The organism is Paramaledivibacter caminithermalis DSM 15212, assembly GCF_900142245.1.
Taxonomy (GTDB): domain Bacteria; phylum Bacillota; class Clostridia; order Peptostreptococcales; family Caminicellaceae; genus Paramaledivibacter; species Paramaledivibacter caminithermalis.
On the sequence record NZ_FRAG01000009.1, the window covers coordinates 1 to 57,671 of the forward strand.

Here is a 57,671-nt window from a genome sequence, read left to right on the forward strand (position 1 = left end):
TCTTCTAGAGGTCGGCGGAGAATAAACCATATTCGAATATTTAATGCAACATTAGCGCAATTTGAAAATGCAGAAATAGAGCATTTGAATACAGTGGGAATCAATCCAGTAATATAAATAACATATATCTATTGTAAAAATATGGATAAGGACTATCTTCTGATTGGAGTTGTCTTTTTGAAAATATTTATCAGTATTGTTATGTAAATATTTTGCATTTATACAAACTTGTTACATCAATAATTCTTAGAGATTTATTCTTGACTTTTCGTAATTAATTTTATGCAATACTAGTGTGAAATAATATAAATAATCTGGTATATATAGCTATTAATTCACAAAAGACAAAGGCGTCTTCGACGCGTTTTAAGTTGCAAGTAATAGGGTCTTTCTAATAAATTTTAAAAGAAAACAGTTTGCACCAATATTTTACTGGTAATAGTTTGCAATTCATTGTGTCAGTTGAAATCACCTTATTTGACACATAAAATTTATTCAAAGGATGTTTTAGTTCCTATACAATAAAAAAACACTAGTAATTAAGCGTATTAATTGCTAGTGTTTCCAAATTTTATCAATATTATTTTGCTAATAAAGAAAGTTACTGGAAAAAGTATTATTAGCTGTATTACTGGAATAAGACCTATATTTGTGTTTAGAAAAAATGGCATAGCTTCTGAGTAGCCCCATCTTCCTGTGTAAAGAGCATGTACTTCAAAATAAAAGCTTAAAAACAGTGCATATAGATTCATAATAATATATTCTTTAGATTCCCATCTTTTTATTATCCAGTTAAAATCTTTATTTACAAAAGATAGTAGGAAATATAAAATTACTGTCATATTAACATCACCAAAGGTGGCACTTAACATCAAAGATGATTGTTGAGTATTTGCATCCATACTATAAAAAATACCACACTGCCAATATTCCCAAGCATACTGTAATACAGCTGCGACAAAAGCTACAACAATAAAATTTTTAAATACTTTTTTCATGTAAACACCTCATTAATTATTTTAAGTATCATTATAAGTAATTATACAGATTGTAATAAAAAGATGCAATGCTGGATTATTTTGTATAATAATAATTTATATATAAAAATATATTATCACTAAAAATGCATTGAATAGGATATATAGATTTCCCAAACTATTGGAACAATAACCAATGCTACTTCTCTAGTATCAAAATTTCTTTTTATAGCTATATATCTTTCAGACCTAAGAAGTCTTGAACATTCATGCATTATAGCTTTTCTTTGTCCATTATGATTTAGTATAACCTTCTCTGTATCATTGTTATTGTTAGGTTTCAAAATGACACTCTAGCATTTCAAGATTTAATATGTATAAAAAATTAAAGAAGTATAAATTAGGAAAATAAAAATTGTCGAATAATGTTGACTATCTTCCAATAAAATGGTAAACTAAACAAAGTAATCCGATAAGAATACTATGAATAAAAAGGAGGCGAAGAAATGTTTTACAGCAAAAAGCACTTATTAGTTTTATTAATGGTTTTAGCAGTAATTTTGGTGATGGCAGGGTGTAATGCAAAGCCAAGTGAAGAAGTAGGAAATAAAGTTATAAAAGTAGGGACTTCAGGTAGATATCATCCCTTTACTTTTATGAATAAAGAGGGTAAATTAGATGGATTTGAGATAGACGTTTGGAATGAAATAGGTAGAAGAATAGGTTATGATGTTGAGTATAATACAGCAGAATTTAGTGGATTGTTTGGAATGCTAGATGCTGGGAAAATAGATACTATTGCAAATCAGATAACAATTACAGAACAGAGAAAAGAAAAATATCTGTTTCCAGTGCCATATGTTTATTCAGGAGCACAATTAATCGTAAAGAAAGGAAATGACGATATTAAATCTCTAGAAGATTTAAAAGGCAAAAAAGTTGGTGTAAGTCTAGGATCAAATTACGAGCAATTAATAAGAGAATATGATATAAATAATGAAATTGAAGTAATAACTTATGAGGATTTTGTTGGTTCTCTTCAAGACGTTTCTATAGGTAGAATTGATGCTGTTGTAAATGATAAATTAGCTGGAGTTATAAATATCAAAGAATCAGGACTTGATCTGCAGTTAGGTGGAAATACTGTTCATCCTTTGGAAAACTCGTTTCCATTTGTAAATAGTGAAGAAAATAAAGAATTAGTTGAAAATATAAATAAAGCTATTGAAGAAATGAGAGAAGATGGAACTCTTGCAGAAATTTCAAATAAATGGTTTGACTTAGATGTAACAAGTAAATAGAATGGTGGTTTTTAAAATGAATATCAATTTTGAACCGATGTTCATGCTAGAAGTTTTTCCAAGAATATTAAAATACGTATATGTTACTTTAGGTATAGCTGTAATTTCTATGTTTATAGGTCTTTGTATAGGAACTCTAATTGCTCTTATTAGAATTTATAAAATCAAGGGATTGAATTCATTTATGAAGGTTTATATATCATTTTTTAGAGGCACTCCATTATTGGTACAGCTTTTTTTACTATATTATGGGCTACCTCAGGTCATTCCTAAATTAGCAGAAATGAATGCATATACTGCAGCATTTATTGGATTGAGTTTAAATAGTGGAGCTTACATGTCTGAGATTATTAGGGGAGCAATTGGTGCCATAGATAAAGGGCAGATGGAAGCTTGTTTATCTGTTGGTATGACAAGCTGGCAGGGTATGAAAAGAGTAATACTGCCTCAAGCTGCGAGGGTGGCAATACCAGCTTTAGGAAATACCTTCATAAGTTTGCTTAAGGAATCATCTCTAGCTTTTACTTTAGGAGTTTCAGAAATGTTAGCTCAAGCTAAGATGGCTGCAGCTGCTACCTATAGGGTTTTTGAAAGTTATTTAGTGGTAGCATTAATGTATTGGATGATTACAATAGTTTTTAGTTATATACAAGGAAAAATTGAAGAAAAATTAAGTAAAGCCTATTAAAACCCATTTTCAAAATTCCTATTAATAATCGGGGTTGAAAGGACGATTTTATGTTAAAGATAAAAAATTTGCATAAAAGTTTTGAGAATTTAGAAGTACTAAAGGGTATTGATTTAGAAGTAAATAAGGGAGAGGTTGTTGTAATTATTGGACCTTCTGGTTCAGGAAAATCAACCTTATTAAGATGTATAAATCATCTTGAAACCCCAAAAAAAGGGGCTATCCAAATTAGCAGCACTAAAGTAGATGCAGAAAAATCAAATAAAAAGGATATTCAAAGCTTAAGAAGAGAAACTGCTATGGTATTTCAAAATTACAATTTATTTAAAAATAAAACAGCATTAGAAAATATTACTGAGGCACTACTTGTGGTAAAAAATATGACTAAAGATGAAGCTAAAGAAATTGGAGAAAAGCTCTTAGTACAGGTCGGATTGAAAGATAAAAGAAACAGCTATCCATCAACTCTATCAGGAGGGCAACAACAAAGAGTAGGAATTGCTAGAGCCATGGCTTTAAATCCACAGATTATATTATTTGATGAACCTACTTCTGCATTAGATCCAGAATTAGTTGGAGAAGTTTTAAATGTTATTAAAGAGTTAGCTCTTAATAATATAACAATGCTAATTGTAACCCATGAGATGGGATTTGCAAGAGAAGTTGCAGATAGAGTTATATTTATGGATGAAGGCTATATAGTTGAACAAGGAATACCAGAAGAAATTTTTACTAATCCTAAACATGATAGAACAAAAAAGTTTTTAAATAAAATTGTTAATAAGTAGTATTTTATTTAAACTAATATTAATAAAAGCAAAAAGTAGCATTTAACTCAATAGGTGTAGTATTTGCTACACATATTTTCTTGTTAAGTGACTTTTATTATTAAAAACTGATTATAGATAAACAACTTCAAGGTTTAATAAATTTCAAAGAAAAAATTTAGAAGCGTTAATTATTTTCTTTGAAATTTATTTTAAATGCTAATGTTGTTTATCTATAATAGGCTCATTTTTATTGTTGGTATGATATTTGCTGGTTTAATTGAATAATGATTAACTCCCCCCTTTGGTTTTTCAATTAGCTAGTGAATTTTTTCACTAGCTAATTATTCTTTATGTTAGTCAAAATATTTATCTATCTTAAGAGAAAGATAAAATGGGTATGATAAAATAAAGATGATAAATATTTTAAGGGCTGAAATGGATGAAAGATAAAAAAAAATCTACATAGCTTTATCTTCATAAGTTTAAGTATATTAATTATAACTATGTTTCACTATTTCACAGCTGTTAGTAGATGGGATATCCATGACTTTTTAAGAAGATTATACTATGTTCCCATAATTATATCAGCCTTTAGGTTTAGACTTAAAGGTGGAGTATTGTCATCTTTAGTTATATCCTTACTTTATGCACCACATTTATTTGTACCTTACGTTGTATTTTTAGGACATGGTGACATAACTGTTTTAAATCAATTCTTAGAGATAATTATGTTTATAGTTATAGGAACTGCAACGGGATTTTTAGTAGAATCTGATTATAAAAAGAAAAAAAATGCTAGAACTCCAGATAAAAAAATTGACTGATTTAGAGAATTATACTCAAAATATTTTAGATAGTATAACGAATTCATTAATAGCAGTAGATAAAGAATTGAAAATAAAATCTATAAATAAAGAAGGAAAAAAATTGTTTCAGTTAAATGATTCATCTATAGGGAAAGGGTTAGATATTTTATTTGTTGAATATGAAATATTAGAAAAAATATTATATGAAGTACTATCGAGAAAAACAAAAATTTCAAATAAGGAACTAAAATTAAATCTTAAATCTGGTAAAGAGATTTATATAAAGCTCATTGCTTATCCTTTATATAACATTTTAGATAAAGTTGAAGGTGTTGTAATTGTACTTGAAGATATATCAAAAATTAGAGAGTTAGAATATCGAATAAGGAGAGCAGAAAAGTTATCGGCTGTTGGAGAACTTGCTTCAGGTATAGCCCATGAAATAAGAAACCCTTTGGGTATTATTAAAACCATCTCACAAACAATTAATAATGATGTTAAAGATAAAGAAATAAAAGAAGGAATTGAGATAATAATACATGAAGTAAATAGGGCCAATATGGTTATTAAAGGAATATTAGATTTTGCCAAGCCTAATATTAATCAGAAAAAATATCATAGCATAAATAATTTGATTAGAAATATATTGATAATAACCAATAAGTATACGCAGCAGCATCATGTTGAAATTAATTATAATTTTGATATTGATAAAAGCATTTTAATAGATGTTGATAAATTAAAACAAGCATTTATAAATATTATATTTAATGCTGTGCAGGCTATGCCTGAAGGAGGAAAGCTCGATATTAACCAGTCCACTCAAGATGATTATATTAAAATATCCTTTGAAGATACAGGAATAGGTATTTCACAGAATATAATTGAAAAAATATTTGAACCTTTTTACACAACTAAAGATTTTGGTACTGGATTAGGGCTTCCAATAACGCATAGAATCATTGAGGAGCATAAAGGTTATATTGAAGTAGATAGTGAATTGGATAAAGGAACGAAGATTACCATTTTCTTACCAATGGAAGAAAGGAGTTAAAAATGGCTAAAAAAATATTAATTGTGGATGATGAAAAAAACATGATATGGGCACTTAAAAGGGCTTTCAAAAATGAAGAGTTTAAAATAATAACAGCCTCTAATGGAATTGAAGCGATAGAAATGGTTAAAGTCAATACACCAGATTTAGTTCTGTTAGATTTAAAAATGCCTAAATTAAATGGTCTTGAGGCATTGAAAGAGATAAAAAATATAGATTCTAAAATTTCTGTTATTATGATGACAGCCCATGGCACAATGGAATCTGCAATTGAAGCAATGAAAAACGGTGCAATAGACTATATTTCAAAACCCTTTGACATTGAAGAACTTAAAATACAGATTAGAAAAGCCCTTGACATTGAAGCTATGAAGGAATAAATAGAATTTTTAACAGAAGAACTTAACAGTAAAACTGGTAAGGTAATAATTGGTGAGAGTGAAAAAATCAAAAATGTATTGGATATAGTCAATCGTGTTGCTAAAAGCAAAGCTACTGTTTTGATTACAGGTGAAAGTGGTACTGGCAAAGAGCTTATAGCCAATGCTATTCATTATAATAGTGATAGAAAGAATAAACCATATGTTAAGATAAACTGTGGTGCAATACCTGAGAACTTATTAGAAAGTGAATTATTTGGTCATGAAAAAGGGGCTTTTACAGGTGCTGTAAGTAAAAGATACGGGAAGTTTGAGAGAGCTAATCATGGTACAATATTTCTTGATGAAGTAGGTGAACTCAGTCTTCCTATGCAGGTAAAGCTACTAAGGGTTTTGCAAGAGCAAGAAATTGAAAGAGTAGGTGAATCAGAAGTTGTAAAAATAGATGTTAGGATTGTTGCAGCAACTAATAGAGATTTAAAGAAAATGGTTGAAGAAGGAAGTTTTAGGGAAGATTTATACTACAGATTAAATGTTATACCTATTGAACTTCCGTCCTTAAAGGAAAGAAAAGAAGATATCCCTCTACTTGTTAGTTACTTTATAGAAAAGTATTGCAATCAAATGGGAAGAAATCCAATTAAAATAGATAAGGAAGCATTAAATATGCTAATAAATTATGAATGGAAGGGGAATATTAGAGAACTTGAAAATGTAATTGAGAGAATAGTAATTTTATGTCAGAGCGATACTATTTTCAAAAAAGATTTGCCTAAAGAGATTCTATTTGTAGATATGGACGATTCAGAGTTTGTGTTACCTGAAAAGGGTATAAACCTTGAAGAAGTTGAAAAGAGCTTTATTAAACAGGCCCTTGTGCTTAGCGAGGGTAATCAAACTAAAGCAGCTAAATTGCTTGGTATTACTCGACATACCCTTTTATATAGGATGGATAAATATGACATAAAAAACTAAAGCTGATCTATTAGTCATATTTAAGTTAAGGCCTTCATTGCATTTATTTGAACACTAGTGATAATATTTCTTAGATTAGTATGTCAATGATACTGTAGGAATTTAAGTAAAGACTTTAATTTATACTATGTAAATCCTATAGTAGAATAAAAAATTATACGGAAATAGTTTTTTCTATTATATTGTCCAAGCTCATATGAATATATATAAATATATGTTTTGAAAATTTACAAAATAAGGAGTTGGAAGGAATATGGGCAAAAAGGGTAGTATTAGAAGAGTTTATCCAGGAGGCAATACATACAAGGGCTTTTACTCATACTACAATTATATCTTAGACCAAAAAAGTGCAAAAAGAATTATTGTGATAAAAGGAGGTCCAGGAGTAGGAAAATCTTCCTTCATGAAAGGATTGGGAGAAGCAATGGTAGAGAAGGGATACGATGTAGAGTATCATCACTGCTCTTCTGATAATAATTCCATTGATGGAGTAGTGTTCTCTCAGGTTGGAGTGGCACTTATTGACGGTACTGCACCCCATGTAGTAGATCCTAAAAACCCTGGAGCAGTAGATGAGATAATTCATCTAGGAGATTATTGGGATGAAGATAAAATGATGAAAAATAAAGAGTCGATTATTAAGGATAATAAAGAGGTTGGAAGATTGTTTAGAAGAGCCTATGGATATTTGGCAGCAGCTAAAGGTGCTTATGATAATATAAGCAAAAATATAAAAGAGGCTACAGATTATGCTAAGGTGAATAAAATAATAGGAGAGTTGGCAAATGAAATATTTGATGATTTAAACTATAGTGATAGCCTTGGTAAGGAAAGACATCTATTTGGCAGTGCAGTTACTCCAGATGGAATTAAAGACTATCTTGAAACACTAATTGAGCCTAATGAAAAGGTGTTTGTATTGAAGGGAGAATATAATTTTGGTCAATCGGAGATAGTAGAAAAAATTGGGAAGTTAGCTATTGATAAGGGATACAACGTAGAATTTTTTCATAATCATTTTATACCAGAAAAGGTTGATAACATAGTTATAAAAGACATAAAAGTAGCTGTAACAACTTCTAATAAATTTGATAATGGAAAAAATAAAGTATTCAACATTGATCTATGTTTAAACGAAGAACTTCTTAAAGAAAGAGAAGAAGAGTTTAAATTAGATAGGGAGAAATTCGAAGAGTTGATGGATTTAGCTATTAAAAATATAAGTAGAGCTAAAAAAATACATGATCATATGGAAACTTATTATATACCAAATATGGATTTTGAAGCTATAGACTTCCTAAGAGAAAATACTCTTGAAAGAATATTATATTGGGTTGAAGAAAAGTAATGATTGATTAGATTTAAGCTATTGGCTAAGGTCAATAGCTTTTTCAATGTATAAATTAATTGCTTTACTAGAATATCTATATAGGAATTTAAGTAAAGACTTTAATTTATACATATCCAAAACGCCCAGAAACGTTGCGTATTTGTACATGTATAAATTAAGTTTTACTATGCAAATCCTATATTAATGTTTTGTAAAAAAATATTTCAAAAATACATAATAAAAATTGCAGGAATTTTTTGAATAGTATAGAATAAAAGCAATAGTGTCTAAAATTCTATATAAAATATACTAATTAATTAAATTTTTGACTACTTTTCTAATATTACTACTTGTGGCATTTGTTTTTTAATAACTATGAAGGATTATATGTTAAATAACTCATAATTAATTCATGTAAAAATTTACCATTATATTAAAAAACTCCTAAAAACATACTATAAATATATAAAAGGACTGAAGTAAATATAATTTCTTTATGTGCAATCATATTATTAAAGGTAAATTATACAATTGTTTAATTTGTAGAAAAAGCATTACAAATTTATGATTTATATGTTATAATAATAACGCAATAATAAGTAATCATGATTATATAATAATAATGTTTAGAAATAGTTGCTTAGACATTGTTTTTTAAACAAAAATGAGGCAAGAATTTAAATATAAAGTATACGATGTTACAGTATTGAAATAATTAACCAAAACTAAAGCTGTCAGTTTAAAAAGAACTGTTAAATAAAAAAATAAAAATTTTGAAATTTTAGTCTTTATTAAGAAAATGTTTTTAAATTTGCAAAAGTTATATATAACTGAAATTAAAATTTACATAAACTTGAATGATGATGGCAATAATTTAGACTGAGAATAAAGAAAAGTCATTCTTTTCTTTATCATAAATATTTATTAAAGGAGAGGTGTATATGTCTTATATTCAAGAGGTTTTAGAAAAAGTTAAAGCTAGAAATGGTAGTGAACCAGAATTTATTCAAGCTGTTGAGGAAGTATTTCATTCCCTTGAACCTGTTATTGAAAGACATCCTGAGTATAGAGAAGCTGCCATTTTAGAAAGAATAGTTGAACCTGAAAGACAGATCATTTTTAGAGTACCATGGGTTGATGATAATGGTAAGATACAGGTTAATCGTGGTATGAGAATTCAATTTAATGGAGCTATAGGACCATATAAAGGCGGCTTAAGATTTCACCCATCTGTTTATGTAGGAATCATTAAATTCTTAGGCTTTGAGCAAATATTTAAAAATTCATTGACTGGACTTCCTATTGGCGGAGGTAAAGGTGGTTCTGATTTTGATCCTAAGGGTAAATCTGACGCAGAAATTATGAGATTCTGCCAAAGTTTTATGACTGAGTTATATAGACATATAGGACCAGATGTAGATGTTCCAGCAGGAGATATCGGTGTTGGAGGAAGAGAAATTGGATATCTATACGGGCAATATAGAAGAATCAGAGGTGCTTTTGAAAATGGTGTATTAACAGGTAAGGGCTTAAAATATGGTGGTAGCTTAGCAAGAAAAGAAGCTACAGGATATGGATTACTTTACTTTGTAGATGAAATGTTAAAGGCCAATGGACATAGTATAGAAGGAAAAGTTATTGCTATATCTGGTTCTGGTAACGTTGCAATATATGCTTGTGAAAAGGCAACAGAGCTAGGAGCTAAAGTGGTAGCAATGTCCGATTCAAATGGATATATCTACGATGCAAATGGTATTAATCTAGACACTGTTAAGAGATTAAAGGAAGTTGAAAGAAAAAGAATTAAAGAATACGTTTCTGCTCATCCAGAAGCTGAATATCATGAAGGTAATGTATGGGAAGGTAAGTTTAAATATGATATCGCACTTCCTTGTTCAACTCAAAATGATATAGATGTTGAAAGAGCAAAAAATATAATTGAAAATGGTGCAATAGCAGTAGGAGAAGGAGCAAATATGCCTACATCTAATGATGCAATAAACTATTTCTTAGATAAAGGTATTCTTTTAGCTCCAGCAAAAGCTGCAAATGCTGGTGGTGTTGCTACTTCAGCTCTTGAAATGTCTCAAAATAGTATGAGATATTCTTGGACGTTTGAAGAAGTTGACGCTAAATTAAAGGATATTATGGTTAATATCCATAAGAATGCTAAAGAAGCTTCTGAAGAATATGGATTAGGATATAATTTAGTAGCAGGAGCAAATATTGCTGGATTCAAAAAAGTTGCTGAAGCAATGATGGCTCAAGGTAATTACTAAGAAACACAATAATTAATCTTCAAGGAGCCTTTTATGGCTCCTTAAATTTTGAAAAAGTTATTTTATAATTATTATTTATATAAAGAGGGTAAGGTAAAATTATTGTTAATTAATAATGGGTATAGCAAATATAATTCTAATGGTGCAAGATATTATTATTTGCAGTAGTATTTATTATTAGGGTCTTTTTTTACTCTCTGTCCCCATAAATCTTTAGCAAGATCTTCGGATAGACAAACACTACATATCTTATTCAATGGAATCAGACAAACTGATGAACAGTCATTTTTTCGTATTGCTATATAATCTCTTTCAACTTCATCTAGAGTAACGTCGCAGTATGTTTCGCCATTAACTAAAGAAATGTCAACTTTTTGACATTCAAGATCCTTTAATGCTTCCTTAAAACATTCAGGATATCTGTTATCATAATAAACCTTTTCTCTTTCATAATATAGACATAAATCGTCATCATAGTTTCTTCCATAGGCTCTCATCATTGGTGGGTAATAGCCAAATTGATTATTCCACATAGGAAAAGTCCTCCTTTATATTTATAGAATTATTTATGCTATTCTAACCTTAATAACATTATATGAAGAAAGAGGAAAATTGTTATAAAAATTTCTTAATAAGGCAAAAAAGACCCTAATATTTTTAGAGTCTTTTTTAGGTCATATTAAATTTCATGATCACAAATTTATAGTATTATTGTAGACATTCTTTTATCTTTTTATAAGCTAAAGCAATAGCCTTATCTAAATTATTAATATTTTTTCCTCCGCCTTGAGCAGAAACAGGACTTCCTCCACCCTTTCCATCGATTAATGTTAAACAATCATTTAAAATCTCCTTCATATTAATTTGATTTAGGTCCTTTGAACGATTAAATAAAAGTCTTGCTTGGTCATTATTATGTATTCCAAAAATAGAAACGACCTTATCGTTATTATTGATTAAAGTAGCTGCTAATTGCTTTATTTCGTTTAGGTTTCTATTGTGAAATGTTTTTTTAACAATTTTTGTGTTATAAAGCACTTTAGCATCCTTTATTAAATCTATAGCCTCGTAATTTATAAGTTGCTCTTTTAAATACTTATTTTCTTTTTTTATATCAAGAAGTTCTTTATTTATTCTTCCTAAACTATCTAAAATTTCATCTGATTTAATAGATAGTTCTGATGAAATCTTATTAACAATATCATTTTTTACAAGATAATCCTTTAGCGACCTATTACCGCATGCAAAATCTATTCTTAATCCAGCTTTGTATTTTTCGAATTTTTTGATTTTGATTAAACCAACTTCCCCTGTTCTATTTGGATGAGTTCCACAGCAGGGAGAATAATCAAGGTCGTCTAATTTTACTATTCTAACATTATCTGTAACGGGAGGAAGCTTTCTAAGAGGTAGATTAGCCAATTCTTCTTCAGTAGGATATAGTACTTTAACAGGGAAATCATTAAAAACTATTTGATTAGCAAAATATTCCACTTTATTAATATCTTCATTGGATAGAACTCTATCAATATCAATTGTTACACTGTTTGAGCTTAGATGAAAACCTATGGTGTTTGCATCATAAAGCTTTTCAAAGGCTGCTGATAGGATATGCTGTCCTAGGTGTTGTTGCATATTATCAAATCTTTTTTCCCAATTTATTCTACATTTAAGATTATCCAATTTAGAAGGTAATTTATCAATAACATGGTATATCTTATTTTTTTCTTCATATACATATGATACTTGGATGTCACCTATATAACCTATATCCGATGGCTGACCTCCACCCTCGGGATAAAAAGCTGTTTGATTAAGTTCAACATTAAATTTATCATTTTTTTCAATAATTTGAATAATATTGGCATTAAATTCTTTTATATACGTGTTTTTGTAATATAGTTTTACGGTCAAATATATACACCCCTTATCTTTAGTTATTATTGTTACTATCTATCAATTCTTTATCTATATAAATTATTTTACCAGAAGTAGTCAATAACTTATATTTATTTTTAGAAAAATTACACAAGTTTTTATAGTCAGTTTCACTATCTCCTATTATAAATACAGGGATGTTTTTGAAAGTTACTATGTTTTCCTTTCTATTAAATTCTAATAGGTCTTTATTCCAATAATATTTATATTTATAGGAATTGCTATATATTAATTTAAAATCGCTGCTTTTTGGAATAGTAATAGAATTAGATGTTGTATATTTATTTTTTATTCCTGAAACAGCAATGTAAAGAGTATGGTTTTCAATAAATAAAATATTATTTTTAATCATATTTTTACTCCACTGGTTTTCTGGTGCTGTTTCATCAATCCATATATCTTTAAATATTTCTTCAAAAAATACGATTTCTTTTAATTTTTTTTCAAAAACTCCACTGTTATAAAAAAAGATTTCTAAGAACTTTTCATAGTAAAATCCTCCAAGTCTTTCATCAGCCATTTGATATACAACCAAAAAGTCATATTCTTTATCTGGGATTTCAATAAATTTAATTTTTTCTATGGGTAATAGGTTTTCGATTTTACCAAAGAAACTATAGTTTTGATCATTATCAATAAAGATGCATACTACAGATAAATCTTTGGACAAATTTAATCCAATTATCAGTTCTTCTCTTTTGTTTGGTATAACATTACCCTTGTATATTTTTAAATCTATATAATCTAAATAGTCTTGCCAATTAAGGTATTCGATAGCATCTAAGCATATTTTCTTTATTTCTGATTCGGCTTCTCTTTTTTTGACTGGATTATCACTATTATACTGTTTAATAAGATTATAGGGAATGAATGTATTGTAAATGGTGATAGTATCAATTGCTGAAGTAAATATTATACTGAAATTTTCATAAGTAAAACAAATGAATGAAGTAATAAAAAAAATAATTGACATTGTCATAATAATTTTCTTCATTTAAGCCCCTCCTTTGTATAAATATATGAAGCTATTTCTAAAATACTCCTTAGAGTTACAAAAAATAAACTGACAAATTAAAGGGTGGATAAATATTATGTAGTAAGGACTAGTGTGTCAATATCTAAAGAAAGGAGGAAAAAGTTTGTATGAGATACAAGATATAATAGAAACACTTGAAAAATTTATAAAGACATTTATAATTAAATATGAATACGAAAATATTGGCATAATTAAAAAATTTAGAATAGATAGCAGAAAAAATCTTGAGATAGATGAAAGAAAGTGGTGCAGGCTTTTTTTGAGAAAGTCTTGTTTGAATTATTGTTGTAAAATTATACTCCTAAGAGTATTTGAAGATAAAGGGAAAATAAAAAGCAAGTTAAATAGTGAAGGAATTGCTGTATGGAATAAGTTGGTAAAAAATATTAAAGATAGATATGATAAGCTTTATGACATTGCAATAATTGATATTACAAATGATGAAGATATTACTTTTCTTAAAAGTGTTTTTGCTGAAAGTGATTATGATATATATGAAATTGACAAAGAATTAGCTAGTATAATAGTACATGGACTAAGTAATATAGATTTGAAAGATATTACTAATGAAGATTTAAAAATTATCTTTAGAACTCTATATCCTCTAGATGAAAGGGAGGAGTATGGATTTAATGATTTCTATAAAAAGGCTCCTGCTTTAGACTATATATTAAGTCTAGAGTAATATGTTTATTCAATTAGATATTCCAGTAAAACAGTTAATTTATACGTATCAAAGATCCTTAAAAACTCTGGATATTTTGATACGTATAAATTAAGTTCTACTATTGGAAATCTATATAATAAAAATATATATTTATAAAGGAGAAGGAAATGAGTATAATAATAGATGAATTTAGAGTACTAGAAAATGAGCTTATTAATAATGTATTATATTTTGCTTTAGGAGACTATTATTCTGAAGAAATTGCTAATGCCAAGTATATTTTTAGAAAAATGTTAGATGAGAATAATTATTCTCTTGATGAAAAAAATTTTACCTATTGGCTGTTGTGGGATTATAGAATAAAAAATGGAAATAATTTTTTTCAGGAATATAAGAGAGTATGTGGAAATAAACTAAGTGAAAAGCAATATAAAATGCTGGAAGGTCTATCTAATACATATTTATCAATTTATGAAATTACTTCTTTAAAAGAAGGAAAAAAATTAACAGATATTTTCTCCAAAAAGGAGATACTTGTTAAAGAAGGCTCAGAAACGTTAAATAACAATAACCTTTTAATTGGAAGAATTGTAGAATTAGATGGACAAAATTATTTTTTAGATGAATGTTCTACACTAGACAAACGTTTTATAAATGCAATAGAAAAAGGATTTTATGAAAAGTTTGAAGAATATAAGAAAAAAAATAGAATATGCAGTATTGAAGAATTTATTAGAAGTAATTCAGTTTTGGTTAATAGCTTTACTAATATTATTGATGATATAAGAAAAAAGCAGATTGAAATCGACAATAAATATGATGTATATCAAAGCAACTATGCAGTTTTAGACTATGAAAAACTATGTACTGCTTTGTCTAGAAGTCCCAATATAGAATTTGATTATAATGATGATAGAGGTGCTTATTATATTATGTATGAAGAGAAACAAAATAGGGTTTTAAGTGAAATTGTACTAGCAAAAAATAAATTAGAACTAGAATGTGTTTCTAATAAAGATAGTGATGATGCTAAAAAAGTAATAGAAGATATGGCAGGGGAATATATAAAATATATGAATGATGAAGTAGTTGTTTTAGATGATATATTGTAGATTAAATAATTAAATTCATATGGATATATGATTTGACAGTTATTGATAATGATAGTAAAATAAATTGTAATATAATTAATTGAAAGGGGTTCATTTAGCTTTATGGATACTGCTAGTGCGGATTTATCTGAGCCGTATGAGGGGGATAATTATAAAATCAATGTACAAAAGACAGTAGATGATATTCAAATGGAAAGAATGATAAAGGATATAAAGGTATTATTAAACAAATATAAAGATCCCAAAAAACATATATATGATTATTTAAGAAAAGTTGAGAAAAAAATGGAGAATAAGAATATTGAGGTCGAGTATTTAGTTGATAAAAATAAGATAAAAAAATATATCGAAAAGCATCCATATTTTAAAAATCCTTGTAATTACCATATTAGATTATTGACGATTATGAAGTATTTAAAGAAAAAAGGAATAGACATAAGAATTAAGGATATTGATTTGATAGTTGATGAAATAGTTCAAGAAATAGATGGTGTAAAAAAGATCGGTGATGGTAAATATATTAGAGTTTTAAAAGGATAAGTTTAGAAAGGTCCTGGCACAAAGAGTGCTGGGATTTTTATTTGCTAAACATATATAAAGTCTTTACTTAAATTTCTATAATATTTCTTGTGAACAAATATTTGGGATAAAGCTTAATTTAACATAGTATCTTTTGCTTGAGTTAGTAATCATATTAAAATATAATATTAGAGATAAATAACTTCAAGGTTTAATAAATTTCACAGAAAAAATATATAGAATTTGCATAGGTAATGCTTAATTTATACCTGTACAAATAAATAATGTTTTTGGGTGTTTGGAGATGTATAAATTAAAGTCTTTATTTAAACTTCTATAGAAGAAAATTAAACTAATAGGAGCATGAATAATGAAAAATTACATGGTAAAGAATCTAAATGAGATGTTTGAAAAGCTTAATATAGATTATGATGAAAGGGAAGAATTATTAACGTATTTAATAAGGAAAGCTGTGCTGGAAAAGTATGAAATAGATTGTGATTCATATATCAATTTTTTATTTCAATTCTTTGGTAAGACAGATAAGAATCTAAAAGAAAATCCATTCCAAAAGAAAATAGGAGAGGCTGGTTTGAGTAATTTAGATATACTAAGTATATGTGGAATTTTAGATGAATACTTAAGCCATGAAAAGCGAGAGGTGACAGGAAGTTATTATACCCCCACTTATGTAGTAAAGTATATGATTTCTAATTCTTTAAAAGCTTATATAGAAGAAAATACTAAAATTGATACCAGTTATGTTGATAGGCTTATAGATCATGGGACTATTTGTAATATAGGAGATGAACAATTATTTGATTTGTTAAATATATTAATAAACCTAAAGATTATTGATATTTCTTGTGGTTCTGGATTGTTTTTGTATTATTTTTTTCAGAAAATATATAGTATAAAGATACAAATATATAATAAGCTAGAATGTGAATATGATGAATATTATGAGAAGAAGTGGATATTAGAAAATAATATTTTTGGGATAGATATTCAACGAGCACCTCTTGAAATGATTACTTTAAAATTTATAGATATACTTGCTAAATATAAAGATTTTAATCTTAGCTCCTTAAATTTTAATTTATATAAAAAAGATAGTGTATTGGGAGATGAAATTTTTAAAGCTTCAAAAGTGAAAGAAGTAGTAGATGAAGGTGGATTTGATATAGTCATAGGTAATCCTCCGTATATAGGAGAAAAAGGAAATAAGGATTTGTTTGGGAATATAAAGAAGTATGAGTTTGGGAAAAAATATTATGAAGCTAAAATGGATTATTTTTATTATTTTATCTATAGAGGTATAGATATTTTAAAGGCTAAAGGCATATTATCATACATAACAACAAACTATTTTATTACTGCAGACGGTGCTAAGGGTTTAAGAAAGATATTAAAGGAAAGGGTAAGCTTTAAAACTATAATTAATTTTAATGAACTGGAGATTTTCAAAGCTGCAAAGGGGCAGCACAATATGATTTTCACCTTAACTAAAGGCAGGATTAAAGATAAACATATAGAAATTAAATACATGAAAAAAAGTGATTTAAAGATAAATAAAATTATAGATATAATTAACAACAAAGAAGTCAACAATGATAATGTATCAAGCTATATATTAGAAAATCAAAGTAAGCTATATGACGGAAATGGAAATATTATGATTTTTCCACAAAAAGAATATTCTCAAATACTGAGAAAGATAAGACTGTGTAGTGAACTAACCTTAGGAGATATATGCAATATAAATCAAGGTATAGTTAGCGGAGCTGATAAAGTTACTAAAAGAATAATAGAGAGAAAACTAAAGAAAGAGTATGTGGAAAAAAATAACATAAAGATAAATAAAGGAATTTTTGTATTAAATCAAGAAGAAATAATAGATCTTAATATTCAAAGTTGTAGATTGCTTAAGCCATTTTATAAAAATAGCAATATCAAGAAATACTATACAAAAAGTTTTACCAATAAATACATATTATACTTCACAGATAATAATATTCAGTGTAGTGATTACTGCTTTATAATACAGAAACACCTAAAGAAATTTAAAGATGTTTTAATCCAAAGAAGAGAAACAAAAAAAGGAACTAGAAACTGGTTTGCACTCCAATGGAGTAGAGAACAAAGTATTTTTGAAGGGGCAAAAATAGTTGTTCCCCAAAGAGCATTACAAAATAATTTTGGTTATAATGAAGATATGTGGTATGCAAGTGCTGATGTATACTTTATTACTGCAAAACAAAAAAATATTGACCTCAAGTTGTTATTAAGTATTTTAAACTCAAAGATAATGTATTTTTGGCTATATAATATGGGCAAAAGAAAAGGAGATTATCTTGAGTTATATTCTACGCCATTAGCTCAAATACCTATAAATTTGCAATTGGATAATAATATTAAAGAAGAAATTGTTAGAACAGTTAATAAAATCCTGTCTTGCTGCAAAGATAATTATAATTATGAATTAGTAGAAGAATGTCAAAATAGAATAGATAATATGTTATATAGGGTATTTGACTTTCATAAAGAAGAAATAAAAGCAATAGAAAAGCTTTATGTTGATAAACATTATAAATAAATTAACTCACCAAACTAGTTTCTACCTAGGGCATTACAAAACAATAAAATTTTATTTAATATCTTGGCAGGTTAAATTATATATCCATAATCAGCTAAAGAATAAGGAGTTGGGAAAATAATGAAATATAATAAAACTCTGTTAATACTCTGTGGTGTTATACTGTTAACATTTACTATAGCAAAATATTTAAGGGATGATATGAAGGTTATAAGTTTATCAAAACAACAGCATGAAGATAATGACTTAGAAATTATTGATGGAGAAAATCATATAAGGTATGTTTCAAACCTAAATACTATTAAAGACATAGTTTGGATAAATGAAGATATTGTTCAATTTAAAGGGAAAGATGGAGAAAGTGATATATTTAAAGTATTTCAATTTAATTATACGGATAAGGATTTTTCCTTAAATAATAATTACAAAGAGGATAAATTCTATAATAAGGATTTTAAAGAAAAGATTGAATATGTTAAGAGAATTGATGAAGATAATTATGCTATATACGTTGAAGGAAAGGGGTTATTTCATGCAATTAAAGGTAAAAAGCCAATATTTATAGCTAACAATATTAAGTTGGACGATAAATTACTACTTAAAATATCAGATAATAAAAAAAAGATAGCTTATTATGATCCTAATGAAAAAATGATAAAGATTTATGATTTTATCAATAATCAATCAATAAAAATAGAACAAGACATCAATGATGAAATATTAAATGATTTTGAAGATAATATTAATTTTTCTTATGAAGGGGGCTACTTGACTGTATCTAATATCAATAGAGAAAACTTTAAAGAAAGTTATTTTACCGTATATGGAGCAGATTCAGGTAAGATGTATGTTGAAAAGCTTATGGGAATAAATCCTGTTTGGGGAAATAATAATCTTTTTATAGCATTTACATATATACAAGATAATTCTATAGCAAATACAAAAAAATCAAGTATAGAAAATTTAGTTGGTGACAGAATTGGATTTTTAAATTTAAAAACAAGAAAAATAAAATATGTGCAGAGTATAAATAAAGGATATAAAGTTATAAAACCTGCAATATGGAGTAAAGAAAAAGAAATATTGATAGTTATTGGTAAATACTCTAAAGATGAAAAAAAATATAATTTTAATAGTATCTATTCTTATGATATAAATAAAAATACCATTACTGATTTAGCTGGATATTTTGAAGAAACAAATGATATTGGTTACGATTTCGAGGTGCAAATATATGATAACTATATTTATATCTCTTCACAAAATGAAAGCCAAGAAAATATTGTTAAAGTCATAGATTTAATAAATAGAAGAGAAAATGATTTAAAAAATCTTCAGGAGTTCATTACCAATTGTGAATATGATGATAGAAAACTTCTTTATAAAGAGATAGATTCAGATAAGTTTCTGTATGTTCAGAATAATAGTATATATGTATCTGATTTAAAATCAAATCATCTTAAATTTAAGACATCGGGTATAGTTACTGGTGTTTATGAATCACCAAATAAAAGTAGATTGTTTATTATTAGTAAATTTGGAGAAAAATACGAATTGGCAATTGTTAATTTATAGCAGTTTAGATTGAAAAATAGGGATACTGGATAATATTAAACATTGAAGGTTATTAGTAAGCTGAAGTTATGATTGTAAAAACAAAGGGGTTATTGTATCGATACAATAATCTCTTTGTTTTTATGGTTGTATTATATTTACAATAGATACAATTTGTTATATAATTGAAATGGAATAATACATAACAATACAATTTTGTGGAGGTAGATACAATGGGTAATATTAGTACAAAAGAATTAACTATTATGGGGCTATTGACGGCTTTAGTGACTGTTTCAACAATAGCCATTACAATACCGATACCTGCAACAGGTGGATATCTAAATTTGGGAGATAGTTTTATCTTTTTAGCCGCTATAGTATTTGGATGGAGATATGGCTTAGTGGCAGGAGGATTAGGGGCAGCGCTGGCGGATTTATTAGTAGCACCAGCATATGTTATTCCAACCCTCATAGTTAAGGGGGTTATGGGATTTATTGTAGGGAAAATAGCTGATAATGATAATGACAATTTATTTAATTATAGAAATTTGACTGCAATTATAATAGGAGCTGTTTGGATGGCATTAGGATATTATATTGCTCAAACTATAATGCTTGGTAATTTTAAAACGCCTCTTGTTGAATTCGGACCTAACGTACTTCAAGGACTTATAGGAGCATTGATATTTTTCCCAATGGCTTTAGCTATAAAGAAATCTAAAATTTTAAAATAATATATTTAAAAATCATACGGAAAGCCTATATCTACAATAAATTGATATAGGCTTTTGTTTTTTGGCATAATTAGTAAACTTTGTGGTAAAATCTTAGTAATAAAGACATGCTACAATTACAAAAGGGGCATTAGACGATTTTGTCCTATAAAAGTCAATAGGAGGGATATTAAATGCAAATTACAATTTTAGGAAACTCAGGACCATATCCTAGAGCTGGTGGTGCTTGTTCGGGATATCTTTTGGAGGATGAAAGATTCAAAATTTTACTAGACTGTGGTAATGGTGTATTAAGCAGACTATTAGGGAAAATTAAAAGTTTAAATGACTTAGATGCAATAATATTAAGTCACCTGCATTTTGATCATATTTCAGATATAATGGTTATGAAGTACGCTATTGGTATTAATCAAGAAAAAGGAATGACAAATAAAAGTATTCCTTTATATGCTCCAAATGACCCTCAAGATATATATGACATGCTACAGTTTAAAAATGCCTTTAAGCTTAATGAATTAAATAGTAAAAGTATTTTAACCTTTGGTGATATGAAAATAAGTTTTGAATTAATGTCTCATCCTATAACAACATATGCAGTGATTGTTGAGAAGAAGGGGAAAAAATTTGTATATACAAGTGACACTAAATATTGTGATGTATTAATTGAAATGTCAAAGGAAGCAGAGTTGCTTTTATGTGAGTGTAACTTGTTGGAGAAAGATAAAACAGAAGATGCTTATCATTTGTCAGCTAGAGAAGTTGGGGAGGTAGCTGCTTTGGCAGATGTAAATAAGCTTTTATTGACTCATATATGGCCTGAGTATGATTTGAATGAAGTGCTTAATGAAGTAAAGATTATGTTTTCTGGTGACGTAGAAATAGCAACTGAATTAGAAACCTTTGAAATATAGAAGGGGTTAATCTAGGTTCAGGTATCTTAAAAGCAATTTTTACATATAATAAGGTTAAAATGACCTAAGGAGGATGAAGTAATTGTTAAATAGCATATCTGAAAGACGAATAAAATTAAAGGATAAATACAAATTATATCTTGAAGTACCAGAGAAGGAGTACTTAACAACGTACGATAATGAAATCAGTGTAAAAAATGCTAGGGATATATTAACTCAATTCTTAAAATACCATCAGGATGATGGTAGAATAGAAAACACTGAAATAAAACATGATAAAAATAATCACAGTATAAATATTGAAGCTGATTTAATTTATATCGGAAATGATCATATGGATCCTAAAAATTTACCTACATATTTGAATCATTAATCAATGACAGGGTAAGGTTTAAAAACTTACCCTGTCATTGATTTTATTTGTATAAATTTAATGTTATAATTACTATAACTATAATTTGACGAGGTGATATTTTTGGTAAAAAGAATTCTAGCTTTAATTTTGCTAATATTTGCTATATTTAGTTTTTATGCCTATGGAGAGGAGGATATAACTACATTTGAAAAAGCCTTGGTATTACAAGTTGTTAATGATGAAAATATAAGTGATGAAAATATTAATGGAGTTCAATTTGTTGAACTAAAGATATTAACTGGAAAGTATAAGGGTAAGACCTTTAACATAGAAAATGTTCTATCAGATCATCCAGTTTATGATATTCCAGTAAAAAAGGGTGATAAGGTATTGGTATTTATGGAAGTAAATGAAGAAGGTAATCTAGAGGTGAATATTACAGATTATGTAAGAAATAATTACATATATATTCTTGTTTTGATTTTTGTAATAATTCTTTTATTAATTGGAAGAATCAAAGGATTAAAGACAATACTAACTTTAGTATTTACAATGCTTATGATATTTAAAGTTCTTTTGCCCTTAATGCTTAGAGGCTATAATGCTGTATTTATAACTATATTAATATCCGCTATTGTTACTATTGTAACAATTACTATTATATCAGGTTTTTCGAAAAAAAGTGCTGCGGCAGTTATTGGAACAGTTTCTGGTGTGTTGATTGCAGGTTTTATAGCCTTCATTATAGGGACAAAGGTTAAATTAACTGGATTATCCAGCGAAGAAGCTGTTATGCTATCATATATACCTCAAGATATTAACTTTAATTTTAGAGATTTGTTATTTTCGGGTATATTGTTGGGAACCTTAGGAGCTGTAATGGATGTGAGCATGTCAATAGCATCGGCTATAGAAGAAATAAATAGAGCTAATTCTAAACTATCTATGAAGGAATTATTTATATCGGGAATGAATGTTGGTAAGGACATCATGGGAACCATGTCAAATACTTTAATTCTTGCATATACAGGAAGTACAGTTCCTTTGATGTTGTTATTTATGGCCTATGAGACATCCTTCCTTAGAATATCTAATATGGACATTATTGCTACAGAAATAATTCGCTCCCTTGCAGGTAGTATAGGGTTGATTTTAGCTATACCTTTAACTGCTGTAATTTCAGCTATGTTAATCAAGAAAGAGTAAGGATATTTTGCTGTTAGCCGCCAGATAACATCCATAATGAATGTTATAAAAGTTTATTTTTATACACTAGAGGCTATGGAGATTTTAAATTTCCATAGTTTTTTTATTTTAAAGGAAGAAGGAAATCAATCATATGGATAGAAATGTAAATATAAGCAAAAATAGCAAGAGGTGAAAGGGTTGTTATGTATAGAAGACCTATTATTAATATAACTATAGCCTTAATTTTAGGTATTATAATTCAATACTATCTGAGATTACCTATAAAAATCATATATATAATATCATTTGCCCATTTGATGTTACTGATAATATTTATATATTTAAAGCAAAGAGGAAAAACCATCATAATATTTTTAGCTATACTTTTTTTAGGGGCATTACATCTAGAGTACGAATATAATACCGAAGATTATATAAAAATCTTTGCCAACAAAAAAGTAGGTATTATAGGAGTTTGTGAGCAGAAATATATTTCAGATAGAAGTGTGTATATACTTCATGTCAGCAATATCAAGTATAAAGGGAAAAATTATAAATTAAATAGTAAAATCTTGTTTAAGATTTTTGATTATGAAGGTAAGAGTTTAAATAATAAGAAAATTATTGTACGTGGAAGAGTAAAAATACCAGACAAAGCTAGGAATCCTAAAATGTTTGATTATAATCTTTATTTAAAGACCCAGGGTATTAATGCAACGTTAAATACAAATGGTTATAATATAAAAGTTATTGATACAGGAGACTTACCGTTATTAATAAAGTTAAGACATAGAATTAAAAGTTATGTATATGTAGAAGCATTAAATATTTTACCAGATGATGAAGGTAAACTGGCTTTAAGTATAACATTTGGAGATAAAAGGATTATTGAGGAAAGTATATATAGTTTTTTTAAAGCAAGTGGCACAGCCCACACATTAGCAGTGTCTGGATTGCATTTTGGTATTCTATTTGTTTTTATTGATTTTATACTGAAAAATTTAAAAATAAAGGAAAAATATAAGTCCTTAATTCTAATACTTTTAATTTGGGTTTTTGCATTTATTGTAGGTTTTTCACCTTCAGTTATAAGGGCTTCTTCAATGATTACATTAAGTGTTAGTGCAAACTTAATTGATAGAAGATATGATTTGTTTTCAGCCTTAGCTTTAATTTGCCTTATCAATACTATAATAAATCCTTTTATGATATTTAACATTGGGTTTCAGTTATCTTTTTTAGCAGTTATATCAATTGCATTATTCTATAGACCTATTTATGAAAGACTAGGAATTCTTCCAGGCTTAGTGAGAAAAATGTTTGCTGCTACTTTGTCTGCTCAAATTTATACTTTGCCAATTATTGCTTATCATTTTAACATTTTTTCACCTATTGCATTGATAATTAATATTCCAGTTGTGTTATTAATTACAATAATTTTACCTTTAAACTTAATATTTTTCATTTTGCTATTTATAAATATAAATATTGCAAAATTTATAGCCTTTTTTGATAAAATACTGATAAAGCAATTAATAATAGTAAACTCAATATCTACGTATTTTCCATTTGCTAGTTTTAATGTTATTTCACCGAGCTTATTATTTCTTGTAACATTTTATATTGGAACAATAATAGTTTTGCATAAACATAAAATTCCCCAAATAAATAAATATGAGATAAGGCATGTTATATCAATATTCCTTGTTATAATCATAATTGTAAATAGCTTTAAATTTGTATATTCAAATAAATTGAAGATTACTTTTGTTGATGTAGGACAGGGGGATTGTATACTTATAGAAACCCCAAAAGGAAAGAATATACTAATAGATGGAGGGAAGTATAAAAAGGGTTTTTTATCTAAGTTTTTACTTAAAAATCATATATCATATATTGATTTGATATGTGTGACTCATATTCATGATGATCATATTGGAGGAGTAATTGATGTCATAGAAAATATAAATTTTGGATCGGTAGTTATAGGAACAAAGTTGTACTCATGTGAGGAATATAAAGAATTAGCTAACAAATGTTTTGCTGAGAATACTCCTATAAGGGTGCTTTCTCGAGGAATGACTATTGATTTAGAAAAAGATCTTAGTTTAACATCAATCAATCCAGCAACAAGGGTTATGAATGATACCCATGATGATGTCAATAATAATTCTTTAGTTTGTATTCTAAAATACAAAGAGCTTGAGGTTTTATTGACTGGAGATATTGAAAAGGAAGCAGAGGAGGAAATAATCAGAGAAGTTTCAAGACAAGATATTGATGTTATTAAGGTGTGCCATCATGGAAGTAATACATCAAACATACCAGAATTTATTGATTATTTTAATCCTGAAATTGCTGTAATTCAAGTAGGTAAAAATACTTTTGGACATCCACATAGGGATACTATTGAGACATTACGTAAAAAAGGTATAGAAATATATAGGAATGACACAAACGGTGCTGTTATAATAGTATATGATGGAAAGAAAATAAAGATTGATACAATGATTGAATAATCTTGAGGAGGAAACAATGGGATATAAGAGTTTATTGAAAGATATAGAGGAAGAAAATATTGCAAAAATATATTTGTTTTATGGTAGTGAAAAATATTTAATTAAGAAAAGTATTGCAGCAATAAAGGATAGGTTTATAAATAATGCCAACGATGAAAGCTTTAATTTTAGTTACTTTGATGGACTTCATGACGATGTCGATGTAATTTTAAACTCTTGTGAAACATTACCTTTTATGGGAGAGAAGAGAATAGTATATGTTAAAGCAAAAGAAGCTTTTGGCAGCAGTAAGTGTATTTTAAGTAAAGATAATGAAGAAAAGCTTATAAAATATTTACCTAGGATACCAGATACAACATGTTTAGTTTTTGAAGGCGGAGAAAAAATTGATAAAAGGAAGAAGATTGTAAAAGAAATACAAGCCAATGGAAAAGTTATTGAATTGAATAAATTAAATAGATTAACTCTTTCAAAATGGATTCAAAAAATATTAAATAAGAATAATAAAAAAATAACAGTTAAATCCTTAGAAAGTCTTATAGATTCTTTAGGATATTTAGAAAAAGATTCTAATCAGACCCTTTATGATGTAGAAAATGAGATTAAAAAGTTATGTAATTATACTGCTGATAAATCAAATATTGAAACCTGTGATATAGATAAGATAATGAGTAAACCCCTTGAGAATAACATTTTTTTACTAGTGGATGCAGTAGCTGACAGGGATGGAAATTTAGCATTAAATGTATTCAATCAAATGTTAATTGGAGGGGAGCCAGAGGGTAGGATATTACATATGATTATTAGACAATTTAAGATATTGTATAAGGTTAAACTTATGGTAGACAGAGGTTATACTGCTACTGCAATAGCTCCGAAGATATCCTTGCCACAATATATAGCTAAGAAATATGTAAAACAGGCTAACTTTTTTACAGATAAAGAATTATTAGATATATTAAACAGATCATTGGAGGCTGATAGGAAAACTAAAACTGGGAAAATGCCTCCAAAGCTTGCGATAGAGATGTTGATAACAATGTGTTGTAGTTAAAAACATCTTATTATAAATTTAAGGGAGAAACAGGTTTATAAAAATTATTCAAATGAAATATTAAAATCCCATAATCTATCTTAGAAACTAGAAATTTTATTTACTAACATAATTATTTAATTGATATTTTGAAATGTAAGAATAAGGTTTAGCTAAGATTTTTTAAATGAGATTTTAAGATAGTAAAATTATATCAAAAAAAGCCAAAAAGCGTACTTAGTACGCTTTTTTGCAGCGGGGTAAACGACGGGTTTTAGGTGAAAATTAGCCAATTATATAGCAGCTTCTTTAAGTTGCTGTAATTTTTTTGCTAATTTTGAAATTTTTCTAGCAGCATTATTCTTATGAATAGTGTTTTTTGCAGCTGCTTGACAGATTTTCTTTTCAGCGTAACGGAATTTTTCAGTAGCTAAATTAACATCACCAGCTTCTACTGCTTCATTAAATCTTCTGATAGCAGTTTTCATAATTGATTTAGTTATTCTATTTCGCTGAGTTTTTTTATTTATAACCTTTATTCTTTTCTTAGCAGATTTAATATTAGCCAATATTTTCACCCCCTCGTTTTCTGTTTAACACGTGTAATTTTACCATGTATAGAACTAAATTGCAAGAAAAATATTTAACATTATATTATATTTCCAAAACATATAATAAATATTCTTTTTGTATATATTTAAAGATTTAATGAGAAAATAATATTTATAAAAATAAAATTTGGAGGTGTTCTATGTTTCAAGTTAGAACCGATTTGGCAGTTGAAGCAAGGGAATTATACAAAGAAAATAAAAGACAAGAAATACCAGGGGTTGAAGTTGAAAAGTCGCAGGTAGAGGATGCTATTGAAATAACGAGGGTTAAAATAATAGATGAAAAAGGAAGCCAGTTGATGGGAAGACCTAAAGGCAGCTATATAACTATAGAAGCTAGAGGACTTAAAAGTGCAGATGCAGATCTTAAGGATAGTGTCAGCAAAGTTATGGCAAAGGAGTTAGTTCGATTACTACCTAAAAAGAAGGGATTAAGCACTTTTGTTGTTGGGTTAGGTAATTGGGATGTAACTCCAGATGCATTAGGACCAGAAGTAGTTTCAAAGATACTTGTAACAAGGCATCTATTTAAAATGTATAAAAAAACCGAAGATCCCACGATGTCATCTGTAAGTGCTATTACACCAGGCGTTATGGGGACAACTGGTATAGAAACCAGTGATATTATACAGGGGATTATACAAAAATCAAAGCCTGATTTAGTTATTGCCATAGATGCATTAGCATCAAGAAAAATGGAAAGAGTAAGTACAACTATACAGATTTCAACTACTGGTATTAGTCCAGGATCAGGAGTTGGAAATTTAAGAAAACAATTAAATGAAGAGACCCTTGGAGTACCTGTGATTGCTATTGGAGTACCTACAGTTGTAGATGCAGCTACTATGACTAATGATACAATTAGTATGGTAATAAAGGCTTTAAAGAGTCATTCTAAAAAGGGATCGGATTTTTTCAATATTTTAGATGACATGAAGGATAACGAAAAATATGCCTTGATTAAAGAGGTATTAGAACCATATGGAGCAAATGTTATAGTAACTACTAAAGAAATAGATAAAATTATAATTGATATATCCCAGATTATTGCAAATGGTATTAATATAGCTTTGCATCCTGGAATAGATTTAAAAGATGTCAACAGATATATTAACTAATTTAACCCCACAAGCTAGTTTCTATCGCAGGAGTTCTAATATTTCCTTTTCGCTCATGTAATAAACCTGTTTTTTTATATTATTTTAAAAAGGTAAAAACAAGTTTATAGAAATCACTCAAATGAAATATTAAAACTCCCTAATGTATTTTAAAACCCAAAAATTTAATTAACTATTATGAAGGAGTTAATTTAAATCATATAAGCTTTTATATAGACATATAATAGAATGTGGACAGCTTTATGAACTGAATTATAATAATTCAACTCAATGAAAAAGGGAAGCGAGGGGGCATTAGATGAATAATAATAATAATAATAAGAAATATGATATTATAAGCTTTTTATTAGTATTAATTACTTTTATGATGATATTATTATCTATCAACATTTTTTTTATTAATAATAGAGTAATTATTGCTAAAGCTGAAAACACATCAAATAAAGATGGTAATAAAATAGAAAAAACAAAGGAAAATCTTTTTATACATATTATTAATAAATCGATGTCTATACTTGAGATTAACTATAAAGAAAATGGTGGAAAGGATACAGGTTCCCTTGTTAAGGATTACTTGGGTAAAGTAGTAGATTTGAATTATAAGAAGCCTAAATCATTAATAAAAGCCCAAATCCCCTTACTTAAAGATGTGGAAAGTGATATAGATACTAGAGTAAGCTTAAATAGTGATGAAGATTATGATACTCGAGATATATATATTGCTGAAGAAAATATTAATAAACCAGCAAATAATGAATCTTATGGTTTTGAGTCATACAAAGAAAATAATCTTTATGAAGGGGATATCCAGATAATAAATCTTAATGATGAAAATGAAAATCAAGATGGTATAAACACTAATAAAGAAAAGCAGGGATCAACAAATAAAATTGAGATTATAAGTACTCCAGTTCCGCCTCCTAAAAAAATAGAACATCCTATGAATAAACCATTGATTTTTATTTATCATACCCATGGAACAGAATCATATAAGCCAGAAACGATAGGGAACTATCATTCACTTAATAGAAAATATACTGTTATTCGAGTAGGAGAACTAATGAAAGAAAATCTTGAGAATTATGGATTCGGAGTTATCCATGACGATACAATACATGATCATCCTTCTTATCAAGGATCATATAGTCGGTCATTAGATACATTAAATAAAAATTTAAAGGCTAATCCTAGTTTAAAGGTTATCTTTGATATACACAGGGATGGAATAAATAAAATTGATGAGTTAGAAGCCGCTAGCTATGAGGGAATAAGACGGGAGAGTTATACAGAAATAAATGGAGAAAAGGTTGCCACATATTCTATTGTTATTGGTGGGGGCAATGAAAATGTGGAGGAATTAAAGAGATTTGCATATTATATAAAAGCTATTAGTGATGAAATGTACCCTGGGTTTGCTACAAAAATAATAATAAAACAATCTAAAGCTTTTAAATATAAACTTAATCAATATAAATCAGATTATTATGCCTTGTTTGAAATAGGAAGTAACGCAAATACTATAGAAGAAGCAGAAAGGGCAGCAAAGTATTTAAGTAAAGTTATTAATCAAGCTTTAAAAAGATTTGTAACAATAAATAATTAGATATAGCTATTTAGAAATAATTTGTTTATGGGCTGTCTTTTTGGTTGCTTTTTAAATAATAAGTTAATCGAAATTAAAAATTCTCCATGTCATTGAGTTTTTTACTGTTTTATAGAATAAAAAAAAATCATATGTCAAAAATACTAATGGTGAGGAGAATGAGTAGAGTAGAGCGAAAAAAAATTAAGAAAGAAAACAAAATAAAGAGAATACAGAATTTTTTGATAGGTATACTATCTTTTTTATTTTTGATTACTTTATTATATACAGGAATAATTGTTGTAGACGAGACAAATCGTGCAATGATGTGGATGGATGAGTCACATTTTTTAAGCTATAGTAAGCTTGATGAAAAAAATATGGAAGTTATTTTTTGTGGTGATAAATATTTAGTGAATATTGAAAAAATAAGCATATTAGGGTCTTATATTAAGGGAAAAATGAAATATGGAATTAACAACGTTATAAAATTTGCCCATGATAAAGGAAAAGTAGTAACTGAATTAGTAGATAACGTATTTAATAATAAAATAAAGTGAATATAAATACTAGATGGTTAGTCCAAACTATTTCCAGCGTAATATTGAAACTCATTTTATATACTTATAAGAACGACCTTAAAACTTGCAACTTAGAATTTGTAATTATCAAAGCTACTAATTATGATTATTCTGTACTACTACATATTATTATGATATAATTTATAAAGATTATTTAACTGTGGAAATTGCATAATATATGTGGTGTGTCCCAATAGATTTTAAAACTATACATATGGGATAGTTTTTTCGGAAGGGAATTATGCAATTTGCTTAACTGCTTAACAAGGGAGGAAATAGTATACATGCTGGAAAATCGCCAGAGTAAGATACGAAATTTCTGTATAATTGCGCATATAGATCATGGGAAATCTACCTTAGCTGATAGATTGATTGAAAAGACTGGTCTTCTTACAGAAAGGGAGATGAAGGATCAAATATTAGATACAATGGATTTAGAAAGAGAAAGAGGAATAACCATAAAGCTTCAAGCCTCTAGGTTAGTTTATAAAAAAAATGGAAAAGAATATATTCTAAATCTAATCGATACACCTGGACATGTAGATTTCAACTATGAAGTTTCACGAAGCCTAGCTGCATGTGAAGGTGCTATTTTAGTTGTAGATGCAACTCAAGGGGTGGAAGCTCAAACCTTAGCAAATGTGTATCTAGCTGTTGAGCAGGACTTGGAAATTGTTCCTGTAATAAATAAAATTGATTTGCCCAGTGCAAGACCTGATGAAGTGAAAAAAGAAATTGAAGATGTTATTGGGATTGAAGCCCATCATGCTCCCCTAATATCGGCAAAGGAAGGCTTGAATATTGAAGACGTTTTAGAGGCTATTGTAGAGTATATCCCATCTCCTGAAGGAGACGAAGAAGCTTCTTTAAAGGCTCTTATTTTTGATTCCTATTATGACAGCTATAAAGGTGCAGTTGCCTATGTAAGAATTAAACAAGGCTCTGTAAAGCGTGGAGATAAAATAATGATGATGTCTTCTGGAAAGACCTTTGAAGTCAATGAAGTGGGTGTTTTTGCTCCAGGACCAAGACCTATAGATATGTTACAAGCTGGTGATGTTGGATATATTACTGCAAGTATTAAAGACGTGAAAAACTGTAGAGTAGGAGATACAATAACAAATGCAAATGACCCATGTGATAAAGCTTTACCTGGATATAAGAAAGCTACACCCATGGTTTACTGCGGTATATATCCAGCAGAGGGAGAAAAGGTTGAAAATATTAGAGATGCTTTAGAAAAACTTCAATTAAATGATGCAGCCCTTGAATTTGAACCAGAAACTTCTGTTGCATTGGGATTTGGCTTTAGGTGTGGATTCTTAGGATTACTTCATATGGAGATTATTCAACAAAGATTGGATAGAGAATTTGATTTAGATATTATTACAACATCTCCTGGTGTTATTTACAAAGTTACAAAGACTAATGGAGAAGTTTTAATGATTCAAAACCCTACTAATTTACCTGACCAAAGTGAAATTCTATATATGGAGGAACCCATAGTTGATGCGAAAATAATGGTTCCTAACGACTATGTAGGAAATGTTATGGAGCTTTGCCAAGAAAGAAGAGGTATTATGCTTAATATGGAATACATTGATGATAGAAGACTTATAATGAATTACGAACTGCCACTTAATGAAGTAATATATGATTTCTTCGATGCTCTTAAATCTAAAACCAGAGGTTATGGTTCATTGGATTATGAATTTAAAAAATATGTAAAATCTGACTTGGTTAAAATGGATATACTATTGAATAAAGAAGTTATCGACGCTTTTTCCCTTATAGTCCATGAAAGCAAAGCATATTCTAGGGGTCGTGTTATTTGTGAGAGGCTAAGGGAAGTAATTCCAAGGCATATGTTTGCTATACCGATTCAAGCATCTATAGGAAACAAGGTTATTGCACGTGAAACAATACGAGCCTTAAGGAAAGATGTATTGGCTAAATGTTATGGTGGAGATATATCCCGTAAGAGAAAGCTATTAGAAAAACAAAAAGAAGGTAAGAAGAAAATGAGACAGCTTGGAAGCGTTGAAGTTCCACAAGAAGCTTTTTTATCTGTATTAAAATATGATGAAAAATAGTCACTTATGGTCACCTGCTATAGATATTCCAGTAAAACACTTAATTTATTCACATCAAAAATCCTCAAGAACTCTGGATGTTTTGATATGAATAAATTAAGTTTTACTATTGGAAATCTATATAGGTGACTAAATTTATTACAAGTAAAATTTTTTATTATAATTTTTTATTTTTAAGACCTAAAAGAAAGACCTAAGTTTTTTAATCTCAATCTCTAATTAAAAGACCCACCATAAAGGGAATTTTAATCTAACAAAGCGTCGTAAGGCGTCTTTGTCTTCAGAAGGTGATAATGTGAAAGAAATAGGATTATATGTGCATATTCCATTTTGTATTAAAAAGTGTAAATATTGTGATTTTATTTCCTATAGGCAAAATAACAGTATGATAGATTCATACGTCACTGCTTTAACGAAGGAATTAAGTATGCACAAAAATACCTTAAGGGATTATAAAATAAAAACAGTTTTTATCGGGGGAGGAACCCCATCTATATTAGATATAAATAAACTTGATATAATTATAAATCAAATCCATAAAAACTTTGATATAAATAGTAGAGCAGAGGTCACAATAGAATGTAATCCAGGCACATTGACAAAAGAAAAATTAAAATTCTATAAAAACATAGGTATTAATAGATTAAGCATAGGGCTTCAAAGTTTCAATAATGAAATTCTAAAATTCATTGGTAGAATTCATTCAAAGGAAGATTTTATTGATAATTATAATAAAGCAAGAAATGCAGGATTTGAAAATATAAATATTGATTTGATTTATGGGTTACCCAATCAAGATATGAAGGATTGGGAAGGTACACTTAAAGAAGTAATTAAATTAAAGCCTGAACATGTATCAGCCTATTCCTTAAAGATTGAAGAAGGAACAGTCCTTTATAGACTGCTCGACGAGAAAAAATTGAACTTGCCAAGTGATGAAGAAGATAGAGATATGTATCATTTTGCAATCGACCTTTTAAATGAAAATAGGATTAGGCAGTATGAAATATCAAATTTTTCAAAAAATGGTTACGAATGTATGCACAATTTGATTTATTGGAATAATGAAGAATATTTAGGTGTTGGAGTGTCTGCACATTCATATTTGAATCAGAAAAGATTTTCTAATACTAATGATATAAATGAATATATAAATTTTATAAATCGTGGAGAATTGCCTATTCAAATGGAAGAGTATAAAAATAAAGAAGATGAGATAACCGAGACAATATTTCTTACACTTCGTCTAAATAAAGGATTAGATTTGATGAAATTTCATGATAGATTTCAAGTTTCTATACTAGATATATATGGAGATAAGATTAGAAAACTAATTGACTTAGGACTTTTAACGATAAAGGGAAATCATATAAGGCTAACAAGCTATGGCATGGATGTTTCTAATCAAGTTTTTGTAGAATTTCTTTAGACAGTAATTGGTGTTATTTTATCCAAAGCTTATAGATAGCTTTTATGGACTATATAACCGCTTGATACAATGATATTAGAAGGTGATTTACAACCAATTAACCAATGATTGTGAATTTTACATTGTAAAAATACAAAAAATATTATTGACAAAATTGAAATTAAGTGTTAACTTAAAATCAAGAAAGTTTAGCACTCACTTTAAGAGAGTGCTAACAATGGAGAGTGGTAATATGACTTTAGTTGAAAGAAAACTAAAAATATTACAGGCAATTATAAATGATTTTATTTCTACAGCTCAACCAATTGGTTCAAGGACTATAGCCAAAAAATATGATTTAGGTATTAGTTCGGCTACAATAAGAAACGAAATGTCTGATTTAGAGGAATTAGGATATTTAGTTCAGCCCCATACATCGGCTGGTAGGATACCATCGGATCTAGGGTATAGGCTTTATGTTGATAGCTTAATGAAGAAATATGAGCTAGAAAATAGACAAAAGAAAATTATTAAAGATTTATTACTAAGCCAAATAGTAGAAATAGATGATGTGATAAAAAATACTTCAAGAATATTGTCTCAGATTACTAAATTAACCTCTATCAGTTTATCTCCTCAGTTTAAAAGCAGCAGGCTTAAAAATATAAAATTAGTTCAAGTTGACAATGATAAAGTTTTATTAGTTTTGGTTTCTAATACAGGCATAGTTAAAAATGCTATTTTAAGGATAAATAATGTTTCACAAGGCGTATTAAATAAGGTATCAAATCTTTTACAGGATAAGCTAAGTGGAAAAACTATTGCAGATTTAGATGATAAGATTAAAGATAAAATTAAGAATGAATTAATCGATTATAGCTCTACAATAGATACAATATTATTAAAACTTGACAATTGTCTTGTAGATATGAATGAAAGTGAGATTTATCTAGAAGGAATAACTAACATATTTAATTTACCAGAGTATACTGATATAAACAAAGCTAAAAAATTTATATCTATTATGGAAAAAAAGGATTTAATGTATGAAATATTAAAGAATGATAAAAGCGATAATATTTGCATAAGAATAGGAAATGAAAACGAGATTGATGATATAAAGGATTGTAGTATTGTAACAGCAACATATAGATTGAATGGAAAAATAATTGGTAAAATTGGAGTTATAGGTCCAACTAGAATGGATTATTCAAGGATTACTGCTGTTTTGGAATATTTGACAAATATATTATCTAATAATGTTGAGGATATTTTACCTTAAGTATTTTAATTCATCAAGCTAGTTTTTATGATAGTATTTTTAAATTTTATGACTATAAAAAAGATTGTTTTTTTATCTCATATATTTAGATTCACTTGGTTAATAGAGAGAACCCTATAGCTAACGTATGAAAGGATAAAAATATGAATAATAATGATAACGAATTTAATAAAACTGAATTCAGGTTATCAGCGTTGAAGAATAATGTTAAAGCTATTAATACCATTGCTTCATCAATAGAAGGAACCCTTGGACCAAGGGGCATGGACTGCATGATAGTAGATGATTATGGAAATGCTATTATTACCAATGATGGAGTAACAATTTTAAGTGAGATAAGTGCATCTCATCCTGCCGCTAGATTATTGATTAATACTGTAATGAGTCAGGAAAGGGAAGTTGGGGATGGCACTACTACTTTGACTATATTGGCAGGTACACTACTCAGTTCAGCTTTGAAGGTTGCTGAAATGGGTGTACCTATACATAAAATTATTGAGGGAATAAAAAAAGGTATTCGAAAGGCTGTTGAAATAGTTGAAAAAGAAAAAATAATGATAACAGAAACTAATTACTATTTACTCAAAAGAGTTGCATATATTTCTGCTAGAGAAGATGAGGAAATTTCAAATTTAATTTATAAATCTGCTAAAATAGTTGGCAATGATATATTAAATAGCAATAATTTTAGACTTGCTGATTGTGTTGAAGCTATTGAGAGTACACAAAACCAAGTGTTTAGTGGAGTGATTATAGATAAAAAAACACTAAATTATTTTGAAGATTATACACTTAGTGATGCTAAGATTATGGTATTGGATGATTCTTTAGATATAGATGAAGAGAGAAAAAAACTATTATCAACTGAAGCAGGAGTAAATAATTATCTTGAAAATGTAGAAATTTTAAAGTCTTGGGCAGAAAAGATTGTTCAGATGAAGGTTAATTTACTTTTATGTGATGGTACAGTTAATCCTGTGGTAATGCAAATACTTTCAGATGGAAATGTTTTTGTTGTCCATAGGGTTTTAAATAGTCAGCTACAAAAGGCGGCAAAACATAGTGGCTGTAAATTAATTAGAAAATCTGCTCTTAATAAGAGTGTGACAAATTTGAACAGCTGCTGTGGAAATGCAGATAAAGTAATATATGATGCAGAAAAAGAACAAATATTAATTCAGGATGGACATGGTAAACCTTATTCTACTATAATTATATCTGCATCTACAGGAGAAGTAACTAGAGAAAGGGAAAGAATAGCTAAAGATGCTGCATCGTCCCTTCAGTTTTCTATTAAATATGGAATTGTCCCAGGAGGTGGGGCTTTAGAGATTTACATTTCTAATTTACTAAAAAAGTATAGAGAAGAAATAATGGGTATGGAAAAATACGGATTGGACTGTGTTATAGAAGCATTAAAAAAACCCTTTCTTCAAATGGTTGACAATAGTGGATTTAATTCATTAGAAGTTTTAGAAAAAGTAATAGCTGAGGCAAAAAAAGGAGAAAGCAATTTTATATCCATAGATTTTCAGAGTGGTGATATAAAAGAAATGTTAAAAGAGGAAATTTTTGATCCAGCCTATGTCAAAACTAGTGCATTTAAAAAAGCTGGTGAGATAGCCGAAGCTATACTTAAAATAAATTTAATAATAAAGGGAAAAAGCTAAGATTAATTAGGTGGGTGATGAAAATGGAGAAAGCAGTAAATGAGAAGGAATTACATACAAAAGAGAATAGTGATGAGGAAATCATTGACCAAGAAGAAATCAACAGCAATTTAGATGCTGTAAAAGAACAAAATGAAAATCAATCTGAAGAAGAAACAAATAATACGAAAGTCGAAGAAAAGGCTGAAGATATAGATAATCTTAAAAATCAGCTTGAAGATTACAAGAATAAATTCACGAGACTTTCAGCAGATTTTCAGAACTATAAAAGAAGGATAGAAAAAGAAAAAAGTGATATATATAAATTTGGAAGTGAAAAAATAGTAGTCGATATTTTACCTGTTATAGATAATTTTGAGAGAGCAATAAAAGCTGCAAAAGACAATGATAAAGAAACAGATGGACTTCTTGATGGAATTGAAATGATATTTAGCCAATTGGTTGATGTTTTGAAAAAACATGGAGTTGAAGAAATAGATGCTTTTGAAAAAGAATTTGATCCAAATTTACATCATGCTGTTATGCAGGAAGAAGCTTCAGATAGAGAATCAAATATCGTTACTGAAGTATTTCAAAAAGGATATACTTTAAATTCTAAGGTTATAAGGCCAAGTATGGTAAAGGTATCAAAATAATATAATAGATTATGAAAAATAATTTGATAAAAAAATATACATTTGGTTAAGGAGGAAAAGAACATGGGAAAGGTTATAGGAATTGATTTAGGTACAACAAACTCATGTGTATCAGTTCTAGAAGGAGGAGAGCCAGTAGTTATACCTAATGCCGAAGGAAATAGAACTACCCCCTCTATAGTTGCATTTACAAAAAATGGTGAAAGATTAGTAGGTGAGACTGCAAAAAGACAGGCAATAACAAATCCCGATAGAACAATTATTTCAATTAAAAGACATATGGGTACAGATTATAAGACAAAAATAGATGATAAAGAGTATACACCACAAGAAATTTCTGCGATGATATTAATGAAGCTAAAGGCTGATGCAGAAAGTTACTTAGGAGAAAAAGTTACAGATGCAGTTATTACTGTACCTGCATATTTTACAGATAGCCAAAGACAGGCTACTAAAGATGCTGGTAAGATAGCAGGATTAAATGTTAGAAGAATTATCAATGAACCTACTGCTGCTTCACTAGCCTATGGTATTGATAAAGAAGAAGAAAATCAAAAAATATTAGTATTTGATTTAGGTGGAGGAACCTTTGATGTATCAATACTTGAACTTGGTGATGGAGTATTTGAAGTTTTAGCAACTAATGGTAATAACAATCTTGGTGGAGATGATTTTGATGAAGTTATTATAAATTACCTAGCAGAAGAATTTAAGAAGGAGCATGGAATAGATTTACGAGCAGACAATATGTCATTACAAAGACTTAAGGATGCTGCTGAAAAAGCAAAAAAAGAATTATCTTCTGTTCAAACCACTAATATTAATTTACCATTTATCACTGCTTCAGCATCTGGTCCACTTCATTTAAATATTGATTTATCAAGAGCTAAGTTTGAACAATTATCTGCTCATTTAGTAGAAGCTACTCTAGAGCCTACTAGAAAAGCTTTAAATGATGCGGGGCTTTCGCCTTCAGATATAAATAGAGTCATTTTAGTTGGAGGTTCAACGAGAATACCAGCAGTTCAAAAAGCTATTAAGAATATTTTGAATAAAGACCCATATAAAGGAGTAAATCCTGATGAATGTGTTGCTATTGGGGCTGCAATTCAAGCAGGTGTTTTAACAGGTGAAGTAAAGGATTTATTATTGCTTGATGTTACGCCTTTATCATTAGGTATTGAAACTTTAGGTGGAGTATTTACAAAGCTTATTGAAAGGAATACAACTATACCTACTAAGAAAAGTCAAATATTTTCAACTGCTGCTGATAACCAAACTGCTGTTGATATCCATGTCCTTCAAGGTGAAAGACAGATGGCAAAGGATAATACGACTCTTGGAAGATTCCAGCTTACAGGAATTCCGCCAGCACCAAGGGGAGTTCCTCAAATTGAAGTTACCTTTGATATTGATTCTAATGGTATAGTACATGTTTCAGCAAAGGATTTAGGAACTGGTAAAGAGCAAAATATTACTATTACAGCATCTACTAACCTTTCAGAAGAAGAAATAGAAAGGAAAATAAAAGAAGCAGAAAAGTTTGCAGAAGAAGATAAAAAGAAAAAAGAAGGAATTGAGGCTAGAAATAAAGCTGATTCATTAGTATATGAAACTGAGAAAGCATTAAAGGAATATGGGGATAAGGTTTCAGCTGATGAAAAATCAAAAATAGAAGAAAAACTACAAGCTTTGAAGAAAGCTTTAGAAGGAGATAATACAGAAGAAATTAATAAAGCAACAGAGGAGCTTACAAATGCATTCCATGGATTAGCTCAGCAGATGTATCAAGGTGCTGCTCAGGCTAGTGCACAAGCTGGAGATCAGGCTCCAAATGATGAAAAAGCCAAGGATGATAATGTTGTAGATGCAGATTATGAAGTTGTAGATGATGAAGACAAGTAGAGATAAGGCACCCAAAAGGGTGCCTCAGGCTGTTGACAAAAGCCCAATTTCTGCGTTGCTGCCAAAATTTCCGTTGCTCACTTGCCATCTTAGCAAGCTCCGCTACTCAATTTTGGCGTGCCTTGAACTTGGACTTTTTTCAAAGCCTGTCATCTTGTAGACTTTGTCTACAATCTGAGGCACCCAAAAGGGTGCCTTAAGACTGATAGATTGTATTTTATATTTATAAATACTCACCAACCATAAAAGAAAGGCGGTAGCTATGTGAGTAAGAGAGATTATTATGAAATATTAGGTGTAGATAGAAATGCTGATGAAGCAACTTTAAAAAAAGCATATAGAAAGCTAGCTATGAAATATCATCCCGATAGAAATCCTGATAATAAAGAAGCAGAACAAAAATTCAAAGAAATAAATGAAGCTTATGAAGTACTAAGTGATAAGGAAAAAAGATCAATGTATGATCAGTTTGGTCATGCAGGAGTAAATGGCAATGGTCAAGGAGGCTTTAGCGGAGGATTTTCAGGTTTTGGAGGCTTTGAAGATATTTTTGGTGATATTTTTGATATGTTTGGAGGAGGATTTTCATCGGGTAAAAGAAAGAATAGGCCTCAGAAGGGTCCTGATATAAAAGTTCAAGTAGACCTATCCTTTAAAGATGCAGCTTTTGGTATTGAGAAGGACATTGAGGTGTCTAGATATGAAGAATGTAAGAAATGTCATGGTACAGGAGCTAAACCTGGTACTAATAAAAGAACATGTCATAAATGTGGAGGTACTGGAGAAGTAAGATATACTCAAAGAACACCTCTAGGATCATTTGTAAATGTGAGAACATGTGATGCCTGTCATGGAGAAGGAACTATAATTGATAAGCCATGTGAAGAATGTAATGGACAAGGTAATGTTAGAAAGAGAAGAAAAATCAGTGTAAAAATTCCTGCTGGCGTTGATAATGGCTCAGTCATAACCCTTAGAGGAGAAGGCGATCCTGGAATCAAAGGAGGACCTCCAGGGGACTTATATATAGTAGTTAGAGTAATTCCACATAAAATCTTCAAAAGAGATGGCTATGATATTATTTGTGAAATTCCAATTACATTTGTTCAAGCTGCTTTGGGTGATGAAATAGTGGTGCCTACATTGGATGGAAAGGTTAAATACAATATACCAGAAGGGACACAGAGTGGGACAGTGTTTAGATTGAAGGGTAAAGGTGTTCATGTACTCAATGGCAATGGAAGAGGAGATCAATACGTAAAAGTAGTAGTAGATATTCCTAAGAGATTAAATGAAGAGCAGAAGAGGATACTGAAACAATTTGCTGAGGTTATGGGAGAGGATGTTCACGAACAAAGAAAGTCATTTTTCGATAAGGTTAAAGATGTTTTTGGCAGGTAAAGGTTATAAATCACCTAGTTTACTAGGTGATTTATTTAATTTTCTTTGTAATACTTATTTGGTTAGGGTATAATAATTTTGAAAAAGCTAGTCATGGAGGGTTTAGAATGAAATGGTACGAAGTTAAAATAAAGACTACAAGTGAGTTGGTAGATCTAGTATGTGATATTCTTTATGATGTGGGTGTTGGTGGAGTAGTTATTGAAGATCCAAATGACTTAATTATTAATATGAAGGAAGAAACAAGTTGGGATTATTTTGATATAAACTCATTAGATATTGACTATGAAGGGGCAGTAGTAAAGGGATATCTTCCAGAAAGTGAAGACCTGTTAGATAAGATTGAGTTAATAAAGCAAAATGTAAATAATCTTTCAAAGGAAAAGGGAGACAATAAATTAAATCAAGTAACTACTGCTGAAGTATATGAAGAGGATTGGGCAAATTCATGGAAGAAATATTATAAGCCTAAGAAAATTGGTCAAAGAGTTGTTGTGAAGCCAACATGGGAATATTATATAGCTGAAGAGAATGAAGTAGTAATTGAATTGGATCCAGGAATGGCCTTTGGGACAGGAACCCATGAAACTACAACTATGTGTACAAGATTATTAGAAAAAAATATCAAAAAAGACAGTACTGTATATGATATTGGTTGTGGTAGTGGTATTCTCTCCATAATAGCTGCTAAGCTCGGAGCAAAAGAAGTAATTGGGGTGGATATTGATGAGGTGGCCTATAAGGTTTCAAAGGCAAATGTTCAAATAAATCATGTAGAAAATATTGTTGATGTAAGACATGGGAATTTAATGGATGTTATTGATGGAAAAGCAGATATTATTGTTGCTAATATTATTGCAGATATTATAAAAATATTAGCTAAGGATATAACTAAATTTATGAAGCCTAGTTCAAAATTTATTGCATCTGGAATTATTTTAGATAAAGTAGATGATGTAACTGGGGTACTAGAAGATAATGGCTTAGAAGTAATGTGCGTTGAAAAACTTGGAGAGTGGGTAGCTATAGTATCACAATTGGGAGCTGAAAATAAAGATGAATAGATTTTTTGTGAATAAGCATAATATTTTGGAAGAAGAAGATAAGATAATAATAAATAATTTGGAAGATATAAAACATATTACTAAAGTATTAAGGTTAACAATCGGTGATAAAATTGAAATATGCAATATGGAAAATATAGATTATATTGTTTCAATTTCTAGGCTTGATAAAAGGTTGATAGAGTGTAAAATAGATAAAAAATACAATTCAAATACCGAATCTTTTTTAGAAATAGTACTATTTCAAGCTATTCCCAAATCAAGTAAAATGGACCTAATTATACAAAAAAATACTGAAATAGGAGTAAGAAGAATAGTTCCAGTTATTTCTGAAAGATGTGTTGTTAAAATAAAGGACAAGTCCTTGGAAATGAAAAAAATAGATAGATGGCAAAAAATAGCAGTTGAAGCTTCAAAACAATGCAAGAGAGGATTTATACCAAGTATTGATGATATCATTGAAATTAAAGATATCGGTAGTTTTTGTGAAGATCTTGATATGGTTATAATTCCATATGAAGAAGAGAAAAATAGAGGTATAAAAGAAGTTATTAGAAGCAAGGATAATATTAAAAAAATAGGAATAATTATTGGTCCAGAAGGTGGTTTTACAAAAGAAGAAATACTGGAAATAGAAAATCTAGGAGGACTATCAGTAAGTCTTGGCCCAAGAATACTTAGAACAGAAACTGCTGGTTTAGTGGCTACTAGCATAATTATGTATGAATTAGGAGACCTAGGAGGTAAATAAGTGAAGAAGGTATCTTTTTATACTTTAGGATGTAAGGTGAATCAGTATGATACAGAAGCCATGATTGAGATTTTTGAAAAAAATAATTATGAAGTGGTTGAAAATAATGAAAAAGCAGATGTATATGTAATAAATACATGCACTGTAACAAATCTTGGAGATAGGAAATCAAGACAATTTATAAGAAGATCAAGAAAGAATAATCCAAAGGCTGTTATTGTAGTTGTAGGCTGTTATGCTCAAATAGCTTCTGAAGAAGTGATGGCTATAGAAGGTGTAAATCTTGTTTTAGGAACTAATGAAAGAAGTAGGATTGTTGAATTGGTTGAATCTATTAACGAATATGACAAAATAAATTATGTTGATAATATTATGGATGTAAAAGAGTTCGAAGAACTGGAGATAGATAAGGTAAAGGGGAAAACAAGGGCCTTTCTAAAAATACAAGAGGGCTGCAATCAATTCTGTTCCTATTGCATAATACCATATGCTAGAGGACCTATAAGGAGTAGAAAACCCGAGAATATTATAGCTGAAGTTAATAGGCTTTCTGAAAATGGATTTAAAGAAATAGTCCTTACAGGTATTCATATAGCTTCCTATGGTAAGGATTTAAAAGAGGCTTCTCTTTTAGATATTATAAAGGATGTTCATAAAGTAGAAGGTATTGAAAGAATTAGACTTAGTTCTGTAGAACCTACATTACTTACATATGATTTTATCAAAGAAATTAAGGCACTTCCAAAGTTTTGTCCCCATCTACATATTTCATTACAAAGTGGATGTGATGAAACACTAAAAAGAATGAATAGAAAATATAGCACTGAGGAATATAGAAAAATTGTAGAAAATTTACGTAGAGAGATACCAGATATAGCAATAACTACTGACATAATCGTAGGCTTTCCTGGAGAAACCGATGGAGAATTTGAGTGTACATATAATTTTATTAAGGAAATGGCTTTTAGTCAAATTCATGTTTTTAAGTATTCACCAAGGAAAGGCACACCTGCAGCAAAATTTGAAAACCAAATAAGGGGAGATATAAAAAGTATAAGAAGTGAAAAGATGATAAAACTAGGAAATGAATTAATGAATTCCTATATGAATAAATTTATTGATAAAAAGTTAAATGTTCTATTTGAAGATTATTACGATAAGAAAAAAAGCACTATTGAAGGGTTGACAACTAATTATATAAGAGTGGTTGCTGAAGGCAAGGAAGATTTTATTGGTAGAATTATTAAAACAAAGATGAGGGAAATTAAAAATGATATTATGTTTGGAGAAATAATAGATGAGTGAGGAAATTGTATATTATTCGATAAATAATACATTGTTAGCAGGAATTTTGTTTTATATGTTGAAATATATAAGTTAGCAAAGGAGGTGCTTGAATTGGACTGCATTTTTTGTAAAATAGCGCAAAAAGAGATACCAGCTGAAGTTATATACGAAGATGATAAACTGCTTGCTTTTAAGGATATTTCTCCTGCTGCTCCAGTGCATATATTATTTATCCCTAAGGAACATATAGAATCAGCTAACTTTTTAGATGATAAGCATAAAGATTTAATAGGACATATATTTCTTAAAATAAAGGAAATAGCAGAAAAATTAAATATAGAAGATAAAGGCTATAGAATAGTTAATAATTGTGGTGAGTTTGGAGGACAAACCGTTAATCATTTACATTTTCATTTAATAGCAGGTAGGCAAATGCAATGGCCTCCAGGTTAAGAGTTATTGAAAAAATGTTGAAATGTTTATAATATTAATGTATAATAGCTAAGTACACGAGTACTCCTCTGTGATTTATAGTCTATAGAAACTATAAACACAGCAACACTGTATTATATCAGAGGAGGGGGGGAAGTATAGATGTCAAAGGTAAAAGTAAAAGATAATGAATCAATAGATCATGCACTTAGAAGATTTAAGAGAGAATGTTCTAAATCTGGGGTTATGTCTGAAGTTAAAAAAAGAAGACATTACGAGAAACCAAGTGTAAAACGTAAAAAGAAAGCAGAAGCTGCAAGAAGAAAGAAAAAAAGATTCTAAAGAGGTGAGGTCATGTCCCTCAAGGATAAATTGATGCAGGATTTAAAATCTGCTATGAAGGAAAAGAATAAGATTAAAAAATCTGTTATTACCTTGATAAGATCAGCTATAAAACAGTATGAAGTTGATAATAGAACAGAAATTAATGATGAGGGTATTATTGAGTTAATAGCAAAACAATTAAAGCAGAGAAAGGATGCCCTTGAAGAGTTTAAAAAAGGCAATAGATTAGATTTAGTAGAAGAAGCTAAAAAGGAAATAGAAATTCTTTTAAGCTATCTCCCTAAGCAGCTTTCTGAAGAAGAAGTAAGGACAATCGTTAAGGAAACCATTGAAGAATTAGGAGTACAAGGGCCTAAGGAAATGGGTAAGGTTATGGGAGTACTAATGCCTAAGCTAAAAGGAAAAGCCGATGGGAAATTAGTATCCAAAATAGTGAAGGAATTACTATAATAAGTAAACTGCCTATATATTTTTATAGGCAGTTTTAGATTGTTCCCTTAAAGGCCAATGTTGAATGTTATATTCAACATTTTTTTTATTCAAGTCTATTTTAATAGGATATAACATATAATTTTATGAAAACTCTTTAGGAGGAATCATATGATAATAGTTATATCAAGAAAGAGGCTCTTTCCTTTTTTAATAGGGATATTATTGTTAATTATTATATTGTTAGCTTATGAGACATACCAATTTCCTGTTATATCAACTTTCATAACTGGTAATAATGAGGAAGCTAAGTTTTTAATAAATAATTTTTTTGAAATAAGGAATAAAGCAATAATTAAAGGGGATATAGATACAATAGCATCACTATATGATAGAGACGTAAAATATGGAGTATGGGCATATGAACATGAAAAGAAAAAGACACAATATTTACATAAATGGTCTAAAAAACAAGGAATTAAATTCTATGATATTAAAAGCGTAATTAAATTTAGAAGTATAAAGGAGAGAGAGGATGGATATAGAATTAATTTTATAGCTTCTACAGAGTATAAGTACTATTATAAAAATGAAATAGAAAAAAAGAATATGTTCAGAATAGGAACATATCATTCTTTAGATTTGAAAAAGGTGGGCAACATATGGAAAATAGTTCGTGAATGGTACACTGATCCCTTTGCTGACTCACTGCATCTAGATGAAATAGAAAGTGCAGAAATTACTGAGTATATTTTGAGTCAGAAAAAAAGCCAATTTGATAATTTGAATGAAAGAAGAGTAAAAGCAGTAGAATATGCCGATAGATTTTGCGGTGCTGCAGCTGATGAGGAATATGGATTCAATTATAATAAAAAATATATAAATTATAATCCCTTAGGTGGTGACTGTGCTAATTTTGCATCTCAAATTCTTTATGAAGGAGGTAAATTTAGGCAAACATATACTTGGAAATATGATAAGGGAGGAAGTAAAGCATGGGTAAATGCTCAAGCCTTTAAAGACTATATGATATACAGTGGCAGAGCTTCTAAAATAGCTTATGGTACATATGAACAGGTATATAAAGCATCTTATAAACTACTGCCAGGAGATTTTGTAGCTTATCAAAAAAAGGGGAAGATAACTCATATTTCTGTTGTTACAGGAGCTGATTCAAAGGGATATATCTATGTTCACAGTCATAATACCGATAGATATAGAGTACCATGGGATTTGGGGTGGAATGATAAGGGTATAAAATTTTGGTTGATTAAAGTGCATTATTAAATTAAAACCAAGATTAAAATTAATGAACTTACATAAACCTATTCTATGTTTGTTTGAAGGAAGGGTTTATTTTTTTATGGTTGATTTTAACTAATGACAACTGGCTTAATAACAAATTGAAATAGTATATTAAACCTTAAAATTGTTTATCTATATACTAACAAAACTATATGTGTATAACAAGTAATAGAGGTTTAGATGTAGGCATACAATTAATAATAGGGATTTAAGTTTGTATTTATATAGAATTTTGAAATATAGGTTTATATTTTTAAGACTCAAAAGAATAACTGTATTTCTTAATTTTAATCTAACAATGCATCGTTAAACCCTTTGTTTTTAGGAGGTATAATATGAATGAAGAAAAAATTACGAAGATAAAGAGTAATATTTCTAATATTTTAGAAATACCTAAGGAAATACTGCTTGACCTGCCTAAAATAACCTTTATAGGGAATTTACAGGTGAGTATTGAGAACCATAAGGGAATTATAGAGTATTCCAGTGAAAATATAAGAGTAAAAATAAAGGATGGATTCATTAAGATATCTGGTATTGATCTTGCAATAAAAACAATTATTACTGAAGAAATAATTATATCAGGTAAAATAGCATCTATTGATTACTATATATAGGGGTGTTGTATGTGCTAGTCATAAAAATTTGGAATTATTTTAGGGGTTATGTGGTATTTAAACTTGAAGGATTGAATTTAGAGAGGGTATTAAATTTAGCAGTTGAAAAAGACATCTATTTATGGGATATTCGTAGAATAAGTTATACAACAATTGAAGGTAAAGTAGGGATTAAAGGATATAAGGAGCTTTTAAGAATTTTAAAAAAGACTGGTTGCAGATCAAAGATACAATTAAAAGTAGGATATCCTTTTTTTATTTTTAAATTGAAAAGAAAAAAAATAGTTGCAGTAGGATTAATAATATGTATATTATTAATTGTTAGCCTTACTTCTTTTATTTGGGATATAGAAGTTGAAGGCAATGTCTATGTATCTAAACAAGATATATTAACTTCTTTAGAGAACATGGGAGTTAAGGTAGGAGTATTTAAATATTATCTTAGTTCTGATGATATCAAAGATAATTTATTAATTAATCATGATGAATTGGCATGGGTAGGCGTAGAGATTAAAGGAACAAAAATTAGGGTAGAAGTAGTTGAAAAATACGAAGAACCTGTAAAAATTGATAAAAGTATACCATGTGATATTATTGCAAAAAAGAATGGTGTTATAGAAAAAATTATTGCAAAAAATGGAGTTCCTTTAGTAAAAAAAGGTGATATAGTAAAACAAAATCAACTATTAATTAGTGGTAAAATAAAAGAAGACGGGGGATTAATACGATTAGTTCATTCCTTGGGAGAGATATATGCTAGAACATTTTATGAAAAAACTAAAAAAATGCCTATCTATAGAGTGACAAAAATTAAGACAGGAAGAAAATTTACTAGAAGAATTCTTAAATTTGGCGAGTCTACATTTATGTTTTCTAAAGGTAAGGTTCCTTTTGACAAATATGTTGTTGAAACAAAAAATAAAAGTCTAATAAAATGGAGGAAAATTAATGTTCCTGTAGAAATTGTTATTGAAGAATATTTTGAGGTGATCGAGAAAAAGAAAAAGGTGCCAGAAAATGTTTTAAAAAAAGCATTAAAAGATTTTTTGCTTGTTAATCTCATTAAAGAAATACCTGAAGAGGCTAAGATTGTAAATAAAACAACTAATTATAAAATAGATGGTAATATGATGTGGGCAAATTTAACAATTGAAGCATTAGAGTCTATAGGAATAGAAAAAGGGTTTGATGTGAATGAACTTGATATAGATGAGGAGGAGTAATTTTGGAACTACAAAATGAAAAAAGAATACAGATTGAAAATATAGATTTTCTCGATGAATTGTTTGGAAATTTAGATGAAAATATAAAACTAATAGAAGAAAAATATGGTGTAAATGTGGTATCAAGGGATGGAGATTTAGTAATACTAGGAAATGAAGAAAGTATAAATTTAGCAAGTAAGGTTTTAGAAAAAATGATAGATATGATAAAATTAGGTGAAAAGCTAGACAAACAAAAAGTGATGTATACAATGAATTTATTTAATCAAGGAGAAGGAGATAGGATTGACGAATTAGTGGGAGGTGATATAGTATGTGTCACTTCAAGGGGTAAATATATTAAACCAAAAACTTTAGGACAACGGAAATATGTTAATGCAATTAAAAATAATGATATCGTATTTGGAGTAGGGCCTGCAGGAACAGGGAAAAGTTATTTAGCTGTTGCCATGGCTGTAAAAGCTTTCAAGAATAAAGAGGTGAGCAGAATAATTCTAACTCGACCTGCTGTAGAGGCTGGTGAAAGCTTAGGTTTTTTGCCTGGAGATTTACAGATGAAAGTAGATCCATATCTTAGACCGCTATACGATGCTCTATATGATATTTTAGGAGGAGACACTTATTTAAAATATAAAGAAAGAGGAATGATAGAAGTTGCTCCTTTAGCCTATATGAGAGGTAGGACTCTTGACGATTCCTTTATTATTTTAGATGAAGCTCAAAACACAACTAGAGCTCAGATGAAAATGTTTTTAACAAGAATTGGTTTTGGATCCAAAACCGTTATAAATGGAGATATTACTCAAATGGATTTACCGAAGGGAAAACAGTCAGGATTAAAACAAGCTACTGAAGTTCTAAAAAACATCAATGGAATAGAATTTATATACCTAACTGACAAAGATGTAGTAAGGCATGAACTAGTACAGAAAATAATAAAGGCCTATGATTTATATGAAAAGAGAGGAAGTAAGAAAAAATAGATAAGTTAGCCTAAGGTAATGTTAATGCTTAAGATATAATAGTAATGCCTCAGAGCTTGGAAATTAAAACTAATTATTAGATTTTTTTGTTTGAGGGAGAAGGGGGGGGAGCTTTGTGGCTTTTCTTAAAGTGTTAGACAGGCTCTTACAAAAAACTAAAATAAATAAAATTATTAGAAGCAGAATGTTTAATATAATAATTTTATCCTCATTATTTTTTGTAATTATATTTTTGACTTTTTATTATACAGTTTCACCAAAGAAATATGATATTAAGGTGGGTGAGGTTTCTCCTGCTGATATTAGAGCACCCATAGATATAGAAGATAAGGAAGCTACTGATAAGGAAATAGAAAAAGCTATACAATTGGTAGAACCTAGACAAGAGGTTGACCCAACGATACAAATAAGTATAAAGAATAAAATAGAGGCTTTTTTTAAAACGCTTTATGAATCAAAAGCTGCTAAGGAAATACATGGTACTAAGGATAGGGAAATTATTGAGGCATTAGAAGAATATAATGATTTTGCTCTAAACAGAAATGACCTAATTATATTAATAAATACCAAAGATGAAACTATTAGGAATTTTGAAGGGTATATCTACGAGTTAATCATGCAGGTAATGACTACAGGCATAAAAAAAGAAGAGTTGGATAATAAGAAAAAGAAGATTGAAGAATATTTTATGACTTTAGAAGGAGTATCAGAAAGGCTTAAGACTATTGGTATTAAAATAGTTAATAGTTCAATTAAAGAAAATACTTATTTAGATCAAAAATTAACACAGGAAAAAATAAACGAGGTAATTAAAAGGGTTGACAAGGTATATATAAGAAAAGGACAGACTATAGTAAATGAAGGAGAGGAGATAACTGAAAACCACTATAAACTCTTGGTTGAGGCTGGGCTAATAAATCAAGAACAGAAAAAGAATATAAAACCATTCATAGGTGTGATTCTTATAGTTTTACTCCTTGAATCGATTATTCTTTTTTATATCTATATATTTAATGGAAAGCTAGCTAATAGTGTTTCAAACTTATATCTAATTGTTATTGTGTTTTTGACGGTATTTCTTATGTCAAAGCCTTTAAGCAGTATATCAAGCTACCTTATACCTGCTGCTTCGGCTGCAATGTTAATTGGTATATTGATTAGTCCCACTATAGCTATAGTATTAAATATTTTTTTAACTATATTAATAACACTGTCTACAAATAATAGTCTTATAGTGTTTATTACTTTACTTATTAGTGGTACTGTTGCAGCCATCAGCACATCAAATGCTCATCAAAGGTCAAAAATCATTATTTCTGGCTTGTTGGTAAGTTTAACTAATTTAGTTATCATAACGGGTTTTGGTTTAATCAATGGATTAGATGCTAAAGAAATTTTTATGAATTGTTTTTATGGTATACTTAATGGAGTATTTTGCTCTATATTAACCATAGGGTCTTTACCTCTATGGGAATATATGTTTAATATCTTAACACCAATAAAGCTTTTAGAGCTATCCAATCCAAATCATCCTATATTAAAAAGATTGCTTGTTGAAGCTCCAGGAACTTATCATCATAGTATAATAGTTGGCAATCTTAGTGAAGCTGCTGCTGAAGCAATAGGTTGTAACAGCTTGTTAGCAAGGGTAGGGTCATATTATCATGATATAGGAAAACTTAAAAGGCCGTATTTTTTCAAGGAGAACCAACTTACATCGGATAATCCTCATGATAAAATTTCTCCTTATCTGAGTTGTAATATAATTAGAAATCATGTTCATGATGGTGTTCAGCTTGCACTCGATTATAAAATCCCTAGGGATATTATTGATATTATTGAACAGCATCATGGAGAAACTTTGGTTAAATATTTTTATCACAAAGCAATAACAGAAAAAAGTGAATCTAATATTGTTAATTGTAAGGATTTTAAGTATAAAGGTCCTAGGCCTAAGTCAAAAGAGGCTGCAATAGTAATGATGGCTGATTCCGTTGAAGCGGCAGTGAGAAGTTTATCTGAACCTAATAAACAAAACATTGAGGACCTCGTAAGAAAAATTATTGAAGGTAAGCTTAATGAAGGGCAACTTCAAGATTGTCATTTGACTTTCAAAGATTTGGAAACTATTAGAACAACTTTTGTAAATATCTTAATGGGAATATTTCATGAACGAATAGAATATCCTGAAATAAATAATGAAGAAGTGGAGGTATCTAATTGACAAACATTGATATTGTAAATAATCAAGATATTATTAAGTATGAGTCCAGTCTTGTTGATTTAGTTAAAAAAGTGGTAGTAAAATCACTAGAAACTGAGAATGTTGACAAAAATATAGAAGTAAGCATTTCCTTTGTTGATAATAGCGAAATTAGATATCTAAATAAGAATTTTAGAAACAAGGATAAGGAAACAGATGTATTATCTTTTCCTCAATATGATGCTATAGAAAAAATAAAAGAAGAAAAAAATCTTGTAATTTTGGGAGATATAGTTATATCCCTAGAAAAAGCAAAGGAACAAGCAATAGAATATGGACATTCCTTTGAAAGAGAAGTTGCTTTTCTTACTGCCCATAGCATGTTTCATTTATTTGGCTATGATCATGATACTGATGAAAATACTATGCTAATGAGAAAGAAAGAAGAAGAAGTATTAGATTTATTGGGTATACTAAGATAAAATGGTGAAATATTATGAAAGCAAAAAAATTACTTGATAGCTTCAATTATGCCTTTGATGGTATTATTTATACTCTAAAAACTCAAAGAAATATGAAAATACATTTTGTAATTGCTATTTTCGTATTATTCTTTAGTATTTTCTTAAATTTATCTAAGGTAGAAATTTTAGTACTATTTATAACGATTTCATTGGTTATTGTTACTGAAATGATAAATACATCTATAGAAGCTACTATTGATTTGATAACAGATAAATACCATGAATTAGCAAAGATAGCTAAGAATGTGGCAGCAGGAGCCGTTTTGGTTTCTGCTATCAACTCCATAATAATTGCATACATAATATTTTTTGATAAGCTTAGTAAGGTTTCTGTAATTTTTATACATAAAGTAAAAAGCATGCCTATACATATTACGTTTATAAGTCTTATAATAGTTATTTTTATAGTTATTGGTATAAAAGCACAATTTAATGAAGGTACTGCTTTAAAAGGCGGAATGCCCAGTGGACATGCGGCTATTTCATTTTCTATTTTTATAGCTGTAGTATTTTTATCCCAAGACATTCTGATAATCACCTTAACCTTTATTTTGGCTGTTTTAGTAGTTCAAAGCCGCATCGAAGCTGAAATACATTCGATAAAGCAAGTATTAGCTGGAGCTTTGTTGGGTGGGTTGATAACTTTGCTTATATTTCAATTCATATATTTATAGTTATGTGTTAATATAGCCTAACAGGTACACACCTATATTTTAGGAGGCAGGGTAGTGGATTACACAATTGTTTTAAGATTAGCTATTTTAATAGTCTTGCTCTCGTTATCAGGTCTATTTTCTGGTGCAGAGACATCATTATCATCAATAAATTTGATTGGAATTAAAAGGCTTAAGAAAAAAGGTATAAAAGAAGCTGAAATTTTAGAAAGACTTTTAAACAATGCATCTAAAATGCTGGCTACTATATTAATAGGCAATAATATTGTAAACATTGCTGCTACAGCTATTGCAACTGAGCTTACTCTCAAAATTTTTACTGGTAAACAGGCTACTTTTTTGGTTACGGTTATTATGACGATTCTGATTTTAATATTTGGTGAAATTACACCTAAGACATATTCAGCCTATAATCCAGAAAAAATTGCTATGAAATTAGGAAGGCCTTTAGAAATTTTGTCGATAATATTTAATCCAATACTTATTGTTTTAAATAAAATCACAAGGATTATAATTAGAAGTTTAGGAGGAAGTATAAGTAATACTAGAACCACTGTTTCAGAAGAAGAAATAAAAACCTTGGTTGACGTTGGTGAGGAAGCAGGAATTATTGAGAAGCAAGAAAGAGATATGATAGAAAGCATTTTTGAGATTGGAGATATAAAGGTTACGGAAGTAATGGTTCCGAGAATCGATATTGTATATTTACAAGAAGATGATTCATTTGAAAATGCTATAAAAAGGGTAATACAATATGGGTATTCCAGAATACCTATTATTGGTAAATCTATAGATAATATTGTTGGTATAATTTATGCAAAGGATCTTCTTTCATGTTATTTAAAGAATAGTAAAGAAGAATTTGATTTAAAAAGCTTAATAAGACCAGCTTATTATGTACCTCAAAGTAAGAAGGCTATTGATTTACTAACTGAAATGCAGCTGCATAAAGTACATATATCCATTGTCTTAGATGAATATGGTGGAACACTAGGACTGGTAACAATTGAAGACATATTAGAAGAAATAGTTGGAGATATCTTAGATGAATATGATGATGAGAAAGATTTAGTAGACTATATTGATGAGAAAATAATAATAGTTAGTTCAAAAATATCTATAGAAGAAATAAGTGACATTCTAAATAAAGACTTGCCAAAGGGTGAATTCGAATCATTAGGAGGATTTGTATTTAATCTGTTAGGAAGAATACCTAATGTTGGTGATGTTATTGAATATAATAATATTGATTTTAAGGTTTTAGAAGTGCATAATAGAAGAATAAAAAAAATAGAAATAACAAAGAAGGATTAGTAAAAACAAAAGGGATTTTAACAAGGGGGACTAAAAATGAAAAAGATACTAATTGCTGTTATTATGTTAACATTATTAATTGGTTGCACAAATACTAAGGTTGCTTCTAAGGATTCTCCAGAAAACAAACCAGCAACAAATGAAAAAGAAGTGGAAATTAAGGAGGAAACTAAGGAAATTGTTATAAATGACAATGATGATAATGACAAAGAGCAAAAAGAAAAAAATATTGATTTAGAAAATAAAATTAAATCACCTTTAACTGGATTATATATTGATAAGGAAAAACTAAATGATAGACCTATAGTTGTTATGCTGGATAATTACTATAAAGCTAGACCACAAGCAGGATTAAGCAAAGCAGATGTAGTTTATGAAGTCTTAGCTGAAGGCAATATTACTAGGTATATGGCAGTTATTTATACAAGTAAACCTAAAAGTATTGGACCGATAAGAAGTTCTAGACCATATTTTATTGATAAGGCACTAGAATATGATCCATTATATGTTCATGTAGGCGGTAGTGAACAAGCTAAAAAGGACATAAAAAATTTTAAAATGGCTGATATTGACGGTTTATCATCTGGAGGAGATATTTTTTGGAGAAAAAATCATAAACCAATACCTAATAATATGTATTCTAGTTATGAAGCTATTATGAAGCAAGCCAAAAGAAGGAAATACAATAAAACTGGAAACTTTGAAACATTACAATTTAACGAAGAAGATATGGACATAGATGGTGAAGAATTAACTGAAATCAAAATTCCCTATAGAGGTAAAAAATATACATCTGGCTTTAAATATAACAAAGAAGATGGTTTATACTATAGATATGTAAATAATAAGCCCCATTTAGATGAGATATCAAAAAGCCATATTATAGCAAAAAATATTTTGGTTCAATATGTAGCTGATAGAGTTATAGATAATGTAGGAAGACTAGAGATGAATTTAGTTGGAGAAGGAAAGGGCTTATACATAACTAATGGTAAGATGATGGATGTAAAATGGAAAAAAACTTCAAGAAGAGCCTTAACAAGATTTTATGATTTAAAAGGCAATGAAATAAAATTAAATCCTGGAATAACATGGTATCAAATAGTACCCGATGATTTAAATATAATTACTAAATAGTTGCTTCAGAAGTATCAAGGCAAAGAGATATTTTATATATTTTCAAGAAAGAAAACAATAATTTTAAATTTTTTAGGTGGTGAATAGTTTGACTTTTAAATCAGGATTTGTAACAATAGTTGGAAGACCTAATGTTGGAAAATCTACTTTAATAAATAGTATAGTTGGTCAAAAGATATTAATCATGTCAGATAAACCTCAAACTACTAGAAATAAAATTCAGACAATATATAATGACGAAAATTCTCAGATCATTTTTTTGGATACTCCTGGTATTCATAAACCTAAAAATAAGCTTGGGGAACATATGGTTAAAGCAGCAAAGGATACATTAAATGAAGTAGATGTGATAGTATTTTTAGTGGATGAATCTAAAAATATAGGACCAGGTGATAGATATATTTTAGAGCTTTTACAGGATGTAAAGACTCCAGTGATCCTTGGTATAAATAAAATAGATAAAATAGAACCCGATATATTTAAAGGTATTTATGAAGAATATAGTAAATATAACGTTTTTGATGAGATAATAGGCTTGTCAGCCATTAATGGTAAAAATGTAGATGTTTTGATAGAAAAAATTACGGACAGACTTCCAGAAGGGCCTAAATATTTTCCCCCAGATATGATTACTGATCAGCCCGAAAGGTTTATAGTTTCGGAAATAATAAGAGAAAAGCTTCTCCATTACCTTCAAGATGAAGTTCCCCATGGAGTTGCGGTTATTGTAAATTTTATGAGGAAGCGTGAAAATAAAGATATTATAGATATAGATGTTACAATATATTGTGAGCGTAATTCACATAAATCAATAATAATCGGTAAGAATGGAAAGAAGATAAAGGGTGTTGGTAAAAGTGCAAGGCAAGAAATAGAAAATTTGCTTGGATCTAAAGTATATATGGAGATATGGGTGAAGGTAAAAAAAGATTGGAGAGAGAAGGAAAACATCCTAAGAAATTTAGGATATGAATAATAAAGTTTTACTTTTAAAATTTAGCAGTAGATAATCAGATGCTGGTTTAAGGACAAAGGCGTCTTCGACGGGTTTTGAGTTGTAAGTTTCAAGTTGCAAGTACTAGGGTCTTTCTATTAAGTTTTAAAAGAAAACAATTTGCATTAATATTTTACTGGCAATAGTTTCAATTTTTCTTCTAGTCCTTTATTTTACGCTGTTTTAGTTATGCAATTTCTTGCAAAAAAGTTTGAGTTCCTAAACTACAAAAAAGCTTTATGTTTCTGATAAACATTATTATTTTAGCCTTTTAAAGGGGGTGCAAGTATGACTAAGCACGAAAATGAACAAATAGATGAAAGATTAGACGTAATAAAACATTTATTAGATAATAATGAACATTTAAAAATAAAGGAATATATTGAAGAACTTCACCCTGCAGATATAGTTGAAATTCTACTAGAATTGGATGATGAGGATCAAGTTCATTTTTTTAGTATTCTTTCATGGGAACAGGCTGGTAAGGTATTAGAAGAAGTTGATTCTGATACCTTTATTGAACTTCTAGAAATATTAAAGAGAGAGCAAAAAATTCTTATTCTTGATCAAATGGCCCATGATGATATGGTTGACTTGATAGCTGAGCTTAGTGAAGAGAAGAGAAAAGAAATAATTTCTCTTTTGGATTTGGAAGATGCAAAAAAAGTCACAGAACTTTTAATTTATGATGAAGATACAGCTGGCGGTATTATGACAAAGGAATTTATTACTGTCAGAAAGGATATAACAATTTATCAAGCTATCGAAGATTTAAGGGACAAGGCTGGCGATGCGGAAACTATTTACTATGTATATGTAGTTGATAAAAATGAAAGACTAGTGGGAGTGCTTTCTTTAAGAGAGTTAATTGTTAATAGACCCAATAAGATTATAGAAGATATTATGCATGAGAAAGTTATTAGTGTTAATCTGAAAACAGACCAAGAAGATGTAGCTCATCTGGTATCAAAATATGATTTATTAGCTATTCCAGTTGTTGATGATAATAATAGAATAATGGGTATAATAACAGTAGATGATATTATTGACGTTATTCAAGAAGAGGCTACAGAAGATATATATAAATTTGCAGGTTCTTCTGAGGCTGAGGATATAGATGATGATAAGATTTTCCATAGAATATTTATTTCGGTAAAATCTAGATTACCATGGCTTGTCATAACAGTATTTGGAGGATTATTATCTGCAAAGGTGATTGGGGGTTTTCAGGAAGTACTTAATAAAAATACTGTACTAGCATTATTCATGCCTCTACTTGCAGGTATGGGAGGAAATGTAGGAACTCAATCATCTACACTAACGGTAAGGGGGATAGCTGTAGGAGATATACATGGAAAAGAAATATTTAAAACGTTAT

The 57,671-nt window shown here is 28.9% G+C and carries 53 protein-coding genes (1 of these 53 running past the window's edge); 47 read left to right on the top strand and 6 right to left on the bottom strand.

The annotated features are described in order from the left end of the window. Nucleotides 1–548: 548 nt before the first annotated feature. Entirely contained in the window at nt 549–998 is a 450-nt protein-coding gene (locus tag BUB36_RS05095) for a hypothetical protein (protein ID WP_073147690.1), read from the bottom strand. A 119-nt stretch (nt 999–1,117) separates the two neighbouring features. Continuing rightward, nucleotides 1,118–1,321 (bottom strand): YIEGIA domain-containing protein, encoded by a 204-nt coding sequence (locus BUB36_RS05100; protein WP_073147692.1) that lies wholly within the window; start codon nt 1,319–1,321, stop codon nt 1,118–1,120. 162 nt (nt 1,322–1,483) lie between these two features. On the opposite strand from BUB36_RS05100, the gene BUB36_RS19405 reads away from it, so the two are divergent. The 9 genes from BUB36_RS19405 to gdhA all read left to right on the top strand — a co-directional run bounded on the left by BUB36_RS19405 (nt 1,484) and on the right by gdhA (nt 10,560). Further along, a complete protein-coding gene (locus tag BUB36_RS19405) occupies nt 1,484–2,278 on the top strand; it encodes an amino acid ABC transporter substrate-binding protein (protein WP_073147694.1) in 795 nt (264 codons plus the stop codon). Between the two features lie 16 nt (nt 2,279–2,294). After that, on the top strand, nt 2,295–2,966 hold the full coding sequence (locus BUB36_RS19410) for an amino acid ABC transporter permease (protein ID WP_073147696.1): 672 nt from the start codon (nt 2,295–2,297) through the stop codon (nt 2,964–2,966). Between the two features lie 50 nt (nt 2,967–3,016). Further along, nucleotides 3,017–3,754 (top strand): amino acid ABC transporter ATP-binding protein, encoded by a 738-nt coding sequence (locus tag BUB36_RS05115; RefSeq protein ID WP_073147698.1) that lies wholly within the window; start codon nt 3,017–3,019, stop codon nt 3,752–3,754. A gap of 485 nt (nt 3,755–4,239) precedes the next feature. Further along, a complete protein-coding gene (locus tag BUB36_RS19415) occupies nt 4,240–4,560 on the top strand; it encodes a hypothetical protein (RefSeq protein ID WP_131821213.1) in 321 nt (106 codons plus the stop codon). Continuing rightward, nucleotides 4,553–5,596 carry a two-component system sensor histidine kinase NtrB gene (locus tag BUB36_RS05120; protein ID WP_165613034.1) on the top strand — a complete coding sequence of 348 codons (1,044 nt, stop codon included), beginning with the start codon at nt 4,553–4,555 and terminating at the stop codon, nt 5,594–5,596. The genes BUB36_RS19415 and BUB36_RS05120 overlap by 8 nt, the downstream gene beginning before the upstream one ends. A 2-nt stretch (nt 5,597–5,598) precedes the next feature. Continuing rightward, nucleotides 5,599–5,976, top strand: a complete 378-nt coding sequence (locus BUB36_RS20510) for a sigma-54-dependent transcriptional regulator (protein WP_330390418.1) — start codon at nt 5,599–5,601, stop codon at nt 5,974–5,976. Nucleotides 5,977–6,024: 48 nt separating this feature from the next. Further along, nucleotides 6,025–6,951: a sigma-54 interaction domain-containing protein gene (locus BUB36_RS05125; protein WP_330390426.1), complete on the top strand. Its 927-nt coding sequence runs from the start codon at nt 6,025–6,027 to the stop codon at nt 6,949–6,951. A gap of 253 nt (nt 6,952–7,204) precedes the next feature. Then, nucleotides 7,205–8,299: a PRK06851 family protein gene (locus BUB36_RS05130; RefSeq protein ID WP_073147700.1), complete on the top strand. Its 1,095-nt coding sequence runs from the start codon at nt 7,205–7,207 to the stop codon at nt 8,297–8,299. A 923-nt stretch (nt 8,300–9,222) separates the two neighbouring features. Then, nucleotides 9,223–10,560 carry an NADP-specific glutamate dehydrogenase gene (gene gdhA / locus BUB36_RS05135; RefSeq protein ID WP_073147702.1) on the top strand — a complete coding sequence of 446 codons (1,338 nt, stop codon included), beginning with the start codon at nt 9,223–9,225 and terminating at the stop codon, nt 10,558–10,560. 155 nt (nt 10,561–10,715) lie between these two features. On the opposite strand, the gene BUB36_RS05140 is transcribed toward gdhA, so the two are convergent. The 3 genes from BUB36_RS05140 to BUB36_RS05150 all read right to left on the bottom strand — a co-directional run bounded on the left by BUB36_RS05140 (nt 10,716) and on the right by BUB36_RS05150 (nt 13,492). Next, on the bottom strand, nt 10,716–11,093 hold the full coding sequence (locus tag BUB36_RS05140; RefSeq protein WP_073147704.1) for a hypothetical protein: 378 nt from the start codon (nt 11,091–11,093) through the stop codon (nt 10,716–10,718). A 175-nt stretch (nt 11,094–11,268) separates the two neighbouring features. Next, nucleotides 11,269–12,474 carry an alanyl-tRNA editing protein gene (locus BUB36_RS05145; protein ID WP_073147706.1) on the bottom strand — a complete coding sequence of 402 codons (1,206 nt, stop codon included), beginning with the start codon at nt 12,472–12,474 and terminating at the stop codon, nt 11,269–11,271. 19 nt (nt 12,475–12,493) lie between these two features. Then, nucleotides 12,494–13,492, bottom strand: a complete 999-nt coding sequence (locus tag BUB36_RS05150) for a hypothetical protein (RefSeq protein ID WP_073147708.1) — start codon at nt 13,490–13,492, stop codon at nt 12,494–12,496. 145 nt (nt 13,493–13,637) lie between these two features. Between BUB36_RS05150 and BUB36_RS05155 the strand changes: the two genes are divergently transcribed. The 11 genes from BUB36_RS05155 to holA all read left to right on the top strand — a co-directional run bounded on the left by BUB36_RS05155 (nt 13,638) and on the right by holA (nt 26,746). Continuing rightward, nucleotides 13,638–14,219 (top strand): hypothetical protein, encoded by a 582-nt coding sequence (locus BUB36_RS05155; RefSeq protein WP_073147710.1) that lies wholly within the window; start codon nt 13,638–13,640, stop codon nt 14,217–14,219. Nucleotides 14,220–14,368: 149 nt separating this feature from the next. After that, the gene (locus BUB36_RS05160; protein ID WP_073147712.1) at nt 14,369–15,313 is read left to right on the top strand and encodes a hypothetical protein; all 945 of its coding nucleotides are present in this window, start codon (nt 14,369–14,371) and stop codon (nt 15,311–15,313) included. Between the two features lie 102 nt (nt 15,314–15,415). Continuing rightward, entirely contained in the window at nt 15,416–15,853 is a 438-nt protein-coding gene (locus BUB36_RS05165) for a hypothetical protein (protein ID WP_073147714.1), read from the top strand. 349 nt (nt 15,854–16,202) lie between these two features. Beyond that, entirely contained in the window at nt 16,203–18,428 is a 2,226-nt protein-coding gene (locus BUB36_RS05170) for an Eco57I restriction-modification methylase domain-containing protein (protein WP_073147716.1), read from the top strand. Between the two features lie 120 nt (nt 18,429–18,548). Then, nucleotides 18,549–20,003, top strand: a complete 1,455-nt coding sequence (locus BUB36_RS05175) for a hypothetical protein (protein WP_073147718.1) — start codon at nt 18,549–18,551, stop codon at nt 20,001–20,003. A gap of 212 nt (nt 20,004–20,215) precedes the next feature. Continuing rightward, nucleotides 20,216–20,719 carry an ECF transporter S component gene (locus BUB36_RS05180; RefSeq protein ID WP_073147720.1) on the top strand — a complete coding sequence of 168 codons (504 nt, stop codon included), beginning with the start codon at nt 20,216–20,218 and terminating at the stop codon, nt 20,717–20,719. 173 nt (nt 20,720–20,892) lie between these two features. Further along, the gene (locus tag BUB36_RS05185) at nt 20,893–21,630 is read left to right on the top strand and encodes an MBL fold metallo-hydrolase (protein WP_073147722.1); all 738 of its coding nucleotides are present in this window, start codon (nt 20,893–20,895) and stop codon (nt 21,628–21,630) included. A gap of 82 nt (nt 21,631–21,712) precedes the next feature. Then, nucleotides 21,713–22,003 (top strand): hypothetical protein, encoded by a 291-nt coding sequence (locus BUB36_RS05190; protein WP_073147724.1) that lies wholly within the window; start codon nt 21,713–21,715, stop codon nt 22,001–22,003. A 93-nt stretch (nt 22,004–22,096) separates the two neighbouring features. Beyond that, nucleotides 22,097–23,191, top strand: coding sequence for a YibE/F family protein (locus tag BUB36_RS05195; RefSeq protein ID WP_073147726.1), 1,095 nt, complete (start codon nt 22,097–22,099; stop codon nt 23,189–23,191). A gap of 185 nt (nt 23,192–23,376) precedes the next feature. Then, nucleotides 23,377–25,692: a DNA internalization-related competence protein ComEC/Rec2 gene (locus BUB36_RS05200; RefSeq protein ID WP_073147728.1), complete on the top strand. Its 2,316-nt coding sequence runs from the start codon at nt 23,377–23,379 to the stop codon at nt 25,690–25,692. Between the two features lie 16 nt (nt 25,693–25,708). Continuing rightward, on the top strand, nt 25,709–26,746 hold the full coding sequence (gene holA / locus BUB36_RS05205; RefSeq protein ID WP_073147730.1) for a DNA polymerase III subunit delta: 1,038 nt from the start codon (nt 25,709–25,711) through the stop codon (nt 26,744–26,746). Nucleotides 26,747–27,018: 272 nt separating this feature from the next. On the opposite strand, the gene rpsT is transcribed toward holA, so the two are convergent. Then, nucleotides 27,019–27,294 carry a 30S ribosomal protein S20 gene (rpsT, locus tag BUB36_RS05210; protein WP_073147732.1) on the bottom strand — a complete coding sequence of 92 codons (276 nt, stop codon included), beginning with the start codon at nt 27,292–27,294 and terminating at the stop codon, nt 27,019–27,021. 182 nt (nt 27,295–27,476) lie between these two features. Here rpsT and gpr point away from each other — a divergent pair, with 182 nt between their 5' ends. The 27 genes from gpr to mgtE form a co-directional block, all read left to right on the top strand. Continuing rightward, the gene (gpr, locus tag BUB36_RS05215; protein ID WP_073147734.1) at nt 27,477–28,454 is read left to right on the top strand and encodes a GPR endopeptidase; all 978 of its coding nucleotides are present in this window, start codon (nt 27,477–27,479) and stop codon (nt 28,452–28,454) included. Nucleotides 28,455–28,752: 298 nt separating this feature from the next. Beyond that, nucleotides 28,753–30,057, top strand: a complete 1,305-nt coding sequence (spoIIP, locus tag BUB36_RS05220; RefSeq protein WP_073147736.1) for a stage II sporulation protein P — start codon at nt 28,753–28,755, stop codon at nt 30,055–30,057. Nucleotides 30,058–30,215: 158 nt separating this feature from the next. After that, nucleotides 30,216–30,596, top strand: a complete 381-nt coding sequence (locus tag BUB36_RS05225) for a hypothetical protein (RefSeq protein WP_073147738.1) — start codon at nt 30,216–30,218, stop codon at nt 30,594–30,596. Between the two features lie 305 nt (nt 30,597–30,901). Beyond that, on the top strand, nt 30,902–32,710 hold the full coding sequence (lepA, locus tag BUB36_RS05230) for a translation elongation factor 4 (RefSeq protein ID WP_207550763.1): 1,809 nt from the start codon (nt 30,902–30,904) through the stop codon (nt 32,708–32,710). Nucleotides 32,711–33,005: 295 nt separating this feature from the next. After that, nucleotides 33,006–34,139: a radical SAM family heme chaperone HemW gene (gene hemW / locus BUB36_RS05235; protein WP_084111734.1), complete on the top strand. Its 1,134-nt coding sequence runs from the start codon at nt 33,006–33,008 to the stop codon at nt 34,137–34,139. A gap of 232 nt (nt 34,140–34,371) precedes the next feature. Then, nucleotides 34,372–35,400, top strand: coding sequence for a heat-inducible transcriptional repressor HrcA (hrcA, locus tag BUB36_RS05240; RefSeq protein WP_073147742.1), 1,029 nt, complete (start codon nt 34,372–34,374; stop codon nt 35,398–35,400). Nucleotides 35,401–35,543: 143 nt separating this feature from the next. Beyond that, entirely contained in the window at nt 35,544–37,070 is a 1,527-nt protein-coding gene (locus BUB36_RS05245) for a TCP-1/cpn60 chaperonin family protein (RefSeq protein ID WP_073147744.1), read from the top strand. A gap of 23 nt (nt 37,071–37,093) precedes the next feature. Next, a complete protein-coding gene (gene grpE / locus BUB36_RS05250) occupies nt 37,094–37,705 on the top strand; it encodes a nucleotide exchange factor GrpE (RefSeq protein WP_084111736.1) in 612 nt (203 codons plus the stop codon). Nucleotides 37,706–37,768: 63 nt separating this feature from the next. Beyond that, a complete protein-coding gene (gene dnaK / locus BUB36_RS05255; protein ID WP_073147748.1) occupies nt 37,769–39,610 on the top strand; it encodes a molecular chaperone DnaK in 1,842 nt (613 codons plus the stop codon). A gap of 264 nt (nt 39,611–39,874) precedes the next feature. Beyond that, complete coding sequence (gene dnaJ / locus BUB36_RS05260; protein ID WP_073147750.1) at nt 39,875–41,011, top strand: molecular chaperone DnaJ; 1,137 nt, start codon at nt 39,875–39,877, stop codon at nt 41,009–41,011. 107 nt (nt 41,012–41,118) lie between these two features. Next, a complete protein-coding gene (gene prmA / locus BUB36_RS05265) occupies nt 41,119–42,075 on the top strand; it encodes a 50S ribosomal protein L11 methyltransferase (protein ID WP_073147752.1) in 957 nt (318 codons plus the stop codon). After that, nucleotides 42,068–42,826 (top strand): 16S rRNA (uracil(1498)-N(3))-methyltransferase, encoded by a 759-nt coding sequence (locus BUB36_RS05270; RefSeq protein ID WP_073147754.1) that lies wholly within the window; start codon nt 42,068–42,070, stop codon nt 42,824–42,826. Before prmA ends, BUB36_RS05270 begins: the two co-directional genes overlap by 8 nt. Beyond that, on the top strand, nt 42,827–44,131 hold the full coding sequence (gene mtaB, locus BUB36_RS05275; protein WP_073147756.1) for a tRNA (N(6)-L-threonylcarbamoyladenosine(37)-C(2))-methylthiotransferase MtaB: 1,305 nt from the start codon (nt 42,827–42,829) through the stop codon (nt 44,129–44,131). It begins immediately after the preceding gene. 93 nt (nt 44,132–44,224) lie between these two features. Next, entirely contained in the window at nt 44,225–44,566 is a 342-nt protein-coding gene (locus BUB36_RS05280; RefSeq protein WP_073147758.1) for a histidine triad nucleotide-binding protein, read from the top strand. Nucleotides 44,567–44,707: 141 nt separating this feature from the next. Then, a complete protein-coding gene (rpsU, locus tag BUB36_RS05285; protein WP_073147760.1) occupies nt 44,708–44,887 on the top strand; it encodes a 30S ribosomal protein S21 in 180 nt (59 codons plus the stop codon). A gap of 12 nt (nt 44,888–44,899) precedes the next feature. Beyond that, entirely contained in the window at nt 44,900–45,340 is a 441-nt protein-coding gene (locus tag BUB36_RS05290; RefSeq protein WP_073147762.1) for a GatB/YqeY domain-containing protein, read from the top strand. A gap of 150 nt (nt 45,341–45,490) precedes the next feature. Then, a complete protein-coding gene (locus BUB36_RS05295) occupies nt 45,491–46,606 on the top strand; it encodes an amidase domain-containing protein (RefSeq protein ID WP_073147764.1) in 1,116 nt (371 codons plus the stop codon). Nucleotides 46,607–46,959: 353 nt separating this feature from the next. Beyond that, nucleotides 46,960–47,241, top strand: a complete 282-nt coding sequence (gene yqfC / locus BUB36_RS05300) for a sporulation protein YqfC (RefSeq protein ID WP_073147766.1) — start codon at nt 46,960–46,962, stop codon at nt 47,239–47,241. 11 nt (nt 47,242–47,252) lie between these two features. Next, a complete protein-coding gene (yqfD, locus tag BUB36_RS05305; RefSeq protein WP_073147768.1) occupies nt 47,253–48,464 on the top strand; it encodes a sporulation protein YqfD in 1,212 nt (403 codons plus the stop codon). Then, the gene (locus BUB36_RS05310; protein ID WP_084111740.1) at nt 48,464–49,447 is read left to right on the top strand and encodes a PhoH family protein; all 984 of its coding nucleotides are present in this window, start codon (nt 48,464–48,466) and stop codon (nt 49,445–49,447) included. Before yqfD ends, BUB36_RS05310 begins: the two co-directional genes overlap by 1 nt. Nucleotides 49,448–49,562: 115 nt before the next feature. Next, nucleotides 49,563–51,671: an HD family phosphohydrolase gene (locus tag BUB36_RS05315; protein ID WP_084111742.1), complete on the top strand. Its 2,109-nt coding sequence runs from the start codon at nt 49,563–49,565 to the stop codon at nt 51,669–51,671. 5 nt (nt 51,672–51,676) lie between these two features. Beyond that, nucleotides 51,677–52,132: an rRNA maturation RNase YbeY gene (gene ybeY / locus BUB36_RS05320; protein WP_084111752.1), complete on the top strand. Its 456-nt coding sequence runs from the start codon at nt 51,677–51,679 to the stop codon at nt 52,130–52,132. 14 nt (nt 52,133–52,146) lie between these two features. Next, nucleotides 52,147–52,848, top strand: coding sequence for a diacylglycerol kinase (locus BUB36_RS05325; RefSeq protein ID WP_073147772.1), 702 nt, complete (start codon nt 52,147–52,149; stop codon nt 52,846–52,848). A gap of 54 nt (nt 52,849–52,902) precedes the next feature. Then, complete coding sequence (locus BUB36_RS05330; protein WP_073147774.1) at nt 52,903–54,162, top strand: hemolysin family protein; 1,260 nt, start codon at nt 52,903–52,905, stop codon at nt 54,160–54,162. Between the two features lie 36 nt (nt 54,163–54,198). After that, the gene (locus BUB36_RS05335) at nt 54,199–55,299 is read left to right on the top strand and encodes a DUF3048 domain-containing protein (protein WP_073147776.1); all 1,101 of its coding nucleotides are present in this window, start codon (nt 54,199–54,201) and stop codon (nt 55,297–55,299) included. A gap of 88 nt (nt 55,300–55,387) precedes the next feature. Beyond that, the gene (era, locus tag BUB36_RS05340; RefSeq protein WP_073147778.1) at nt 55,388–56,275 is read left to right on the top strand and encodes a GTPase Era; all 888 of its coding nucleotides are present in this window, start codon (nt 55,388–55,390) and stop codon (nt 56,273–56,275) included. Between the two features lie 306 nt (nt 56,276–56,581). Then, on the top strand, nt 56,582–57,671 hold the 5' portion of the coding sequence (gene mgtE, locus BUB36_RS05345) for a magnesium transporter (RefSeq protein WP_073147780.1). It continues 296 nt past the right edge of the window; the window shows 1,090 of its 1,386 coding nt (coding positions 1–1,090); it begins with the start codon at nt 56,582–56,584; its stop codon lies off the right edge, out of view.

What these genes read in the sequence shown, in the direction of transcription:
- BUB36_RS05095 (WP_073147690.1), bottom strand. Translation starts at nt 998, where the DNA reads ATGAAAAAAGTATTTAAAAATTTTATTGTTGTAGCTTTTGTCGCAGCT.
- BUB36_RS19405 (WP_073147694.1), top strand. Translation starts at nt 1,484, where the DNA reads ATGTTTTACAGCAAAAAGCACTTATTAGTTTTATTAATGGTTTTAGCA.
- BUB36_RS19410 (WP_073147696.1), top strand. Translation starts at nt 2,295, where the DNA reads ATGAATATCAATTTTGAACCGATGTTCATGCTAGAAGTTTTTCCAAGA.
- BUB36_RS05115 (WP_073147698.1), top strand. Translation starts at nt 3,017, where the DNA reads ATGTTAAAGATAAAAAATTTGCATAAAAGTTTTGAGAATTTAGAAGTA.
- BUB36_RS19415 (WP_131821213.1), top strand. Translation starts at nt 4,240, where the DNA reads ATGTTTCACTATTTCACAGCTGTTAGTAGATGGGATATCCATGACTTT.
- BUB36_RS20510 (WP_330390418.1), top strand. Translation starts at nt 5,599, where the DNA reads ATGGCTAAAAAAATATTAATTGTGGATGATGAAAAAAACATGATATGG.
- BUB36_RS05130 (WP_073147700.1), top strand. Translation starts at nt 7,205, where the DNA reads ATGGGCAAAAAGGGTAGTATTAGAAGAGTTTATCCAGGAGGCAATACA.
- gdhA (WP_073147702.1), top strand. Translation starts at nt 9,223, where the DNA reads ATGTCTTATATTCAAGAGGTTTTAGAAAAAGTTAAAGCTAGAAATGGT.
- BUB36_RS05140 (WP_073147704.1), bottom strand. Translation starts at nt 11,093, where the DNA reads ATGTGGAATAATCAATTTGGCTATTACCCACCAATGATGAGAGCCTAT.
- BUB36_RS05150 (WP_073147708.1), bottom strand. Translation starts at nt 13,492, where the DNA reads ATGAAGAAAATTATTATGACAATGTCAATTATTTTTTTTATTACTTCA.
- BUB36_RS05160 (WP_073147712.1), top strand. Translation starts at nt 14,369, where the DNA reads ATGAGTATAATAATAGATGAATTTAGAGTACTAGAAAATGAGCTTATT.
- BUB36_RS05165 (WP_073147714.1), top strand. Translation starts at nt 15,416, where the DNA reads ATGGATACTGCTAGTGCGGATTTATCTGAGCCGTATGAGGGGGATAAT.
- BUB36_RS05170 (WP_073147716.1), top strand. Translation starts at nt 16,203, where the DNA reads ATGAAAAATTACATGGTAAAGAATCTAAATGAGATGTTTGAAAAGCTT.
- BUB36_RS05175 (WP_073147718.1), top strand. Translation starts at nt 18,549, where the DNA reads ATGAAATATAATAAAACTCTGTTAATACTCTGTGGTGTTATACTGTTA.
- BUB36_RS05180 (WP_073147720.1), top strand. Translation starts at nt 20,216, where the DNA reads ATGGGTAATATTAGTACAAAAGAATTAACTATTATGGGGCTATTGACG.
- BUB36_RS05185 (WP_073147722.1), top strand. Translation starts at nt 20,893, where the DNA reads ATGCAAATTACAATTTTAGGAAACTCAGGACCATATCCTAGAGCTGGT.
- BUB36_RS05200 (WP_073147728.1), top strand. Translation starts at nt 23,377, where the DNA reads ATGTATAGAAGACCTATTATTAATATAACTATAGCCTTAATTTTAGGT.
- holA (WP_073147730.1), top strand. Translation starts at nt 25,709, where the DNA reads ATGGGATATAAGAGTTTATTGAAAGATATAGAGGAAGAAAATATTGCA.
- gpr (WP_073147734.1), top strand. Translation starts at nt 27,477, where the DNA reads ATGTTTCAAGTTAGAACCGATTTGGCAGTTGAAGCAAGGGAATTATAC.
- spoIIP (WP_073147736.1), top strand. Translation starts at nt 28,753, where the DNA reads ATGAATAATAATAATAATAATAAGAAATATGATATTATAAGCTTTTTA.
- BUB36_RS05225 (WP_073147738.1), top strand. Translation starts at nt 30,216, where the DNA reads ATGAGTAGAGTAGAGCGAAAAAAAATTAAGAAAGAAAACAAAATAAAG.
- lepA (WP_207550763.1), top strand. Translation starts at nt 30,902, where the DNA reads ATGCTGGAAAATCGCCAGAGTAAGATACGAAATTTCTGTATAATTGCG.
- hrcA (WP_073147742.1), top strand. Translation starts at nt 34,372, where the DNA reads ATGACTTTAGTTGAAAGAAAACTAAAAATATTACAGGCAATTATAAAT.
- BUB36_RS05245 (WP_073147744.1), top strand. Translation starts at nt 35,544, where the DNA reads ATGAATAATAATGATAACGAATTTAATAAAACTGAATTCAGGTTATCA.
- grpE (WP_084111736.1), top strand. Translation starts at nt 37,094, where the DNA reads ATGGAGAAAGCAGTAAATGAGAAGGAATTACATACAAAAGAGAATAGT.
- dnaK (WP_073147748.1), top strand. Translation starts at nt 37,769, where the DNA reads ATGGGAAAGGTTATAGGAATTGATTTAGGTACAACAAACTCATGTGTA.
- prmA (WP_073147752.1), top strand. Translation starts at nt 41,119, where the DNA reads ATGAAATGGTACGAAGTTAAAATAAAGACTACAAGTGAGTTGGTAGAT.
- BUB36_RS05270 (WP_073147754.1), top strand. Translation starts at nt 42,068, where the DNA reads ATGAATAGATTTTTTGTGAATAAGCATAATATTTTGGAAGAAGAAGAT.
- rpsU (WP_073147760.1), top strand. Translation starts at nt 44,708, where the DNA reads ATGTCAAAGGTAAAAGTAAAAGATAATGAATCAATAGATCATGCACTT.
- BUB36_RS05290 (WP_073147762.1), top strand. Translation starts at nt 44,900, where the DNA reads ATGTCCCTCAAGGATAAATTGATGCAGGATTTAAAATCTGCTATGAAG.
- BUB36_RS05295 (WP_073147764.1), top strand. Translation starts at nt 45,491, where the DNA reads ATGATAATAGTTATATCAAGAAAGAGGCTCTTTCCTTTTTTAATAGGG.
- yqfC (WP_073147766.1), top strand. Translation starts at nt 46,960, where the DNA reads ATGAATGAAGAAAAAATTACGAAGATAAAGAGTAATATTTCTAATATT.
- BUB36_RS05325 (WP_073147772.1), top strand. Translation starts at nt 52,147, where the DNA reads ATGAAAGCAAAAAAATTACTTGATAGCTTCAATTATGCCTTTGATGGT.
- BUB36_RS05335 (WP_073147776.1), top strand. Translation starts at nt 54,199, where the DNA reads ATGAAAAAGATACTAATTGCTGTTATTATGTTAACATTATTAATTGGT.